At 65.3% G+C, this 54,216-nt stretch carries 61 protein-coding genes and 1 tRNA gene (1 of these 62 only partly in view); 41 read left to right on the forward strand and 21 right to left on the reverse strand.

The genetic code is table 11. The annotated features are described in order from the left end of the window. The 6 genes from MTR66_RS12845 to MTR66_RS12870 all read right to left on the reverse strand — a co-directional run. Positions 1-840, reverse strand: an 840-nt coding sequence (locus MTR66_RS12845) for a tetratricopeptide repeat protein (RefSeq protein ID WP_243921644.1), incomplete at its 3' end; no start/stop codon positions are given. 916 nt (positions 841-1,756) lie between these two features. Beyond that, complete coding sequence (locus MTR66_RS12850) at positions 1,757-2,530, reverse strand: helix-turn-helix domain-containing protein (protein WP_243921647.1); 774 nt, start codon at positions 2,528-2,530, stop codon at positions 1,757-1,759. Positions 2,531-2,555: 25 nt separating this feature from the next. After that, on the reverse strand, positions 2,556-3,824 hold the full coding sequence (locus tag MTR66_RS12855; protein ID WP_243921649.1) for a tyrosine-type recombinase/integrase: 1,269 nt from the start codon (positions 3,822-3,824) through the stop codon (positions 2,556-2,558). A 158-nt stretch (positions 3,825-3,982) separates the two neighbouring features. Beyond that, positions 3,983-4,058: transfer RNA gene (locus tag MTR66_RS12860), tRNA-Thr, on the reverse strand. Between the two features lie 148 nt (positions 4,059-4,206). Next, positions 4,207-6,036: a flavin-containing monooxygenase gene (locus MTR66_RS12865; RefSeq protein ID WP_243921651.1), complete on the reverse strand. Its 1,830-nt coding sequence runs from the start codon at positions 6,034-6,036 to the stop codon at positions 4,207-4,209. A gap of 99 nt (positions 6,037-6,135) precedes the next feature. Next, the gene (locus MTR66_RS12870) at positions 6,136-7,092 is read right to left on the reverse strand and encodes an SDR family NAD(P)-dependent oxidoreductase (protein WP_243921653.1); all 957 of its coding nucleotides are present in this window, start codon (positions 7,090-7,092) and stop codon (positions 6,136-6,138) included. A 196-nt stretch (positions 7,093-7,288) separates the two neighbouring features. Between MTR66_RS12870 and MTR66_RS12875 the strand changes: the two genes are divergently transcribed. The 5 genes from MTR66_RS12875 (at position 7,289) to MTR66_RS12895 (ending at position 12,576) form a co-directional block, all read left to right on the forward strand. Then, positions 7,289-8,920: an NHL repeat-containing protein gene (locus MTR66_RS12875; protein ID WP_243921655.1), complete on the forward strand. Its 1,632-nt coding sequence runs from the start codon at positions 7,289-7,291 to the stop codon at positions 8,918-8,920. 11 nt (positions 8,921-8,931) lie between these two features. Beyond that, positions 8,932-9,345 carry an EthD domain-containing protein gene (locus tag MTR66_RS12880; protein ID WP_243921658.1) on the forward strand — a complete coding sequence of 138 codons (414 nt, stop codon included), beginning with the start codon at positions 8,932-8,934 and terminating at the stop codon, positions 9,343-9,345. A gap of 1 nt (position 9,346) precedes the next feature. Beyond that, complete coding sequence (locus MTR66_RS12885) at positions 9,347-10,591, forward strand: MFS transporter (protein ID WP_243921660.1); 1,245 nt, start codon at positions 9,347-9,349, stop codon at positions 10,589-10,591. Positions 10,592-10,812: 221 nt separating this feature from the next. Next, positions 10,813-12,171, forward strand: a complete 1,359-nt coding sequence (locus MTR66_RS12890) for an aromatic ring-hydroxylating oxygenase subunit alpha (RefSeq protein WP_243921662.1) — start codon at positions 10,813-10,815, stop codon at positions 12,169-12,171. 99 nt (positions 12,172-12,270) lie between these two features. Beyond that, positions 12,271-12,576, forward strand: coding sequence for a hypothetical protein (locus tag MTR66_RS12895; protein WP_243921664.1), 306 nt, complete (start codon positions 12,271-12,273; stop codon positions 12,574-12,576). Positions 12,577-12,734: 158 nt separating this feature from the next. On the opposite strand, the gene MTR66_RS12900 is transcribed toward MTR66_RS12895, so the two are convergent. Together MTR66_RS12900 and MTR66_RS12905 are read right to left on the reverse strand one after the other, a co-directional pair. Then, positions 12,735-13,418, reverse strand: coding sequence for a DUF1629 domain-containing protein (locus tag MTR66_RS12900; RefSeq protein ID WP_243921667.1), 684 nt, complete (start codon positions 13,416-13,418; stop codon positions 12,735-12,737). An 801-nt stretch (positions 13,419-14,219) separates the two neighbouring features. Further along, positions 14,220-14,822, reverse strand: coding sequence for a TlpA family protein disulfide reductase (locus MTR66_RS12905; protein WP_243921669.1), 603 nt, complete (start codon positions 14,820-14,822; stop codon positions 14,220-14,222). A gap of 19 nt (positions 14,823-14,841) precedes the next feature. Between MTR66_RS12905 and argH the strand changes: the two genes are divergently transcribed. The 7 genes from argH to MTR66_RS12940 all read left to right on the forward strand — a co-directional run bounded on the left by argH (position 14,842) and on the right by MTR66_RS12940 (position 20,903). Continuing rightward, positions 14,842-16,215, forward strand: a complete 1,374-nt coding sequence (argH, locus tag MTR66_RS12910; RefSeq protein ID WP_243921883.1) for an argininosuccinate lyase — start codon at positions 14,842-14,844, stop codon at positions 16,213-16,215. 5 nt (positions 16,216-16,220) lie between these two features. Then, positions 16,221-16,493: a hypothetical protein gene (locus MTR66_RS12915; protein ID WP_243921671.1), complete on the forward strand. Its 273-nt coding sequence runs from the start codon at positions 16,221-16,223 to the stop codon at positions 16,491-16,493. A gap of 132 nt (positions 16,494-16,625) precedes the next feature. Further along, the gene (gene lysA, locus MTR66_RS12920; RefSeq protein ID WP_243921673.1) at positions 16,626-17,885 is read left to right on the forward strand and encodes a diaminopimelate decarboxylase; all 1,260 of its coding nucleotides are present in this window, start codon (positions 16,626-16,628) and stop codon (positions 17,883-17,885) included. A gap of 15 nt (positions 17,886-17,900) precedes the next feature. Next, positions 17,901-18,710: a precorrin-2 dehydrogenase/sirohydrochlorin ferrochelatase family protein gene (locus MTR66_RS12925; RefSeq protein ID WP_243921675.1), complete on the forward strand. Its 810-nt coding sequence runs from the start codon at positions 17,901-17,903 to the stop codon at positions 18,708-18,710. Positions 18,711-18,815: 105 nt separating this feature from the next. Further along, complete coding sequence (locus MTR66_RS12930; RefSeq protein ID WP_243921677.1) at positions 18,816-18,995, forward strand: hypothetical protein; 180 nt, start codon at positions 18,816-18,818, stop codon at positions 18,993-18,995. 10 nt (positions 18,996-19,005) lie between these two features. Beyond that, complete coding sequence (locus MTR66_RS12935; protein ID WP_243921679.1) at positions 19,006-19,989, forward strand: hypothetical protein; 984 nt, start codon at positions 19,006-19,008, stop codon at positions 19,987-19,989. Next, complete coding sequence (locus MTR66_RS12940; protein WP_243921681.1) at positions 19,989-20,903, forward strand: transposase; 915 nt, start codon at positions 19,989-19,991, stop codon at positions 20,901-20,903. The genes MTR66_RS12935 and MTR66_RS12940 overlap by 1 nt, the downstream gene beginning before the upstream one ends. 153 nt (positions 20,904-21,056) lie before the next feature. Here MTR66_RS12940 and ruvX read toward each other — a convergent pair whose 3' ends face one another. The 6 genes from ruvX to pyrE form a co-directional block, all read right to left on the reverse strand. After that, positions 21,057-21,533: a Holliday junction resolvase RuvX gene (gene ruvX, locus MTR66_RS12945; protein ID WP_243921683.1), complete on the reverse strand. Its 477-nt coding sequence runs from the start codon at positions 21,531-21,533 to the stop codon at positions 21,057-21,059. Further along, entirely contained in the window at positions 21,533-22,669 is a 1,137-nt protein-coding gene (locus tag MTR66_RS12950; RefSeq protein WP_243921685.1) for a DUF3089 domain-containing protein, read from the reverse strand. The genes ruvX and MTR66_RS12950 overlap by 1 nt, the downstream gene beginning before the upstream one ends. A gap of 46 nt (positions 22,670-22,715) precedes the next feature. Further along, positions 22,716-23,633 (reverse strand): signal peptidase I, encoded by a 918-nt coding sequence (lepB, locus tag MTR66_RS12955; RefSeq protein WP_243921687.1) that lies wholly within the window; start codon positions 23,631-23,633, stop codon positions 22,716-22,718. A gap of 20 nt (positions 23,634-23,653) precedes the next feature. Then, entirely contained in the window at positions 23,654-24,064 is a 411-nt protein-coding gene (gene acpS / locus MTR66_RS12960) for a holo-ACP synthase (RefSeq protein WP_243921689.1), read from the reverse strand. A gap of 154 nt (positions 24,065-24,218) precedes the next feature. Then, positions 24,219-24,962 (reverse strand): pyridoxine 5'-phosphate synthase, encoded by a 744-nt coding sequence (locus MTR66_RS12965; RefSeq protein ID WP_243921691.1) that lies wholly within the window; start codon positions 24,960-24,962, stop codon positions 24,219-24,221. Between the two features lie 38 nt (positions 24,963-25,000). Continuing rightward, positions 25,001-25,585 carry an orotate phosphoribosyltransferase gene (gene pyrE, locus MTR66_RS12970; RefSeq protein WP_243921693.1) on the reverse strand — a complete coding sequence of 195 codons (585 nt, stop codon included), beginning with the start codon at positions 25,583-25,585 and terminating at the stop codon, positions 25,001-25,003. Positions 25,586-25,796: 211 nt separating this feature from the next. On the opposite strand from pyrE, the gene coxB reads away from it, so the two are divergent. The 11 genes from coxB (at position 25,797) to MTR66_RS13025 (ending at position 35,094) form a co-directional block, all read left to right on the forward strand. After that, positions 25,797-26,819: a cytochrome c oxidase subunit II gene (gene coxB, locus MTR66_RS12975; RefSeq protein ID WP_243921695.1), complete on the forward strand. Its 1,023-nt coding sequence runs from the start codon at positions 25,797-25,799 to the stop codon at positions 26,817-26,819. Positions 26,820-26,841: 22 nt separating this feature from the next. Further along, positions 26,842-28,518, forward strand: coding sequence for a cytochrome c oxidase subunit I (ctaD, locus tag MTR66_RS12980; RefSeq protein ID WP_243921697.1), 1,677 nt, complete (start codon positions 26,842-26,844; stop codon positions 28,516-28,518). A 160-nt stretch (positions 28,519-28,678) separates the two neighbouring features. Continuing rightward, on the forward strand, positions 28,679-29,605 hold the full coding sequence (locus MTR66_RS12985; RefSeq protein WP_243921699.1) for a heme o synthase: 927 nt from the start codon (positions 28,679-28,681) through the stop codon (positions 29,603-29,605). Positions 29,606-29,614: 9 nt separating this feature from the next. Further along, positions 29,615-29,767, forward strand: a complete 153-nt coding sequence (locus MTR66_RS12990) for a hypothetical protein (protein WP_243921701.1) — start codon at positions 29,615-29,617, stop codon at positions 29,765-29,767. Between the two features lie 5 nt (positions 29,768-29,772). Continuing rightward, the gene (locus tag MTR66_RS12995; RefSeq protein ID WP_243921703.1) at positions 29,773-30,375 is read left to right on the forward strand and encodes a cytochrome c oxidase assembly protein; all 603 of its coding nucleotides are present in this window, start codon (positions 29,773-29,775) and stop codon (positions 30,373-30,375) included. A gap of 81 nt (positions 30,376-30,456) precedes the next feature. Continuing rightward, on the forward strand, positions 30,457-31,278 hold the full coding sequence (locus tag MTR66_RS13000) for a cytochrome c oxidase subunit 3 (protein WP_243921705.1): 822 nt from the start codon (positions 30,457-30,459) through the stop codon (positions 31,276-31,278). Further along, a complete protein-coding gene (locus MTR66_RS13005) occupies positions 31,278-31,784 on the forward strand; it encodes a DUF3291 domain-containing protein (RefSeq protein WP_243921707.1) in 507 nt (168 codons plus the stop codon). Before MTR66_RS13000 ends, MTR66_RS13005 begins: the two co-directional genes overlap by 1 nt. Continuing rightward, on the forward strand, positions 31,777-32,172 hold the full coding sequence (locus MTR66_RS13010; protein ID WP_243921709.1) for a DUF983 domain-containing protein: 396 nt from the start codon (positions 31,777-31,779) through the stop codon (positions 32,170-32,172). The genes MTR66_RS13005 and MTR66_RS13010 overlap by 8 nt, the downstream gene beginning before the upstream one ends. Before the next feature lie 2 nt (positions 32,173-32,174). Beyond that, positions 32,175-32,741 (forward strand): SURF1 family protein, encoded by a 567-nt coding sequence (locus MTR66_RS13015; protein ID WP_243921712.1) that lies wholly within the window; start codon positions 32,175-32,177, stop codon positions 32,739-32,741. 68 nt (positions 32,742-32,809) lie between these two features. After that, positions 32,810-34,210 (forward strand): threonine synthase, encoded by a 1,401-nt coding sequence (thrC, locus tag MTR66_RS13020; protein ID WP_243921714.1) that lies wholly within the window; start codon positions 32,810-32,812, stop codon positions 34,208-34,210. Continuing rightward, positions 34,210-35,094, forward strand: a complete 885-nt coding sequence (locus MTR66_RS13025) for a class I SAM-dependent methyltransferase (protein WP_243921716.1) — start codon at positions 34,210-34,212, stop codon at positions 35,092-35,094. The genes thrC and MTR66_RS13025 overlap by 1 nt, the downstream gene beginning before the upstream one ends. Positions 35,095-35,236: 142 nt before the next feature. On the opposite strand, the gene MTR66_RS13030 is transcribed toward MTR66_RS13025, so the two are convergent. After that, positions 35,237-35,971, reverse strand: a complete 735-nt coding sequence (locus tag MTR66_RS13030; protein ID WP_243921719.1) for a class I SAM-dependent methyltransferase — start codon at positions 35,969-35,971, stop codon at positions 35,237-35,239. A gap of 111 nt (positions 35,972-36,082) precedes the next feature. On the opposite strand from MTR66_RS13030, the gene MTR66_RS13035 reads away from it, so the two are divergent. The 6 genes from MTR66_RS13035 to MTR66_RS13060 all read left to right on the forward strand — a co-directional run bounded on the left by MTR66_RS13035 (position 36,083) and on the right by MTR66_RS13060 (position 38,885). Continuing rightward, positions 36,083-36,454, forward strand: a complete 372-nt coding sequence (locus MTR66_RS13035) for a dihydroneopterin aldolase (RefSeq protein WP_243921720.1) — start codon at positions 36,083-36,085, stop codon at positions 36,452-36,454. Continuing rightward, positions 36,454-36,798, forward strand: a complete 345-nt coding sequence (locus MTR66_RS13040) for a Rossmann fold domain-containing protein (protein ID WP_243921722.1) — start codon at positions 36,454-36,456, stop codon at positions 36,796-36,798. The genes MTR66_RS13035 and MTR66_RS13040 overlap by 1 nt, the downstream gene beginning before the upstream one ends. Beyond that, positions 36,795-37,799, forward strand: a complete 1,005-nt coding sequence (moaA, locus tag MTR66_RS13045; protein WP_243921724.1) for a GTP 3',8-cyclase MoaA — start codon at positions 36,795-36,797, stop codon at positions 37,797-37,799. Before MTR66_RS13040 ends, moaA begins: the two co-directional genes overlap by 4 nt. A gap of 6 nt (positions 37,800-37,805) precedes the next feature. Next, entirely contained in the window at positions 37,806-38,048 is a 243-nt protein-coding gene (locus MTR66_RS13050; RefSeq protein WP_243921726.1) for a MoaD/ThiS family protein, read from the forward strand. Between the two features lies 1 nt (position 38,049). After that, positions 38,050-38,493, forward strand: coding sequence for a molybdenum cofactor biosynthesis protein MoaE (locus MTR66_RS13055; protein ID WP_243921728.1), 444 nt, complete (start codon positions 38,050-38,052; stop codon positions 38,491-38,493). 77 nt (positions 38,494-38,570) lie between these two features. After that, positions 38,571-38,885 (forward strand): hypothetical protein, encoded by a 315-nt coding sequence (locus MTR66_RS13060; RefSeq protein ID WP_243921730.1) that lies wholly within the window; start codon positions 38,571-38,573, stop codon positions 38,883-38,885. Positions 38,886-39,237: 352 nt separating this feature from the next. Here MTR66_RS13060 and MTR66_RS13065 read toward each other — a convergent pair whose 3' ends face one another. Further along, the gene (locus tag MTR66_RS13065; protein WP_243921732.1) at positions 39,238-39,777 is read right to left on the reverse strand and encodes a hypothetical protein; all 540 of its coding nucleotides are present in this window, start codon (positions 39,775-39,777) and stop codon (positions 39,238-39,240) included. 258 nt (positions 39,778-40,035) lie between these two features. Between MTR66_RS13065 and rplU the strand changes: the two genes are divergently transcribed. The 4 genes from rplU to MTR66_RS13085 all read left to right on the forward strand — a co-directional run bounded on the left by rplU (position 40,036) and on the right by MTR66_RS13085 (position 42,160). After that, the gene (gene rplU, locus MTR66_RS13070; RefSeq protein WP_243921734.1) at positions 40,036-40,332 is read left to right on the forward strand and encodes a 50S ribosomal protein L21; all 297 of its coding nucleotides are present in this window, start codon (positions 40,036-40,038) and stop codon (positions 40,330-40,332) included. Between the two features lie 26 nt (positions 40,333-40,358). Beyond that, positions 40,359-40,628, forward strand: a complete 270-nt coding sequence (rpmA, locus tag MTR66_RS13075; protein WP_243921736.1) for a 50S ribosomal protein L27 — start codon at positions 40,359-40,361, stop codon at positions 40,626-40,628. A gap of 268 nt (positions 40,629-40,896) precedes the next feature. Continuing rightward, a complete protein-coding gene (locus tag MTR66_RS13080) occupies positions 40,897-41,448 on the forward strand; it encodes a GNAT family N-acetyltransferase (protein WP_243921738.1) in 552 nt (183 codons plus the stop codon). Between the two features lie 151 nt (positions 41,449-41,599). Continuing rightward, entirely contained in the window at positions 41,600-42,160 is a 561-nt protein-coding gene (locus tag MTR66_RS13085; protein ID WP_268740485.1) for a GNAT family N-acetyltransferase, read from the forward strand. 10 nt (positions 42,161-42,170) lie between these two features. On the opposite strand, the gene ygfZ is transcribed toward MTR66_RS13085, so the two are convergent. After that, positions 42,171-42,941: a CAF17-like 4Fe-4S cluster assembly/insertion protein YgfZ gene (gene ygfZ / locus MTR66_RS13090; RefSeq protein ID WP_243921743.1), complete on the reverse strand. Its 771-nt coding sequence runs from the start codon at positions 42,939-42,941 to the stop codon at positions 42,171-42,173. Between the two features lie 56 nt (positions 42,942-42,997). Beyond that, a complete protein-coding gene (locus MTR66_RS13095) occupies positions 42,998-43,903 on the reverse strand; it encodes a LysR family transcriptional regulator (protein WP_243921745.1) in 906 nt (301 codons plus the stop codon). Positions 43,904-44,028: 125 nt separating this feature from the next. Here MTR66_RS13095 and MTR66_RS13100 point away from each other — a divergent pair, with 125 nt between their 5' ends. From MTR66_RS13100 to MTR66_RS13115, 4 genes are all read left to right on the forward strand, one after another. Next, positions 44,029-44,727, forward strand: a complete 699-nt coding sequence (locus MTR66_RS13100; protein WP_243921747.1) for a pirin family protein — start codon at positions 44,029-44,031, stop codon at positions 44,725-44,727. A 33-nt stretch (positions 44,728-44,760) separates the two neighbouring features. Further along, the gene (locus tag MTR66_RS13105; RefSeq protein ID WP_243921749.1) at positions 44,761-45,342 is read left to right on the forward strand and encodes a nitroreductase family protein; all 582 of its coding nucleotides are present in this window, start codon (positions 44,761-44,763) and stop codon (positions 45,340-45,342) included. Between the two features lie 190 nt (positions 45,343-45,532). Continuing rightward, entirely contained in the window at positions 45,533-45,877 is a 345-nt protein-coding gene (locus tag MTR66_RS13110) for a hypothetical protein (RefSeq protein WP_243921751.1), read from the forward strand. 155 nt (positions 45,878-46,032) lie between these two features. Next, on the forward strand, positions 46,033-47,358 hold the full coding sequence (locus MTR66_RS13115; RefSeq protein WP_243921753.1) for a dihydroorotase: 1,326 nt from the start codon (positions 46,033-46,035) through the stop codon (positions 47,356-47,358). Positions 47,359-47,423: 65 nt separating this feature from the next. Here MTR66_RS13115 and rarD read toward each other — a convergent pair whose 3' ends face one another. After that, positions 47,424-48,323 carry an EamA family transporter RarD gene (gene rarD / locus MTR66_RS13120; RefSeq protein WP_243921755.1) on the reverse strand — a complete coding sequence of 300 codons (900 nt, stop codon included), beginning with the start codon at positions 48,321-48,323 and terminating at the stop codon, positions 47,424-47,426. A gap of 218 nt (positions 48,324-48,541) precedes the next feature. On the opposite strand from rarD, the gene MTR66_RS13125 reads away from it, so the two are divergent. Together MTR66_RS13125 and MTR66_RS13130 are read left to right on the forward strand one after the other, a co-directional pair. Next, complete coding sequence (locus tag MTR66_RS13125; RefSeq protein ID WP_243921757.1) at positions 48,542-48,970, forward strand: glycine zipper 2TM domain-containing protein; 429 nt, start codon at positions 48,542-48,544, stop codon at positions 48,968-48,970. A gap of 290 nt (positions 48,971-49,260) precedes the next feature. Next, the gene (locus MTR66_RS13130; RefSeq protein ID WP_243921759.1) at positions 49,261-49,986 is read left to right on the forward strand and encodes a hypothetical protein; all 726 of its coding nucleotides are present in this window, start codon (positions 49,261-49,263) and stop codon (positions 49,984-49,986) included. A gap of 6 nt (positions 49,987-49,992) precedes the next feature. Here MTR66_RS13130 and MTR66_RS13135 read toward each other — a convergent pair whose 3' ends face one another. Together MTR66_RS13135 and MTR66_RS13140 are read right to left on the reverse strand one after the other, a co-directional pair. Then, positions 49,993-51,414 (reverse strand): succinylglutamate-semialdehyde dehydrogenase, encoded by a 1,422-nt coding sequence (locus MTR66_RS13135; RefSeq protein WP_243921761.1) that lies wholly within the window; start codon positions 51,412-51,414, stop codon positions 49,993-49,995. 154 nt (positions 51,415-51,568) lie between these two features. Continuing rightward, complete coding sequence (locus MTR66_RS13140; RefSeq protein ID WP_243921763.1) at positions 51,569-52,969, reverse strand: protein adenylyltransferase SelO family protein; 1,401 nt, start codon at positions 52,967-52,969, stop codon at positions 51,569-51,571. 88 nt (positions 52,970-53,057) lie between these two features. Between MTR66_RS13140 and MTR66_RS13145 the strand changes: the two genes are divergently transcribed. Both MTR66_RS13145 and MTR66_RS13150 read left to right on the forward strand, forming a co-directional pair. After that, positions 53,058-53,930, forward strand: coding sequence for an alpha/beta fold hydrolase (locus MTR66_RS13145; protein ID WP_243921765.1), 873 nt, complete (start codon positions 53,058-53,060; stop codon positions 53,928-53,930). A gap of 11 nt (positions 53,931-53,941) precedes the next feature. Next, positions 53,942-54,216 carry the 5' end (the start) of a glycosyltransferase gene (locus MTR66_RS13150; RefSeq protein ID WP_268740490.1) on the forward strand. It continues 853 nt past the right edge of the window, so the window shows 275 of its 1,128 coding nt (coding positions 1-275); its start codon is at positions 53,942-53,944; its stop codon lies off the right edge, out of view.

Here is a 54,216-nt window from a genome sequence, read left to right on the forward strand (position 1 = left end):
GGCGAGCGCGGCCGCACTATCGCCCTGTGCGACCTGCACATCGCCCAATTCATTGAAGGCTACGGAACGATCACGTTCATTCGCAGCCTTTGCGAGGGATTGATCCGCGGCATGCCGGGCATCAGCCAGGCGGCCGGCATCGAAATACAGTCGCCCCAGTTCGACCCAGTCCCAGTGCCGGGAGGGGTCCCGGCGGACGATTTCTTCAAAAAGCGCAATGGCATAAATGGTAGTGGCACTGGGCGATGCTCCACGCAGACGCAGGATCGTTCGTGCTTCGGGGCGCAGGGTTTGCTCTGTAAGACGCATATCGGAAACACGCTCAGCAATGGCGCGTTGCCGGGCGAGCAACACGATCGCCCTCTCGGTATTGTCAACTCCGCCCAGAGCGATCAGTTTGAGTGCCTGCCGCCCATCCTCCGTCTGCAGAAGGCTTTCGCCATCGGTCAGCGCCGCGTGAAGCATGCGTTTGAAATCTTCGTCCTGCGCTGCGAGCCGTTGGTTGAGGTCGTCCACCGCCTCTGCAAATGCCGTCTCGCGGGCTTGGGCTTCGCGTTCGAGTTTACGCACCTGGCCTTGTGCCGTGTTACTGCTCCGCCTGGCGCTGGCCAGTTCCCTCTCCGCCTGCTGCCATCGCATATCCGCATCAAGAGCGCGCCTGTGTTCCGCCGTGGCGAGATTACTGAGGTGCTCGTTTTTATCAATCAACTGGGTGGTGACAGTTCGGTAAGTGTAGAGGCTCACTGTGCGCGAATTGTTCTTGGCGTATGCCGGTTCGTTGGCGAAGAACAGTCCGAATAACGCCAAGAGCGCCAACGTGCTCGCAAACCGCGTCACCATTCAGTCCCCCCATAGATGAGGGGGTAAGCTAACGAATTACGGTTAGCGAGAATAGCGATTCTTTGTAAACGATCGTTTGGCGGCGATTGAGTCTAAACCTAGGATTAGGTTTCGGCGGAATGTCCGATTTGACGATGCAACGGCGAAAACCGGACCGACCTCTACCGGTCCGATGGAGCCATTGTCCCCGGCCTGAATGAACGGCCGGCTTCGACCGCCGGGCGAAGCGTCGCGAGCGTCGGCTTTGTCGGTGAAGAAAGTAATACCTAATCGTATTTCCATCGAGTCGAATGACATTCGGAACCGGCGGGCCTAACGGTTGCACATGCAGGGAAGCTGCTGTTCGAATTCAAGGGCCGGCATATGGGCGCGCGAGAGGCGGCTCAACTCTACCGCGTCGAGCGGTTCAATGCCGAGGCGATAGCTCCAGGCGCTGAGGAGACCGGTTAGAGCGACGACCTGTTCATAGCGAGCTTTGCTTTCGAACTCGTCGCGTTCTCACTGCAGGGCAAGGCAATCCCAGAAGTCCCGGGCCTGCCATGGGGTGGCGATGCCCTCTTTGGCAAGCCCCGCGCGCCGCACTTGCCCCCACGCCTCGCCTGCTCGCTTTTGGTGTTGGAATTACGCGTTCGATGTTCGCTGCACATAAGCGGATCGGGCAGCTTTCCGGCACATTTTGATGTGAGAGCTGGGTTTTGTGCATTTACGCGAAATTTTGCGCGACCTGGCCGGTTACGCAGCGATCCGCGCTGGCACGGCCTTTGCTCTTGCCCCCCTGATAGCCATGGGCGGCGCATGCCGCCCCGCACGCCGGTTCGGTTGGCGCTCCGCTGAGGGCGGGCAATGGCATCTAGGCCTTGGGGGCAATGACAAATTGACGTCTGAGGGCGCGATAGCGTCCTCAGTCCACTTCCTTTTATGTCCTTGGGGAGGGGTACAATGCCAAGTTGGCACTCGCACTGGAGGCAGAAGAAAGGCGCAGCATTTCCTCGTGCTCGCGCAAACTGTCCGCGTCCCCTTGGTACATGTATGCTAGCCGCTCCTCGTGTGAGGCTGCTGCGAGAGTTCGGTGATGGCTATTACCCGGCGCCCTTAGATTCCGCGCGATGTTGGCTAGGAGCTTGGCTGCTTGCCCGGCGGCGCGTGAAGGAACAGGTCCTGAACCCGCGCGCATCTTCTTCGTTTCCTTGAGTTTGTTGCCAAGTCTCTGCCGCAATGTGCGTAGGATCTCGATGGGAAGGCTGGCAAGATCGACGAAATAGGAATTGCTGGTCTGCTGGCGTTTTGGTCCTCCGCCCGATTCGTTATCGGTTTTGACGGTACGCCGAACCCAGTCGATGATCTTCTCACGGCGAAGGACGTCGAGTTGGCGCACGACAGTACGGCGCGAGAGTTTCGAACGCTTGGCAATCGTGTCCAGCGAGGGATCGCATCGGCCGGTTTGCCCGTCCATGACGCTGAAGAGGGCTTTCAGCACTTGCATCGCGTTCATCGAGATGGGGAGGCTTTTGCCGGGCTTCCTGATGTGATCGGAATAGGAAACAACGGTATCCCGGAGCACGTCGCGGAAGCGAAACATGTTCTCGTTGCGAGCAGTTGGCTCCCAGTGGATCTGCGAGACCTGAGCGCGATCGTCGTCTACGTCGTAGCTGCGGCGCCACACGGAATTTCGGATGAAGGCGGTGCTCATGCGCAGCCTCCACCGAATTCAGTTTTCAGGTGCGGCGCCGGCAGTCCGCAAGAGTGGCTGGCGATGGCAGGCCTTCGCACAGCAGATCCGCCCATTCCTGGGCGATGATCCGTCGTTGCCGCATGTACGCGGCGCGGTTGTAATGCGCTTCGGTTCCCCTGGGCTTGTGGGCCAGCATAAGATCGATCACGGCGCGGTCGCCAGGACGGCCGAGGTCCGCTGCACGCTCGTTCATGATGGTGCTGAACGAACTGCGCCAGCCATGCGGAACATGCTCGCCCTCGTAGCCGGTCAAACGGCGATACGCGACGTTGAGCGTGTTGTCCGAGATTGGCCGGTGCGAGAAGCGGGGAGAGGGGAACAAATAGTCGCGATTCGCCGCCAGCGACATCGCGACCTTCACAGTCTCCACGGCTTGCCGGGAAAGGGGAATGGTGAAGTCGAAAGCCGTTTGCTCGCTTTCCGCGAGTTCGAGTTTCATCTTCTCGGCGGGAATTCGCCAGCGTGGGTCCGAACCGTCCAGATCGAGAAATTCCGCAGCCTGGGCGAGTCGCAGCGGCCCCGGCCGCGAGGCCGTGAGGGCAAGCAGCCGAGAGGCCAGCTTGGTGGCAGGTTGGCCGGGCAGGGCTTCGAAATCGAGCAGGAACTGGCGTGCACGCTTGATTTCCAAGATTGCCGGGCAACGGCCCAGCACTTGCGGTTGCAGGATGGCCTGTATCGATGCAGCGGGATTTATTTCCGCTTCCCCGGCTGCAATCGCCAGGTCGAACACTGACTTGATGCGCCAGAGTAAACGGTGCGCAGTATCCACCGCTCCGCGGCGCTGCACCGCGTCTATAACGGGGCGAATGTCCGCTGGGCGTATGCTGGTGAGTTGGAGCGCGCCGATCGCCGGAAAAATGTCCCTCTCCAGGCTCCGCTGCACGGCTGCGTGGTGTTTCGCTTTCCAGCCCTTTTGTTGCAGCCGAAGCCATTCCAGCGCTGCGGCACGGAAGGTCCCTGTTTCTTCCTCCTTGCCAAGGCGGCGTGCACGCGACTTCTTTAGCAGCTCGCCCGGATCGCGACCTGCGAACAACTCCGCGCGAGCTTCGTCCTTGCGCTGCCTGGCTTCCTTGAGGGAGAGCTGCGGATAGGGACCGAACGTGAGCAATTTTTCCTTGCCGCCATACCGGTATTTCAACCTCCAGCTCTTGAAGCCCGCTTTTGTGACCAGCAGGAACAGCCCTTCGCCATCGAACAGCTTGCGGTCCTTTGTCGACGGACCCGCTGTTTTGCATTCGCGATCCGTCAACATTGGATACCCCCACCTCCGAGATTCGCTGCCCCCAAAATACCCCCAAAGTGCTTGGGTATACGTGAGAACAAAAAGAAAACTTGAAGATGGCGGATGTGCCAAAAACCCCTGATTTGCAAGGGGTTTCGGAATGTTCCGGAAGTGTCTGGAATAGGAAGTGGTGCCGCTTACAGGATTCGAACCTGTGGCCCCATCATTACGAATGATGTGCTCTACCAGCTGAGCTAAAGCGGCGTGCCTGGTGCCCTGCCGGTGTGGCCGGGACCGTTAGCAGGGGGCGCCTTTACCGGGCGATCGGGTCTTGTGCAAGAGGTTTGCTGCACAAGAATGCGCTGCGGGCGCGCGGGGCCGGTCCGTCCGGCCTGCGCGCGCCCGCAGCGGGTCAGTTCTCGAAGGCGACGCCCGGCAGGTCCGGGTTCTGGCGCCAGTCGGCCAGCATATCGCGGAAAGCGTCCCAGCCCGCGACATAGCCCTTGAACAGCGCCCACTTGGGGTTCTTCTCGCCCTCGTTGTTGAAGTAGCTGGGCGTGCACTCGTTCTGGAACGCCGACATGTCCACCTCGTTCTCGCGGCAGTGCTGCACGTAGCTTTCGACGCCTTCCTTCGTGGCCGTGAAGGTGCTGGCGCCGCGCTTCAGGGTTTCGCCGATCATGAAGGCGATGTGCTCGGCCTGACGGCCGAACTGCTCGGTCGTGCTCGAATTGGTCGCGCCCTGGATATAGCCCATGTAGAACATGCCCGGGAAATTGTCGGTGGCAACGCCGTGGAACGTGCTCGGGCCGTTTTCCCAGTGATCGTAGATCGACAGCCCCTCACGCCCCTCGACGGTATCGATGCCCCAGCGGCGCTTGAGGTCCGAGGTGACTTCGAAGCCCGAGGCGAAGATCATCAGATCGACTTCGTATTCCACCCCGTCCGCCACGAAGCCCTTTTCGGTCATGCGCTCCACGCCCTGCGTCGGCGAGACGTCGATCAGCTTGACGTTGGGCTGGTTGAAGGCCGGATAGAACTCGTTGTTGGACAGCGGCCGCTTGCACATGAAGCGGAACCAGGGCTTGAGAATCTCGGCGGTTTCCTTGTCCTCCACCAGAGCGTCCACGCGGCGGCGCAGGCGTTCCATCACCTGAAAGTCGATCACTTCGCGCCGCGCCATCAGTTCCTCGATGGAAAGCTGCGGGCGGCCTTCCTCGGCCAGTTCCATTTCGAGGTTGCGGCTGATCTCGGTCCAGATGTCGCAGATCAGGTCCGGCTCGCCGGGCAGGAACATCATCTGCGCGCCGCGATGGAAGTTCGCCATACGCTCCTGCTGCCAGCCGGGCTTGAGCGAGGCGGCCCAGTCCGGATCGGTCGGCGGGTTGGGGCGCTCGTCCACGTTCGAGGGGGTGCGCTGCAGCACGTAGAGCTGCTTGGCGTACTTGGCGAGGTGCGGCACGGCCTGCACCGCGGTGGCGCCGGTGCCGACGATGGCAACGCGCTTGTCCGCCAGCTTGTCGAGCACGGGCTGCGTCCACGAACCGCCGGAATAGTCATGCTCCCAGCGGCTGGTGTGGAACATCTTGCCCTTGAAATCGTGGATGCCGGGAATGCCGGGCAGCTTGGGCATGTTCATCACGCCGCCCGCCATGACCACGAAGCGGGCGCGGATGTCGTCGCCCCGGTTGGTCTTCACATGCCAGCGCTTGATCGATTCGTCCCAGGTGATGCTTTCGACGAGGGTGTGGAACAGCGCCTTGTCCTTGAGCTCGAAGCGCTCGGCCATCATGTCGCAGTATTCCTGGATCTCCCAGCCGTCGGAGAACTTCTTGCTGGGCATCCAGCCCATTTCCTCCAGCAGCGGCAGATAGCAGTAGGCATCGTTATCGCACTGCACGCCGGGATAGCGGTTCCAGTACCACACGCCGCCAAAGCCGCCCGCATGGTCGATATTGCGCACGTTCTTGACGCCCAGCTTCCACAAGTGGTGCCCGGCGAGAATGCCGGAGAAACCGGCGCCGAGGATCGCGGCGTCGATGTCTTCCACCACCGGCGCGCGCTCGGCCACCGGGGTGAAGGGATCGTGGGCGTAATTGTCGGAGAGATCGTCGGTGGGGCGCACGTACTGTTCGCCGCCTTCCTTGCGCACGCGCTTGTCGCGCTCGGCGCGGTACTTGGCCTTGAGCGCCGGGATATCGAGTTCCTCGGGCGCAGGCATAAGGTTCTTCTGGCAGGTCATGTCCGTTCCCACTTCTCCATGCAGGCGACTCTCGTCAGGGCGGCCGCCGTTGTGCGTTCGATGTACGTTTGCGCGTTTAATTGTCAACAGTGTTGTTCATTAAGAGGCGGTCTTCGCCCCTTCGCTGGCCATCTGGAAGCTGTATCCGATGTGGCCGACATGGCCGTGCAGGCCGAAATCGAGCACTTGCGGGTTCTCCGGCCCCTTGTCGTGGAAGGCCTCGCAAGCGGCGGCCACGTCCTCGATGGTCCACGACGGGCGATAGACGCCGCGCGTTTCGGCGAGGAACACCCGCGCGATGCGCCCGGCGATCGAGGCGATCATCTCGCCGGTGACGGTGCAGGCCTCATGCGCCAGCCAGGCGACGACCGGGGCGACGAGTTCGGGGTCCATCGGCGGATACTGCGAGACGTCGATCCCTTCGGCCATGCGGGTGACGGCGCTGGGCACGATCACGTTCGATTTGACGTTGCAATCCTCGCCTTCGAGCGCGGCGACATTGCTGAGGCCGATCATACCGGACTTGGACATGCCGTAGTTCACGCAATTGTTGTTGCCGTAGATGCCGCCGATCGAGCTGGTGAGGACGATGCGGCCGAAGTTCTGATCGCACATCGGGCCGAACGCGGCCTGCACCACGTGGAACGCGCCCATCAGGTGGACATCGACCACGGACTTGAAATCGTCGTAGCTGATGTCGCGGATCGAGCCGTAGCGCACATTGCCCGCGTTATGGATCAGCGCGTCGATCCGGCCCCAGGTGTCGAGCGCGGCCTGCACGATGGCCTTGCCGCCTTCGGGCGTGGCGACCGAATCGGCATTGGCCACGGCTTCGCCGCCCGCCGCGACGATCTCGTCCACGACGCTCTGCGCGACATTCGTATCCGGCCCATCTCCGCGAATGGCACCGCCCAGATCGTTGACCACGACCTTGCACCCGCGCGCGGCGAGCAGCAGCGCATAGGCCCGGCCCAGACCGCGTCCGGCGCCGGTGACAACGGCCACGCGCCCGTCAAAGCGCATTTCGGTTTCGGGCGTAGTCTCTGAATGGGGCATGGGGCAGGGCGTCCTCTCGCGGTTGGCGTGTCCGGATGAATGGGTATCGGAACGCCGGACGACTATGCGTCCGCGCTTTCATTTGGCAACCGGGGAACGGCCTTGCACATCCGCCCCGGCGATGGCCGCGCGCGAAGCTGGTCCGAAAGCGCCAGTGCGTTGCGCCTCCCAGAGGGCGGCGATAGGCTTTCCCTCAATGAATCGGCATGTTGCCGCGGGAGAGGGATCGATCATGCTGGAACCGAGTGGCCGCAATCAGGGTGGACTGTCCGCAAGCCCGGCGGAAGGCTGGACACTGCACCGCCTGACGCCCGCCAGCCGCCTCAACGGCGCCAACGGTATCCGCACCGGCGCGGACGGGCGCATCTATGTGGCGCAAGTCGCGGGCAGCCGGGTCAGCGCCGTCGATGTGGACACCGGCGCCATCGAAACGATCTCGCCCATGGGCGGCGGCATCGTCGGGCCGGACGATCTGGCGTTTGACAGCGCGGGCAATCTCTACTGCACCGAAATCACCGAAGGGCGCGTCTCGATGATGACGCCTTCGGGGGAATACAAGGTGATTCAGGGCGATATGCCGGTCGCCAATCCGATCACAGTCTATCAGGACCGCGTGATCGCGGGCGAACTGCGCATGGGCGCGCGGATCATGGAACTGGACAAGCACGGCGGCGCACCGCGCGTGATCGTGGAGGGGCTGCCGATGGTCAACGCCTTCGAAGTCGGCCCGGACGGCAAGCTCTATTTCCCCGCGCAGGGCGCCAACGAAATCTGGCGCGTCGGCCTCGACGGCGGCGAGCCCGAAGTCGTGGCGAAAGAGCTCGGCGTGCCGGACTCGGTGAAGTTCCATCCGGACGGCTATATCGTCTCGACCCAGGTCTATTCGGGGCAGGTGCTGAAGATCGATCTGCGCACCGGTGAGAAGACCGTGCTGGCCGATGTCGGGCCGGGGCTCGACAATGTGGCTTTCGTGAACGGGCGCACGTTCGTTTCGCATATCAACGGTTCGATCACGGAGATCGTCGCGCCGGGGCAGACGAAGCCGCTGGTCGAAAAGGGGCTGCAATGGCCGATCGGCCTCGCGGTCGGGCCCAACGGCCATGTCTTCGTGGCGGACGGGGGCTTTTGCTACCTGCTCAATCCGGGCGAGCCGCTGCAACTGATCGGGATGCTGTTTTCGCCGGGCTTCCCCGGATGGGTGCGCGATGCCGCCTCCAGCGGCGCGGACGAATGGGTTGTTACGACGGCGAATGGCGATGTCGCGCGCTGGAACCCGGCGGCGGGTGAAACGCAAGTGCTGGCCAGCGGGTTCGACCGGCTGATGGGCGTGGCCGTGGCATCGAGCGGCGCGGTGGTCTTCGCCGAATTCCCGACCGGCCGCGTGCTTTCGGCGGATAACGGAAATTCCGCCGAACTCGCCATCGGGCTCGACCGTCCGGTGGGCGTCGCCATGGACAGCGGCGATACCGTCTATATCGCCGAAAGCGGTGCGGGCCGGGTGGTGAAACTGGCGGGCGGGCGCACCGAGACCGTGATAGACGGCCTTGCGCGGCCCGAAGGCATCGCCATTGCCGGGGGCGCGCTCTACGTCGCCGATCCGGGCGCGGGCGAAGTTGTCGTCTGCGATCTTTCGGGCGGCAACCGCGAAACTGCCGCCAGCGGCCTTCCCATCGGCGGTCCGGGCGGGGCCAAGCCGGTGCAGCTCGGCGGCGTGGGCGACATGTGCGGGCCGATGAGCACGTTCACTGGCATCGCCGCCGCGCCCGATGGCACGGTGTACCTCTCCGCCGATGCCGAAGGCAGCGTGCTCGCGCTGCGCCGGGCCTGAGGAGGACTGTCATGCTCAAGCAGATCTGCTTTTTCCGCAAGCGCCCCGATATGACCATGGACGAATTCATGGACTACTACGAGAACCAGCACTCGCAGTTATCGAAGAAGATGGGCGCGCAGCCCGCGATCCCGGGCGCGGTGCGCTATGTCCGCCGCTATCTGGTGCCCGAGAAGAACCCGGTCACCGGCGAAGTGCATGATCCCGGCTATGACTGTATCATGGAAATCTGGTGGAACAGCCGCGAGGATTTCGAGCGTTCGCAGGCGATCATTGCCTCGCCCGAGCGCAAGGCGATGACCAGCGCCGACGAGGAAAAGCTCTTCGCCAGCCACGCCAATCCGGTCTGCACCTGCATCGAATACGATTCGCCGATGGGGCCGAACGGCGAGGCCACCCACGTCGATCTGCGCTATGGCAACTGACATGACGGTCCTGACAGCACGGCAGGAATGGCGCGCCCATGCCATGGTGCCGGTGGCCGCCGGGCTGGGCTATGCCACCAGCGTCATCCATATCTACGGCATCGGGCCCTATTTCGGCCCGGTGGCCGGCCAGTTCGGCTGGAGCCGGACCGAGGTGACCTTCGGCCTGACCATCGCCACGCTGGTGCAGGCGGTGGGCGGGGTGTTCATAGGGCTGGCGGTCGATCGCTTCGGTCCGCGCCGCTTCGGCGTGGCCGGACTGCTGCTGCTGGGCGCGGCTTTCGCCTTGCTCGGCACCGCCAATGGATCGCTCTTGCAGTGGTATCTGCTCTGGGCGCTGATCGCGCTCGCCGCCCTGCCGGTGCAGGCCTCGGTCTGGACGAGCGCGGTGGCATCGCTGTTCCATGTTTCGCGCGGGATGGCCTTCGCGGTGACTTTATGCGGGGCGTCAATCGCGGCGGGCGTGTTTCCGTTGATGGGCACTTATGCCATTGCCCAGTTCGGCTGGCGCATGGCCTTTTCCGCGCATGCCGGGGCATGGCTGCTGCTGGCGTTCCCGCTGATCTTCCTGTTCTTCCGGGGCCGGTACGACCGGAGCGGCAAGGGCGTGGAGACGGACGTGAAAGCGAAGACCGCCGACCTTCCGGGCGCGACGCTGCGCGAAGGGCTGCGATCGACCGTCTATCACCGCCTGTTTCTGGCGAGCCTGCTGTTCACGTTCACCATCATAGCCATCGTCGTGCACTTTACCGCGATCCTGGGGGACCGGGGTGCCGACCCGCTGACGGCGGCGGCGATTGCCTCTTTCGTCGGCTGGTTCTCGCTCGCGGGCCGTCTCGGCACGGGGATGCTGCTCGACCGGCTGCCCGCTTCGCTGGTGGGCGCGGCCGTCTTCATGCTGCCGGTCGCGGGCTGTCTGCTGCTCCTGCTCGGCGGCTCCTCGTTCACGGCGATGGTTTGCGCATCGGCGCTGATCGGGTTGACGCTGGGGGCGGAGATCGATGTGGTCGTCTATCTGCTCACGCGCCATTTCGGCCTGAAGAACTTCGGCGGCCTTTACGGCGGGGTGCTGGCGGCCCTGTCGATCGGCACCGCGATCGGCCCGTTGGCCGCCGCGCAGATCGTTGACCGTACCGGCAGCTACGAAGGGTTTCTGTGGCTGGCGCTGGCGTTCATGACCGGATCGAGCATCGCTATCGGAACCCTGCCCAGACGGCACGAGGCGTTCGCCGCGCATCAGGAATGAACGGCGGTACGTACCTCTTATTCGTCATTGCGAGAAGGCGCAGCCGGCGAAGCAATCCAGAGCGGCGCAAACTGCCCCCGGATTGCCGCACCGCCTTTGGCGGCTCGCAATGACGAAGAAGAGCGGGCGGCCCCCTTCACCGCTCAGGCGATTTGCGAGTCCGTCTCGATAATGGGATACAACGCGTAAATCCGAACACTTTCGCAGATAACGAGGATACCATGGGTGAGATAGGCAAGATCGTGCAGGCGCCGGAAGAGCTGGCGGCCCCCGTCAACGTACCCGCCGAGGCCTACATTTCGCCCGAATATGCCAAGGCTGAGCGGGACAAGCTGTGGCGCAAGGTCTGGCTGCAGGCCGGGCGCATGGAGGACATCCCCGAGCCCGGCAATTACATCACCTATGAGATCATGGACGATTCGGTGATTATCGTGCGCTCCTCGCCCACCGAAATCCGCGCTTTCCACAATGTCTGCCCGCACCGGGGCCGCAAGCTGATCGACACCCCCGCCGGGCAGCGCAACGCGCGCGGCAGCCGCATGAGCTTCATCTGCGGCTACCACGGCTGGACCTTCGATCTGGAAGGCACCAATACCTATATCGAGCATCAGGACGACTGGCAGGGCCACTTGTGCGGCGGGCTTGCCGATCTCGGCAAAGTGAACGTCGATACCTGGGGCGGCTGGCTCTGGATCAATCTCGATCCCGATTGCGGCCCGCTGGCGGAATACCTCGATCCCGCCGCGAAGATGCTCGATCCCTACGGCTTGCAGAACATGCGCGCACGCTGGCGCAAGTGGATCGTGTTCGAATGCAACTGGAAAGTCGCGATGGAGGCGTTCTGCGAGACCTACCATGTCTCCACCACCCACCCCGAATTCATGGAATTCGGCCAGTTCCGCGGCTGGGCGCGCAATCAGGGGCTCCATTCCAACATCGGCTACGAAGCGCCCAAGGGCCAGGAAGAGGATTCGGGCAAGCTGCGCCTCGGCGCCGGTGAAGACCCGCGCCTGACCACGGCGGACATGCAGAACTTCACCTGGGAAAACGCCAATACCAACACCACCCGCACGCTGGTGGACGTGGCCAACCGGCTGAAGGATGAACTGCCCGAAGGCACGCCGCCCGCCGAAGTCTCGGCCTACTGGATCACCACCGCGAAGAAGGAAGATGCCGAGCGCGGCGTCGTGTGGGCGCAAGTCGATCCGCAGCACACCGCGCAGGCGGGCACGGCCTGGCAGATCTTCCCCAACTTCCAGATCGGCCACGCGGTCAACAACATGCTGTGCTATCAGGCCCGGCCCTACGGCACCGATCCCGACAAGTGCATTTTCGAAGCGGCGGTCTACGAACTCTGGCCCGAAGGCGAGGCGCCGCAGACCGAGTGGGAATATACCCAGCCGCACGAATGGCCGCCGGTGCTGCAGCAGGATTTCAACAACATGGCCGCCGTGCAGCAGGGCATGAAGAACGCCGGCTACCGCGGCGCGCAGCCCAACCCCTACATGGAACGCTCGGTGGCTTCGCTGCACATGAACCTTGCGAAGTTCATGGGGACGGGTGCGCCGAAGACGTATTGAGGCCTCCAGCCAGGCCCTGCCGGATTACAGGCTCTTAATTTTGCCGGGCCCGGCAGGGCGGGCTACGCTGCCTCCTGAGCAGATCAGGAGGAGCCCCCGATGTCCGCCATTTCCAGCCTCGCCCTCACCGCAGCCGCCGTGTTGTCCGCCGCCGCGCCTCAGGCCGTGAAAGACACGCCCAAACAGGCTATCCCCAGCTGCCAGACCGCGTTTCAGTCAACGGGCGGGTTTCAGCGCGGCTCCGCAAACCTGCACCCCACGCGCAAGGGAGAAGACCGGATGATGATCAAGAGCGTGGACCTTCGCGTCGGGGGCTGCCGGGTCATCGTGCTGGCGGACAAGTTGATCCCCGAACCGCCCCGGGTGAAAAAGGACGCTGGATTTACGCTCCTTCCCGCGCGGTGAAACTCGGTGCCAGCAGAGGCGCGTGCGAGTAACGAAAAGCGTCCACACAGCTTAGGTCTTCGGCTGGAAATTTGGTGCCCTGCATGGCAGCTTTTTTAGCCCTCGGGCGGCACGGGCTGGTTTGGGGGTAGTGCCGATGTAGCTGCCGATGCCCCAATTCAGACTTCAATGATGGTTGCGCGGCGACTTCCAAAGAAACCGTCCGATTCCCAGCCCATAATGCCTTTTGCGTCCAACCATGCCGCGAATTCATCTGAAAAGAAGATTTTGCCCAGTTTGTATTCCGACCATTTCACCTTTCCTGCAATCAACGCCTTATTCAAAGCAAGCACTGGTGGGCCATTGGCGGTTTCACCATAGCGGTAATATTCTGGAAACTGATCTCTATTTGGCCAGACTTGTTGTAGATTTTCAGATCTATCCAGAATGATGCTATCAAGAACATTCATATTGCACCAAATGCAGTACTTTTCTTTAAGTGTTGATCCGTCGGGCATTTCTACTTCCAGTGGCAGAAATTGATGTACCCCCGGTTCCATTTCCTCCACCTTGCTTCTGACCCGATCACTTACGTAAAGAGGTCCAAGAAAATCAGGGAGGATATCGCCAGGCAGCTTTGTAATTCTTATCCTGGGCGTCATCTCTGGAACTGGAAACGGAATACCCGCCCCAAAACCCCACGCTTTCCCTATTTCGCGTGGAAAGAGTGGATCGGCCCGGTCGCGCTTGCGATTTTCCGTCCATCGTTCACGTGCAGTTGTCTCGTACCAATTGCGAAATTCCTCTGACATTTCCGTCTCGGGCCGCTCTTCGGCAAAGTCACCGCCAACAAACCGCGCCATTATGTTGCTCCTTGCGCTTAATGAAATCGCTGGTGCGACCCGCTGCTACGGCATGATAATCTGGAAACGCTGGAGCGGCCACTTGTCATGTCGGCGTTCAGATGGTCTCGGGCGGCACGGGAGTGACTGGAAAGACATGCAAAGTTACCGCTGCCGCATTGTGCCCCATCGGCGCACTATCTTGACAAAATAAACCATATAGGTTATATGCTCCTCCGCCGGGCTGACAATCCGGCACAGCAGCGACGGGGACGGAGGTGCGGAGCTGGCACCTTGGTGCTTCCGTCGGGCGGCCGGTGCCCGGACGCGAATTTGCCGGTCACCTTTCGCAAGTCTGGATGCGCGGATGAACACGGGGGTATGCCCCCGGGACAGGCGGCCATGGGAGCGAGCCCGGCCCGTCATCCCCGCGCACCACAGGGCCGCGCCGGTGCGTTTTCGTGATCCGCCCCTCGCCGGCCGTTCGCACTCTTCAGGCAGATCCAGGCAGCGCCGCCCGATGCTGGCGGCATCCGCACCGGCCGCACCCGTCGTTCGCGTGCATCGGCTTTCCCCGGCGTAAGCCCGCATTCGCCAGCGGGGGTTTTCGCGTGTCCGCGCCGGGTGGGGCTTCGCAACGACGAAGTGAAGTGTCATGCCAAAGCCTGGCTAGGATGACTCCGGTCTGCTTTCTCCCCTTAAGGGGAGAGATACGCAGGCTTGGGCCCGCAAGGGCGCTAGCCGGAGTTGAGAGGGGCGCGCAAACCCCTCTCCCAACCCTCTCCCCTGAAGGGGAGAGGGCTTTGCCGGGAAGCGTTGCCGCTACTTCGCCTCGGCAATCAGTTTCAGGGCTTCCGGGGAGGTCCAGTCGTTGCCGCCGGTGTAGCGCCACACTTCCTTGCCCTGGCTGTCGAACAGCACCGTTACCGGCAGGTTGCCGCCGTACTGGAAGCCGAGATCGCCTTTTTCGTCGATCCACGGTTCGATCTGGTCGAGCTTGCGGCGGCGCAGGATTTCCACCACCTTGTCGTCCTGATCCATGTCCTGCGAGACCGGCAGGACGCGCACGCCGAGTTCGTCCTCGCGGGCGATCAGCGCGTTGAGCGTGGGCATTTCCGCGATGCACGGCGCGCACCATGTCGCCCACAGGTTGATCAGCAGCGGCTTGCCCTTGAGCGAGGTGAGATCGAGGCTCTCGCCGGTGGGATCGACGAGCGTGAGGTCCGGCAGGGGCATGCCCTTGTGCGAACGGTCGAGCTTTTGGGCCTTGGCTTCGGGCGCGGCCGGGCTGCTCTGCGGCGCGGCTTGCGAAGCCTGCGGTTGCGTGTCTCCCCCGCTTTGCTTATCGCAGCCGCCGGTCAGCAGGGGCACGGCCCCGGCGATGGAACACAGGACAAGCGACTTGAGCGATACGGTAGAAGGCAAGGGGGCGGGCTCCAACCAGATGTGGGGCGGACGGTTCGCGGAAGGACCGTCGGCGATCATGCGCGAGATAAACGCCTCGATTCCCTTCGACAAGGCACTGTGGCGTCAGGACATCGCCGCCAGCAAGGCGCACGTCGCGATGCTGGGCGCGCAAGGCATCGTTTCCGGGGCCGACGCGGAGACGATTCGCGAGGGGTTGGACCAGGTCGCCGCCGAGTACGAGGCGAACGGGGTGCCCGAGAACTGGGACCTCGAAGACATCCACATGACCACCGAATCGCGCCTTGCCGAACTGATCGGCCAGGCTGCCGGGCGCCTCCACACTGCGCGCTCGCGCAACGATCAGGTGGCGACCGATTTCCGCCTCTGGGTGCGCGATGCGATGGATCAGGCCGATGCCGGGCTGCTCGCGCTGCAAGTGGCGCTGGTCACGCGCGCGGGCGAGCACGCGGACAGCATCATGCCCGGCTTCACCCATTTGCAGACGGCGCAGCCGGTAACACTGGGCCATCACCTGATGGCCTATTACGAGATGATCGCGCGCGACCGGTCTCGCTTTGCCGATGCGAGGAAGCGCATGAACCGCAGCCCGCTGGGCTCGGCGGCGCTGGCGGGCACCGGCTTTCCGATCGACCGCGCGATGACCGCGCAGGCGCTGGGCTTCGACGGGCCGACCGCCAACAGCCTCGATGCCGTGTCGGACCGCGATTTCGCGCTCGATTACCTGATGGCGGCGAGCCAGTGCGCCTTGCACCTCTCGCGCCTCGCCGAGGAGTTCATCATCTGGGCAAGCCAGCCGTTCGGCTTCGTGGCGCTGCCCGATGCGCTGTCCACCGGCAGCTCGATCATGCCGCAGAAGAAGAACCCGGACGCCGCCGAGCTGGTGCGCGGCCATGCCGGGCGCATCACCGGCTGCCTCACCGCGCTGATGATGACGATGAAGGGCCTGCCGCTCGCCTATTCGAAGGACATGCAGGACGACAAGCCGCCGGTCTTCGAAGCCGCCGGGCTGCTGGCGCTCTCGATCGCGGCGATGACGGGCATGGTGGCGGACACGAAGTTCCGCACCGAGCGGATGCGCGGCGCCGCCGAACTGGGCTTTGCCACTGCCACGGACCTTGCCGACTGGCTGGTGCGCGAAGGCGACATTCCCTTCCGCGAGGCGCACCACATCACCGGCGCGGCAGTGAAGCTGGCCGAGACGCGCGGTGTCGCGCTCGATCAGTTGCCGCTCGATGATCTCAAGGCCATCGACAGCCGTATCGATGCGCGCGTATTCCAGGCGCTCTCGGTCGAGGCATCGGTCGCCGCCCGCAAGAGCCACGGCGGCACCGCGCCCGATCAGGTGCGCCTGCGCGTGGCCGAAGCGCGCACCGTTCTCGGATTGGAGTAAGCGTGATGCGCAAGGTTTCCGCTCTGGCGCTGATCGCCCTGCTGGCTGCCTGCGGCCAGCGTTCGGGGCTGGGGCTGAAACCGGGGCAGCAATTGCCGCCCGCGCCTTATGGCCGCGCGCAGAAACCGGATGCAGCCGAACTGCTCGAACCGCCAACGATCGCCATTCCCGAACGCAGCGTGGAACTGCGCACGCGCTCAGAAGAGCGCGACGACGATCCCTTCGACCTGCCGCCGCCCGAAGCCCCGCAGCCCGACGAGACGGGCGAGCCGGATTGAGTTCAGTTTGGCTTTCACGGCCGTTCGTGTTGAGGGGCTCGACACGATAGCGCCGGTTAAGCGTGTCTCGACTTCGCTCGACGCGAACGGAGCGTGGTTGAGGCATGGCCAGATACGTTTATCAGGACACCCATGGACCATTTCGAACTCAAGAACGGCGAACTGCACGCCGAGGATGTGCCGCTGGCTGTGATTGCCGGTGAAGTCGGCACGCCCGTCTATGTCTATTCGCGCGCCACGCTGACGCGCCACGCTCGCGTGTTCCGCGAGGCGCTTTCGGCGCTGCCTAAAGTGCACATCGCCTTTGCCGTGAAGTCCAACCCGAACCTGGCGGTGCTGCGCCTGCTGGCGAAGGAAGGCTACGGCGCCGATGTCGTCTCCGAAGGCGAGATGAACCGCGCGCTGGCCGCCGGGATCAAGGCGGAGGACGTGGTGTTCTCGGGCGTGGGCAAGACCCGCGCGGAACTGACGGCGGCGGTGAAGGCGGGGATCGGCCAGTTCAACCTCGAAAGCGAGGAAGAGGGCATCGAGCTGGCGGAGATCGCAGCCAGCCTCGGCCAGACGGCGACATGCGCGCTGCGCGTCAATCCCAATGTCGATGCCAAGACGCACGCCAAGATCTCGACCGGCAAGGCCGAGAACAAGTTCGGCGTGCCGTATGATCTGGCCGCCGGAATCTATGCGCGGCTCTCCGCGCTGCCCGGCCTCGCCATGCGCGGGCTGGCGGTGCACATCGGCAGCCAGATCGGCGATCTGGAGCCTTCGCGGCAGGCCTTCGTGAAAATGGGCGAGCTGATGCAGGCGCTGCGCGGGCAGGGTCTTGCCGTCACCCACATGGACCTCGGCGGCGGGTTGGGCGTGCCTTACAAGGCCGGCGAGCAGCTTCCCGCGCCCGCCGAATACGGCGCGATGGTGGCCGAAGTGGCGGGCGGCTGGGATGCGACGCTGATGTTCGAGCCGGGGCGCGTGATCACCGGCAATGCGGGCGTGCTCGTCACTGAAGTCGTGCGGGTGAAGCAGGGCGTGGGCAATCCCTGGGTCGTGGTCGATGCGGCGATGAACGATCTGGCGCGTCCGGCGATGTACGATGCCTGGCACGATTTCGTGGCGGTAAAGCCGAGCGGTGAGACCATGGTGGCCAATGTGGTCGGCCCGATCTGCGAAAGCTCGGACACCTTCGCCATGGCGCGCGAGATCGACGCGGTGAAGGCAGGCGATCTGGGCGCGTTCCGCACGGCCGGAGCCTATGGCGCGACGATGGCCAACACCTACAATTCGCGCGCGCTGGTGCCCGAAGTCATGGTCGATGGCGGTAAGTGGGCGCTGGTGGCCAATCGCATCGATCCGGCGACGATCCTGGCCGCCGAGCAAGTGCCCGAGTGGCTCGATTGAATCCGGCCTGACGCCATGATCGAGAGCTTGCCCCTGTTCCACCGCATCGCCGGGAAGCCGGTGGTGGTGCTGGGCACGGGCGAGGCGGCCGAGGCCAAACGGCGGCTGGTCGAGCGCGCGGGCGGGCTCGTCATCGCCGATCTGCAGGACGGCATAGCACGGGGCGCCCGGCTGGCGTTCATTGCCCATGACGACGATGCTGCCGCCGAAGCCGATACCCTCCGCGCGCGCGAGGCCGGGCTGCTGGTCAATGCTACAGACCGGCCTGCGCTGTGCGATTTTACCGTGCCGTCGATTCTCGACCGTTCGCCGGTGCTGGTGGCGATCGGCACGGGCGGCGCATCGGCGGGGCTGGCCAAGCAGGTGCGGCTACGGCTGGAGCAGATCCTGCCGCAATCGCTGGGCGCGCTGGCTGCGGCGCTGGGGCAAGCCCGCGCCGCCTTGCGGGCGCGGTTCCCCGATGCGGGCGAGCGGCGCCGGGCATTGGACGCGGCTCTGGGGCCGGGCGGCGCGCTGGACGTCACGCTGGAGGCCGCTGGAGAAGCCAGCGCCGGGCGCGTGGAGGCATGGCTTTCGGCGGCACGCGTCGAATCGGGCGGCACTGTGGAGATCGCCTTGCGCAGCGATGATCCGGAGGATCTGACGCTCAGGGAGGCGCGCCTGCTCGGCTCGGCCGGTGTCATCGGTTTCGAGGACGGGGTTGCGCCGCAGATCCTCGACCGCGCCCGGGCCGATGCGCGGCGTCTATGCCTGGCGCGGGATGAAGAGCTGCCGCGCGGGGAAGGGCTGGCCATTATCCTGCGCGCACCGCCCGCAATGGGCTGAACGGCCTGCTGTTAACCATGATTTCAAGATTTTAACTAAGTTCCGGGCGCCAGATGGGGCACATCCGCTACTGCGGAAAGTTCACTTCTGGTCTTGGGTACGAAAATGAGCATGGCTGAATCCGGACAGGCGAAGCGATGCTGGATCGATCCGGACGCCTTGCCTGATCTTGACGTTCTGACCGGCGCCTTTGGCAGCCGGGCGGATGCGCCGCGTCTTGACGCGGAGGATGACAACTACGCCGTATTGATGCCGTGCCTGTACCCGTTTGCCTTGTTCGATTGATGCCGTTCTGATGCCCATGCAAAATATGCTGGCGGAGTTTCGCCGGGATGCGTTGGAGTGGGAGAAGGGGCAGGCGGATCTGGCACAGCGGCTTGCCGAATGGCGCGCTGGTCCTGCCGTGGCCCCGGTCCTTTCCGCCATGGAGCATTTCGGACGCGGCGATCCGCTTGAAAAATGTGCGCCGCTGGCCCGGCTCTTCGCGGATGAGCAGGCCGCGGCAATGGACTTCGTGCAAAGCTTCGCCGAGGCCGGGCTTGGCGGGCTCGGCCGCTATCCGCTTGGGCAATTGCCGCTGCTGCACGGCACGCGCCAGGCGGCGCCCGCGCTGGTGCTGGCCAGTTCGGGCCGTGCCAGCCTTGCGCTTGCGGCTTATGATGGAAGCGTGCTCGCTTCGATGCCTGCGCCCAAAACGGCCAAGTTCGTGCCGCGGGAAACGTGGATTCACGTCCTCGAAGGATCGGGCGAGGCCGAACTGGTGCTGCTTCGCGGCGAGGGAGGCGGGGAAGAGCGCGGCGTTCTGCAATCCGGCTCGCTTGCGTTGCGGCCCGGCACGGTCGCCTACCGCTATGGGCGGCGTCAGGCCCTGCAAGTGCGCTCTGCCGATGGCAGTCTGGTCCTGTTGCGCCTGCAGCGCCGTTTCCCCTGCCGCGAACCGGCGCGCGAATACAGCCTGCCCGATGGCGCTCTGGTTCATCAGGCGGCAGCGCGGGCCGAAGATACCTTGCTTGAACTGGCCGTAACGCTTCTGGGCAGGATGAACCGTCAGGACGCGGTCGCGCCGATGGTCCGGATCGCGTCCGGGGCGCTAGATATTGAAGCGGGAGAGAGCTTGCGCTGGCAGGCGATGCGCGAGGCGATCGCGCTCGACGCTGCCGCTGGCCTTGACCTGCTTTCCGTTCTGGCCACCAGTCCCGGCGATCCGCTGGCACAGCCTGCCGCCGCGCTTCGCGCCTCGCTGCTGGAAGTCTGCCCCAGGCTGGAAAGGAACAGCTAGTGGCAAGGACGATCGAGGTTCGCGATCCGACACCGGCCTCTCTTGATGAATGTATCGACGAACTTACCGCTTGGGGCTTCGATCCGGCGGAGGAGAGCAGTCTTTCGCATGCGGCGAACTGGCTGAAGCGGCTGGGGAACAATCCGGACTTTCTGGGCGATGCGCTGATCGCGATGCTGTCCGGGCAGGGCAGCGTGGCGGCGGGAACGCCGTTGCCGCAGGGTGCCGGGACGAACCGCGTGGTGCTGGCCCGGCCGCAGCGGGGCAATTTCATCCTTACCGCCGATATCTGGCCTTCGGCCACGGATCAGGTGTTGCGGGCAGGCTCGCCGCAGGCGCTGGGTTACGGCTTCGTCCATAATCACAACGCCGATTTCCTGACGCTGGGCTATTTCGGCCCCGGCTGTGAGGTGGATGACTACACGTGCGATCTGCAGGCATTGTCGGGATGGCGCGGCGAACCGGTCTTGCTGCGTCCGCTTGGCCGTTACCGGATGCGGGCTGGGCGTATGGTTCACTACCGGCCCGGGGCCGATGTCCATTGCCTGCACCCGCCCGCAACCCTGTCGGCCACGCTGACGCTGACGCACCTGCACGGCGCGGGGAGCTGGGACAGTCATTACGTTTTCGAACCGGAACCCGGCAGCGCGGGCAGCTTCCGGGTGGCCAGAGTGCTCGGTCAGGGCCCCAGCGAGACGTTCCTGCGGCTGGCCGTCGCGCTCGGCGGGGACGAGGCGCGCGATCTTGCCTTCCGTTTCGGCCTGCAACATCCCAGCGACCGCATGCGCCTCACTGCCTGGCATGCACTGGCTGGCGCTGCTCCGGGCGAGGCAGCGCGCGATGCGATCTGGCAGGAGGCGGAAGGATCGGGCAGTCGCCTGGTGGCGGAAGTGGCCAAACGGCAAAGAAGCTAAGGTGCCGCGTATGAAACTTGCACCGCCTCCGCTCGTCCTGAGCTTGTCGAAGGACGCAGGCGCAGCGCCGGGGCCATATCCCTGTGCGTGTCAGGACACCCTTCGACAAGCTCAGGGTGAGCGGGGTTTGGTGCAGCCTTCCTGCATCCGGCCCTAGAACATTCCCCCCGCCAGAGCATCGATCGCGCCTTGCAGGATCACGGCGGCGGCGGCCGAATCGATGCGGGTGGCGCGTTTGGCGCGGCTCATGTCCTGTTCGATCAGTCCGCGCTCGGCGCCGGTGGTGGACCAGCGCTCATCCCACAGCAGGATCGGCAGTCCCAGCACGGCGAGGTTGCGGGCATAGGCGCGGCTCGATTGCGAGCGGGGGCCTTCCGATCCGTCCATGTTGAGCGGCAGGCCGATCACCACGCCTTTCACCGCGCGTTCGTGGATCAGGGCTTCGAGCAGCGCCTTGTCCGCGCCGAACTTGCCGCGCTTCAGCGTCTTGCCGGGCGAGGCGAAGCGCCAGCCCGCGTCGCAGAAGGCGGTGCCGATGGTCTGGGTGCCAAGGTCCAGCCCGAGCAGCGCGCCGGCCTGGGGCAGGGCATCGCGGAATGCGAGCGCGCCGGTGGTGATCAGGGGTTCCATCAGCCTTGTGCTTTCTGCTTCGCGGCCCAGGCGGCGCTGCGCCGGGCGAAGTCCGACCGCAGGTTGGACCAGAACAGCGTCATGTCGAATACGTGGTAGTTGTTGCCCGGCAGCACGAACGCGCTCAGCGGCAGTTTGGGCGGAGGGCCGATGTGCAGGAAGTGGTCCGGCCCGCAGGCGGCGGGCACCGTCTGCGCCACCAGTTCCCCGCTGGCTGTCTTGAAATCGGGCACGAGCGTGCCGGTGTTGCGCGCGGCACCGGCGGAGCCGCCGCGCGTGCCGGTGAGCGGGTTGGTGCACAGGAAGGGGCTTTGCCCCACGGGCTGCCCGTCCAGCCCCTTGCGGCGGGCATAGGCGGCCATCATCATCGATGTGTCGGCGGGATCGGCCACGGTCAGCCAGCTCAGCACGCAGCCTGAATCGCTGGCTGTCTCGCAGGCGGGAAGGCCCATCTTCGGCAGGTCGTGATCGATCGAGACCGGCCAGCCGATCGCGTAAGCCGCGATTACCCGGCCTGCGAGCGGGGTTCCGGCAATGCGGTCGCGCAGCAGGCGGCGCAGCAGGAAGGCGCCCTGGCTGTGCCCGGCGAGCACGATCGGCCGGTCCGCGGGCACTTGCGTGATGAAAGCATCGAACGCGGCGAGGATATCGCGGTAGGCCAGATCGAGCGCGGCGCTGCCTTCGGGCTTGTCCGTCAGAAACGCGCCGACGGCGGCCTGGCGGTAGCGCGGGGCGAAAACGGCCTGCGCGCCATTGAAGGGGCTGGCCATGGTCTGGACGAAGAGCCGGGCATATTTGCGCGCGGTTGCGTCTTTCAGGTCCGCGTTCCAGTCGCCCTTTTCGATGTAGCTGGTGGGGTGGATGAAGAAGACCCATGGCCGTGCCGGGTCTTCGGCGCGCTGCGCGCCTGCCGGCAGCCATCGGGCGGGATCGGCGTCCTGCTTCATTCCCGGCCGCGCGATCCACATGTCCGGCTTGCGGTAGGCATTGTCCGCCAGCGCCGGGCGTTCGTGAAACGGGCCGTCCGGCACGAAGGCCATCTCGGAAAGGTCTTCTGCGTAGAAGGTCAGGGCCAGCCTGGCGAGGATATAGAGCACCACGCACACGGCGATGACGTAAAGGAACTTGCGGGCCATGGCCGCTGCGTCTTGCCCGCCCCGGCGCCCGGGTCAAGCGCTTCGCTTATTGCGCGGCGGGGGCGTACGCCGGATCGATCTGCGGCCGCAGGCTCTTGAACGCGCGGCCGTCGCGCAGCGCGCCCCACCAGGTCAGCGGGTTCCAGGTCTGGGTGCCGTCGAGCGAGAACGTGACGAATTCGGCGCGCCCGCCGATGTTGGAGAGCGGCACCGGCCCGCCCAGGCCGCCGCCGGGATGGCCCATGAAGTCCGTCTCGAACGGGGCACGGCTGTCGGCGGAACGGTCGCGGTCGTCGCCCATCAGGAACACATGGCCTTCGGGCACCGTGATTTCCGGATAATTGTCGAGCTGCTGGTTCATGTAGTCGATCACGTCATAAGTCGCGCCGTTGGGCAGGGTTTCGCGGTACGTCGGCAGTTCGTAGACATCATGCCCGTTGGGCAGGCGCGTGCGGTATTGCTCGAAGCCGTCGTAGCAATGGCCCGGCGTCTGCCCGTCGCACTGGAGCGAATCGTCGGCCGCGATCTGCGTCGCCGGTTCGACGACGCGCTTGATGAACTTGCCGTCGAGCCGGATCCGGCCGTTGATCACGGCGATGCGGTCCCCCGGCAGGGCGACGACGCGCTTGATCAGGTCTTCCTTGCGGTTGCCGGGCACGACGATGACGATGTCGCCATATTGCGGCGTGCGGCCCAGGATGCGCCAGGTGCCGCGCGGCAGCAGGTGAAAGCTCAGCGAGGACCAGTTCCAGCCGTAGGGATACTTGGAAACGATAAGCCGGTCCCCCACCAGCAGGTTCGGCATCATCGAGATCGAGGGGATGTAGAACGGCTTGGCGACGAACGAATGGAACGCCAGCACCCCCAGCAGCATCAGCGTGAGGCCGCGCAATTCGTGCCACCAGTTGATCTTTTCGGCCTTTTTCGCGGCTTGGGAGACGGGCTGGGCGGCGCTATCGGTCATGACGGGGGGCAACTTGGTTCCTATCCGGCGGGGAGCGGGCGGGCTTCGATGACGACGAAGGCCTGGGCCCATGGATGATCGTCGGTTAGCGTAAGGTGAACCACCGCTTCATGACCGGCAGGTGTCAGAAAATCCAGCCGTTCGCGTGCGCCGCCGGCCAGCGCCAGCGTGGGCGCGCCCGAGGGGGCGTTCACCACGCCGATATCTTTCATGAACACACCTGCCTTGAAGCCGGTGCCCACGGCCTTGGAAAAAGCCTCCTTGGCGGCGAAGCGCTTGGCCAGCGTGCCCGCCTTGGTGAACGGGCGGCGGTTGCCTTTGGCCTGTTCGATCTCGGTGAAGACACGGGCCTCGAAGCGCGCGCCGAAGCGGTCGAGCGAATTCTGGATGCGCTCGATATTGCACAGGTCGGAGCCCATTCCGATGATCATGAAACCTGTCCTCCCCGGCACGGGGAGGGGGACCGCCGCAGGCGGTGGAGGGGATTCGCCGCCCGGCACCGCGTCTCGTCGAGAGTCCCCTCCACCACGCCGCTACGTGTCGCGGTCCCCCTCCCCGTGCCGGGGAGGACAGGCATCCCGCCTATCACCGCACTTCGTCCATCAGCGCGCGCATCTTCCGCACGCTGGCTTCGAGCCCGCAGAAAATGGCCTCGCCGATCAGGTAGTGCCCGATGTTCAGCTCGGCGAGCTGGGGAATGGCGGCGATCGGCTGCACGTTCTCATACGTAAGCCCATGGCCGGCATGCGGTTCGATACCGTTCTTGGCGGCCAGCGCGGCCATGTCGGCGATTCGCTTGAGTTCCACTGCCACCTGCTCGCCGGTGGCATGGGCATATTCGCCGGTGTGCAGTTCCACGACCGGCGCGCCCAGCTTCATCGCCGCTTCGATCTGGCGCGCTTCGGGGGCGATGAACAGGCTCACCCGGATGCCCGCGTCGCACAGGCGGCCGACGATGGGGGCGAGCTGGTTGTGCAGTCCGGCCGCGTCCAGCCCGCCTTCGGTCGTGCGTTCCTCGCGCTTTTCCGGGACGATGCAGGCCGCGTGCGGTTTGTGGCGCAGTGCGATTTCCAGCATCTCGCCGGTTGCGGCCATTTCCAGGTTGATCGGCAGCCCGGTGGCACCGGCGACGCGCTCCAGATCGGCATCGACGATATGGCGCCGGTCCTCGCGCAAGTGCACCGTGATCCCGTCGCCGCCCGCCTGCGCGACGATCTCCGCCGCGCGCGCCGGGTCCGGGTGTTCGCCGCCGCGCGCGTTGCGGATGGTGGCGACGTGATCGATGTTGACGCCAAGGCGGAGGCGGGCGGGATTGAGCACGTTGGTCACGATGGTCCTGTCAGTTTGGCATCCGGACGGGTCCGGGATCAGGGCTGGGCGCGGCTGCCGGGCTTGATGGCAGGGGTTCCCGCCAGTTCGGGCGGCAGTTTGTCAGGGTCATAAGTGGGGAAGTTGATCGCCACCAGCGGGAAGAACGGCACGCCCAGATCGACGGCCCCGGCGGAACGGTCCACCAGCGAGGCGGCGGCCACGACTTTGCCGCCCGCAGCTTCGATCGCCTTGATCGCTTCGCGCGAGGATTTGCCGGTCGTTACCACGTCCTCGACCATCAGCACCTTGTCGCCCGGTTCGAGCGCAAAGCCGCGGCGCAGTTCGAACGTGCCCTCGGGGCGTTCCACGAACATCGCGTCGACTTGCAGCGCGCGGCCCATCTCCTGGCCGATGATCACGCCGCCCATGGCGGGCGAGACGACCTTCTGGATCTGCTTGCGAATGTCGTGCGGCAGAGTCGCGGCGAGCGCGACGGCCAGCCGGGCGGCGCGGTCCGGGTTCATCAGCACGCGCGCGCACTGCAGATAGTGCGCGCTGTGCCTGCCGGAGGAGAGCAGGAAGTGCCCCTCAAGCAAAGCCTTGCTGGCCCGGAACTCGGCGAGGACCTCTTGTTCGGTCATGACGGACATTTACCCCTGGTGCGATTTGCATGGATCGAGCGCACGTTTGTGCGCCCCTTGGTCAAAAATTCCCCTAGAGGCGCTTGAGACACGCGGCAAGCGCGCGTATAGCCGCTCGCGGAAGGGGGGCACTCGCCTCCGCATAAGGGGTGCGCGTAACGGGGGGCAAACTCGCTTGCGCGTCGATAAAGAGAACGGAAGCGTGACAACGATGACATCCGGCAAAAACGCCAGTGCCTTTGGCAAATCCGTGAAGGCTCTCGGTCTTTCTCTCGCAAGTTTCCTCGCCATTGCGGCCGTTCCGGCCATTGCGCAGGACGCCGCCGCTGGCAGCTACACACCGATGAAACCGGTCGAGGGTGTGGGCATGCCCGTTCCCGAAGGCATTGGCCTGCAGGACCAGTATTCGCCCACCGGCGTGTACGGCGCATGGATCCACAACGATGTGCTGCTGCCGATCATTACCGTGATCACGCTGCTGGTTCTGGCGCTGCTGATCATCGTTGCGGTGCGCTACAACCGCCGCGCCAACCCGGTTGCTTCCAAGACCAGCCACAACACCCTGATCGAAGTGATCTGGACGCTGCTTCCCGTGCTGATCCTGATCGGCATCGCGGTGCCCTCGATCGATCTCATCGCCAAGCAGTACAAGCCCGCGCCCAAGGGCTCGTTGACGATCAAGGTCACGGGCAACCAGTGGTTCTGGACTTACGGCTATCCCGACAATGGCGATTTCGAAGTCGTCTCGAACATGCTGAACGTTCCCGGCCAGCCCGTCATCAACAATGGCGTGCGCGAAGTCGGTTCCGAGCCGTGGGACGGCCCGTCGCACCTCGAAGTGGACAACCGCATGGTCGTTCCCGCCGGTGAGCCGATTCGGCTGCAGGTCACTGCGTCGGACGTGATCCACTCGTTCGCGGTGCCGTCGCTGTGGTTCAAGCTCGACGCCGTTCCGGGCCGCATCAACGAAAAGGTGCTGATGATCGACAAGCCGGGCGTGTACTACGGCCAGTGCTCCGAACTGTGCGGCGCCAAGCACGGCTATATGCCGATCGCTGTCGAGGCCCTGCCGCGCGACAAGTATGACGCCTGGGTCCTGACGCATCCCGGCGGTGTGATCGACGGCCAGAAGGCCGCCGCCACCGAAACCGATTATCTGCCGGGCGAAGAGCCCGCCGGCGCGGCTCCTGCCGCTGACGCATCCGCGTCGCCTGCGGCTGTCGAAGCCGAATAAGCGCGAAACAGGGGTCCCGAACATGGCAACGACTGCTGAACACTTCCAGGCTCACGCGGAAGACCACCATCACGAACACAAGCCGGGCTTCTTCGCCCGCTGGTTCATGTCCACCAACCACAAGGACATCGGCACGATGTACCTGATCTTCGCGATCTGCGCGGGGATCATCGGCGGTGCCGTCTCCGGCATCATGCGCGCCGAGCTGATGGAGCCGGGCATCCAGTACCTCGGCTTCTTCTCGAAGCTGGTGGGTGACGATCCGTCGAACTTCAACGCCACGCTGCACATGTGGAACGTGCTGATCACCGCCCACGGCCTGATCATGGTGTTCTTCATGGTCATGCCCGCGATCATCGGCGGTTTCGGCAACTGGTTCGTGCCGATCATGATCGGCGCGCCGGACATGGCCTTTCCGCGCATGAACAACATCTCGTTCTGGCTGACCGTCGCCGGTTTCTGCTCGCTGATGTTCTCGGCTTTCGTGCCGGGCGGCACGGGCATGGGCGCGGGCACCGGCTGGACGGTCTATGCCCCGCTTTCGACCACCGGCTCGCCCGGTCCCGCGGTCGACTTCGGCATCTTCGCGCTGCACCTTTCGGGTGCGGGCTCGATCATGGGCGCGATCAACTTCATCACCACCATCTTCAACATGCGTGCCCCGGGCATGACCATGCACAAGATGCCGCTGTTCGTGTGGTCGGTGCTGGTTACCGCGTTCCTGCTGCTGCTCTCGCTGCCGGTTCTCGCCGCGGCGATCACCATGCTGCTGACCGACCGTAACTTCGGCACCACCTTCTTCGATCCCGCGGGCGGCGGCGATCCGATCCTGTACCAGCACCTGTTCTGGTTCTTCGGCCACCCCGAAGTCTACATCATGATCCTGCCGGGCTTCGGCATCATCTCGCAGATCATCTCGACCTTCTCGAAGAAGCCGGTGTTCGGCTACCTCGGCATGGCTTACGCGATGGTCGCGATCGGTGTGGTCGGCTTCATCGTGTGGGCGCACCACATGTATTCGACCGGCCTTTCGGTGAACACCAAGATGTACTTCACCGCCGCAACCATGGTCATCGCGGTGCCGACCGGCATCAAGATCTTCTCGTGGATCGCGACGATGTGGGGCGGCAGCATGGAGTTCAAGAGCCCGATGGTCTGGGCGATCGGCTTCATCTTCCTGTTCACCGTGGGCGGCGTGACCGGCGTCGTGCTGGCGAACGGCGGCGTCGACGATGTGCTGCACGACACGTACTACGTGGTGGCGCACTTCCACTACGTGCTGTCGCTGGGGGCTGTGACGGCGCTCTTCGCGGGCTTCTATTACTGGTTCCCGAAGATGAGCGGCAAGATGCACTCCGAGTTCCTGGCGCACGTGCACTTCTGGATCTTCTTCGTCGGCGTGAACATGATCTTCTTCCCGATGCACTTCCTCGGGCTGCAGGGCATGCCGCGCCGCTATCCGGACTATGCCGAGGCCTATGCTCACTGGAACCATGTCGCGACCATCGGCTACATGATCATGGCCGCCAGCCTCGTCGTCTGGTTCGTCAACATCATCTATGCCTTCACCGCGGGCAAGAAGGCGGAGGACAACTACTGGGGCGAAGGCGCCACCACGCTGGAATGGACTCTGTCGAGCCCGCCGCCGTTCCACCAGTTCGAGACGCTGCCCGTGATCGAGGAAGCGGCTCACCACTGATGGACAAAGGTCTGCACGCCGGCTCGCCGGTCGTGTTCGGCCGTTTCCCCTCCCGCTTGCGGGAGGGGCTAGGGGAGGGCATGCCGCCCTCCCTTCGACGCGATGTGATAGATCTATGAAACAGGCCCTCCCCCGGCCCCTCCCGCAAGCGGGAGGGGAGATGACAGACGCCCCGCTCACGCGGACGGCACCTGCGCTTCCGGCCGACTGGCGCGACCTGTTCGCGCTGACCAAGCCGCGCGTGATGAGTCTGGTGATTTTCACCGGCCTGTGCGGCCTGATCGCCGCGCCGGAACGCATCCATCCCGTGCTCGCTTTCACCGCGATCCTGTGCATTGCCATGGGCGCGGGCGGTGCCGCCGCGCTCAACCAGTGGTGGGAAGCCGATCTCGATGCGGGCATGAAGCGCACGGCCAAGCGCCCGCTGCCGCAGGGGCGGCTGGACCGCACCACCGCGCGTGACTTCGCAGGCGTGCTCTGCGGGGCTTCGGTGTTCCTGATGGGGTTCGCCGTGGGCTGGCTCGCGGCCGCGATTCTGGCGGTTTCGATCGTCTATTACGCCGTCATCTACACGATCTGGCTCAAGCCGCGCACGCCGCAGAACATCGTCATCGGCGGCGGCGCGGGCGCGTTCCCGCCGCTGATCGGCTGGGTCGCCGCGACCGGGCATGTCTCGGCGATGCCCATCGTGCTGTTCGCCATCATCTTCTTCTGGACGCCGCCGCACTTCTGGGCGCTCGCGCTTTTCGTGAAGAGCGATTACGCCAAAGTCGGCATTCCGATGATGCCGGTTGTCGCGGGCGAGAAATCCACCCGCCGCCAGATCCTGATCTACGCGGTGCTGCTGCTGCCGCTCAGCGCGCTGCCCTGGTGGCTGCCGGGCAAGGAGCATTCGGGCGCGATCTACGGCATTTGCGCGCTGGTGCTGTCCAGCCTGTTCCTCGCCCTGTCGGCCCGTGTGGCCTTCCGGGAACGCCAGGGGCCGGACGATGCGATGAAGCCGGAAAAGCAGCTCTTCGCCTATTCGGTGATCTACCTCTTCGCGCTGTTCGCGGCGCTGGTGGTGGACCGGTTCATCGTGATCTGAGGGGCAGATATGAATAATCGCAATCAACGGCGCAGTCCCGGGCACGGGCAGGACCAGCAGACGATCGAGCAGATTCGCAAGAGCCGCAACCGCGTGCTGGCGCTTGGCCTTGCCGCTTTCGTCATCCTCGTGTTCTTCATTTCGATCGCCAAGATGAGCTGAGCGGCATGAGCGGGGCGATCAGCGCGGCCGAAAGGGCCCGGCAGAGCAACCGCAAGGTCGCGGTTGTCGCGCTGTCGATGGCGCTGGGCATGCTGGGGCTCGGCTATGCCTCGGTGCCGCTCTACCGCATCTTCTGCCAGGTCACCGGTTATGGCGGCACCACCCGCCGGGTCGATGTGGCGCAGGCGGCCACGGTCAAGGACAGCGGGCGGGAAATGCGCGTGCGCTTCGATGCCAATGTCGCGCGTGATATGCCCTGGGAATTCAAGCCATTGCAGCGCACCGACACGGTATCGGTCGGCGCGCGCGACATGGCGCTGTTCTGGGCGAGGAACGATTCGGACCAGACCGTTACCGGCACCGCCAGCTTCAATGTCGAGCCGGAGCAGGCGGCCAAGTACTTCAACAAGATCCAGTGCTTCTGCTTTACCGAGCAGACGCTCAAGCCGGGTGAGGCCGTGCGCATGCCGGTGCTCTACTACATCGATCCGGCGATTCTTGACGATCCGGACAACAAGGACGTGGAAGAGATTACGCTCAGCTATACGTTCCACGTAACGTCCACCGGCGATGCAAAGACACTGGACCAGAACAATGCGGGCGGTTAAGGCCTCCCGGAAATCTGTGCGCGGCGCCTATGGGGGGAGCCGCGGGAAAATAGACAGTTGGAAAACGGGGAAGTAGGCACCATGGCCGGTACGAAGAACCACGATTACCACATCCTTCCGCCGGATATCGCGCCGCTTGCCACGACTATCGGCGCTCTCACGTTCACGTCCGGCATGGTGCTGTTCATGCACGATCTGCCCGGCGGCCACTTCGTGCCGTGGCTGGGGCTGGCGGTGCTGCTGGCATCCATGTTCATGTGGTTCTCGAAGATCGTCAACGAGGCGCACGCGGGCGATCACACGCCGGTGGTGCAGCTTCACCAGCGCTACGGCATGATCCTGTTCATCGCTTCGGAAGTGATGTTCTTCGTCGGCTGGTTCTGGGCGTTCTTCGATTTCTCGCTGTTTCCCTCGACGCTCACCGAAGTGGTCGATGGCCAGTGGCCGCCCAAGGCGATCGAAGCGGTCATGGATCCCTTCGCGCTGCCGCTGCTCAACACGCTGATCCTGCTGTGCTCGGGCACCACCGTGACCTGGGCGCACCACTCGCTGATCCACGGCGACCGCGACGGGCTGAAGAAGGGCCTGTGGGCGACCGTGCTGCTGGGCCTGCTGTTCACCTCGATCCAGGCTTACGAATATCTCCACGCGCCGTTCCCCTTCGGTCAGAACACTTATGGGTCGGCCTTCTACATGGCGACCGGGTTCCACGGTTTCCACGTGATCGTCGGCACCATCATGCTGATCGTGTGCCTCGTGCGCTCCTACAAGGGCGATTTCACGCCGCGCCAGCACTTCGGTTTCGAAGCCTCGGCGTGGTACTGGCACTTCGTTGACGTGGTGTGGCTGTTCCTCTTCGTGTGCATCTACATCTGGGGCAACGCGGGCGCCGTCATAGAATAATGGCGCAAGGCTGGCATCTCGCGCAGATCAATATCGGGCGTCTGGTGGCGCCCCGGGGCGATCCGCGCGTGCAGCCGTTCTTTGACGCGCTCGATCGCGTCAATGCGCTGGCCGATCAATCGCCCGGGTTCATCTGGCGCCTGCAGGATGAGAGCGGCAATGCCATGGGGATCAGCTATTCGCCCGATCCCCTGCTGGCCGTGAACATGTCGGTCTGGGAAGATGCGGATTCGCTGTTCGAATTCGTCTATCGCAGCGCCCACACCCCGGTCATGGCCAAGCGCCGCGAATATTTCGAACGGTTCGAGGGCGCCTATCAGGCGCTCTGGTGGATTCCCGCCGGGACCGTCCCCACTGTGAGCGATGGCCTTTCGCGCCTCTGGCTGCTCGACCGTTTCGGGCCCTGCCCGCAGGCGTTCAGCTTCAAGGCGCGCTTCCCCGCGCCGGGGGAGGCTGGCGTGCCGGTCGATCACCAGCCCGATCCCTGGTGCATGGGAAATGCCTGAGAGCGAAACCGGGGCCGATCCGAAGACCGGAACCGCTCCCGCGACGGGGGAGGCCGTGGTTCTGGGGCTCTGCCCGAAATGCGGCGGCAAGACCCTGTTCGACGGCCTGCTCAAGTTCGCCCCGCGCTGCCGCGCCTGCGGGCTCGACTATACGCAGTTCAATGTCGGTGACGGGCCGGCGGCATTCCTCACGCTGATCGTCGGTGCCATTATCGCCGTGCTGGCGATCTGGCTGCAGCTCTCGTTCGAGCCGCCGTTCTGGGTCCATGTGATCCTGTGGGTGCCGCTGACGACCGCGCTGGTGATTGGGGGCCTGCGCATGGCCAAGGCCTGGCTGCTGGGCGCCGAGTACCGCCGCCGCGCGGGCGAGGGCCGCCTCAGGGACTGACCGTGCGGCGCATTCCCGTCCTTTCCACGCTTGTCGTTCTGGCGGCGGTTGCCCTGATGGTTTCGCTGGGCGTGTGGCAGTTGCACCGGCTGGCCTGGAAGGAAGCGCTGCTGGCGGACTATGCCGCCGCGCAGCGCACGGGCAGGGAGATCGCCTGGCCATCGAAGGGTGTGGACGAGACGCTGTTCTATCACCGCGCTTACCTGACTTGCACCAGTGTTGCCAGTCACAGCAGCATGGCCGGGCGCAACACCGCAGGCGAATCGGGTATTGCGCAGACGGCCGAGTGCGTGCTGCCCGGTGGCGGCACGGCGCTGGTGGTGCTGGGCTGGGCGCAGCAGCCCAAGGCCGCGCTGGCCTGGGAGGGCGGAAAGGTCCACGGAACCATCGCTCCGGGCCCGCGCCTGATTGCCGACCCGCCGCTCGCCGGGCTTCAGGCCAACGCCCGGCCCGATCCGTCCGAAATTCCGAACAACCACTTCTCCTATGCGATGCAGTGGTTCTTCTTCGCGGCAACGGCACTGGCGATCTATGCCATCGCCTTGTGGAAGCGGCTGCGGCAGGGCTGAGCGGCAAGCCAAGGCTTTCCTTTCGGGCCTCACCGGGCTAACCGCGCCCGCAAACAACAGGATTGGCCATGGAATACATCAGCACTCGCGGTGGCGCTCCGGCGCTCGATTTCGAAGGCGCCACGCTGGCGGGGCTCGCGTCGGACGGCGGCCTCTATGTGCCGCGCGAATGGCCGCGCTTCTCGCCGGACGAGATCGCCGCACTGGCGGGCCTGCCCTATGCCGAACTGGCGGCCAGGATCATGGCGCCTTTCGTCGGCGACAGCCTGACGTATGACCGCCTGCTGGAGCTGACCACGCAGGCCTATGGCCGCTTCGCGCACAAGGCGGTGACGCCGCTCAAGCAGTTCGACGAGCAGCAGTGGGTGCTGGAACTGTTCCACGGCCCCACGCTCGCGTTCAAGGACGTGGCGCTGCAACTGCTTGGCCTGTTCTTCGAGGAATTCCTCAGCCGTTCCGACCGTAACCTGACGATCGTCGGCGCGACTTCGGGCGATACCGGATCGGCGGCGATCGATGCGGTGGCGGGGCGCGAGAAAGTGGACATCTTCATGCTCCACCCGCAGGGCCGCGTCTCGGACGTGCAGCGCCGCCAGATGACCACGGTGCTGGCCCCCAACGTCTACAACATCGCTATCGAAGGCTCGTTCGACGATGCCCAGGCGATGGTGAAGCGCATGTTCAACGATACGGACATGACCGGCCGGTTCGCCATCGGCGCGGTGAATTCGATCAACTGGGCGCGGCTGATGGCGCAAGTGGTCTATTACTTCGCCGCCGCCCTGCAGCTCGGCGCGCCGCACCGCCCGGTTGCCTTCTCGGTGCCGACGGGCAATTTCGGCGACGTTTTCGCGGGCTATGTCGCGGCGAAGATGGGGCTGCCGGTCGCCAGGCTGATCGTGGCCACGAACGTCAACGACATCCTCCACCGCGCGCTGTCCACCGGCGACTATTCGCAAGGCACGGTCACGCCCACCGCCGCGCCGTCGATGGATATCCAGGTCTCCTCCAACTTCGAACGGCTGCTGTTCGACCTTGGCGGTCGCGACGGCAAGGCCATGGCGGAGCAGATGGCGGGCTTCGAGGCGACGAAGGCGATGCAGCTCACCAATGCGCAGCGCGAAGGCGCCGCCGCGCTGTTCCAGTCGGCCCGCGCCGATGCCGACGATATGACCTCGACCATTCGCTGGGCCTGGGAAAACTGCGGCGAACTGATCGATCCGCACACTGCCTGCGGCCTGTTTGCCGCGCGTGCGGCGGGGATCGATGCGGCCACGCCGGTGATCACGCTGGCGACCGCGCACCCGGCCAAGTTCCCCGAAGCGGTCGAGCGCTCGACCGGCCACCGCCCCAGCCTGCCCGCACGCGTGGGCGACCTGTTCGACCGCGAGGAAAAGTGCGTTGCACTGCCGGGCACTTATGAAGCGGTGGCGGAGTTCGTGGCTGGCCACGCCACGCCCAAGGCCTGATGGCGGACCTCGTACCCCAGCCCGTTATCCTCACCGGCGAGGGGTGGGGGGACTATGGCCTTGTCGATTCGGGCCATGGCCGCAAGCTGGAGCGCTACGGCGCTTATCGCTTCGTGCGCCCCGAACCGCAAGCGATGTGGACCCCGCGCTTGCCGGACTGGGATGCCCACGGCGAATTCGTGCCCGGCTCGGACGAGGACGGCGGCGGGCGCTGGCACTATGAAAAGCCGGTCCCGCGCGAAGGCTGGCCGCTGGCATGGAACGAGGTCTCCTTCACCGCGCAGTGCACGCCGTTTCGCCATCTGGGCTTCTTCCCGGACATGGCGCCGGTGTGGGACTGGATGCGCGCGCAGCTCAGCGGGCGGGACGATGCCTCGACGCTGAACCTGTTCGGCTATACCGGCGTGGGCACGCTGGCGCTTTCCGCGCACGGGCCGGTGACGCATGTCGATGCCTCGAAGAAGTCGGTGGCGCAGGCGCGCGAGAATGCCGCGCTGGCGGGTCTGGAAGACCGCCCGGTGCGCTGGCTGATCGACGATGCCGCCAAGTTCGCCGCGCGCGAAGTGCGCCGGGGCAAGCGCTACGACGGGATCATTCTCGATCCCCCCAAGTTCGGGCGCGGCCCCAATGGCGAGACCTGGCGTCTGGAGGAAAACCTGCCCGCTTTGCTGGGCGATTGCCGCCAGCTGCTCGATGAGAACAGCCGGTTCCTGTTCCTCACGGTCTATGCCGTGCGCATGTCCTCGCTGGCGCTGGCCGGGCTGATGGACGAGCTGTTCGCGGGGCTTCCCGGCCAGATCGAACATGGCGATCTGGCGGTGCGCGAGGATGGGCAGGGCCGCCTGCTGCCCACCGCGATCTTCGCCCGCTGGCGGCGGGATTAGCGGCTCAAATCCTCCCTGTCGCGAAGCGATGGGGAGGTGGCAGCCCGCAGGGCTGACGGAGGGGTTTCTCCCCCTCCACCACCCGCTGCGCGGGCGGTCCCCCTCCCCATCGCTTCGCGACAGGGAGGACTTTCCTGCTGTTTCAGGGCTTCACGAATTTCAGCACGAACTGATCGGTCTTGCCCCGGATCGCTGGATCGAAGACTTTCAGCGTGTGATCGTCCTGCGGGTTGGCGAGCGCGGTGCTCTTGCCTGCATAAGTGAACCCTGCGGCTTCGACTTCCTTGATCACGGTGGCTTCCTTGATCCGGTGCAGCGTCGAGGTGACATCGGCCGGGGCATCCGCCGCGGCGGCGTGATCATTGATGAGATAGACCCCGCCCGGCTTGAGCGCCCGGAACGCGGCCTTGTTGTAAAGGGCGGCGCCGTCGGTATCGCCGATCTTCGCATTCTTGAAGTCGTGATAGTTCTGGGTGGTCCAGACGATGTCGACCGGCTCGGGCGCGAGATCGTCGCCCGCCTTGATGATCGATACGGTTACTTGCGGATGATCGGCGGCCCAGGCCTCCACGGCAGGCACCGGGCGCCCCGAATCGGCAAAGACATGGCCTTCGGGGCCTGCGGCAAGGCTCAGCAAGCGGGTGTAGTAGCCGCCGCCGGGAGCCAGCTCGGCGATGCTGGCGCCTTCGCGCACACCGGCAAGGGCCATCAGTGCGGCGGGCTTGCGCTCCGCATCGCGCGCCACGTCCCCGGCCGGGCGGGCGCTGCTGGTCAGGGCATCGGTGATGGCGGGGTTAACGGCATCCCCGGCATTCGCGGCGCCGGAGCAGGCGAGCAGGAGGGCGGCGGCTGTCAGGGAAGGCATGGTCTTGCGCATGGGGGCATCTCCACCGTTGGTGTGCGGGCATTCGTCTACCACTCGATGACCGCACGCTCCACCGTGCTGTGCGCAATGGACTTTTGCCCGTGGCGATGGCATCGGCGCGGAATGGCAGACAGCCTCATCCTAGAAGTTGCCGATTTCGAGCAGGATGTCCTCACCGGCATCTATTCGGAAGAGACGGGCAAACCGCAGCCGCTGCGCTTCACGATCTCCGTGCGCCTGAAGCCGATCGCTCATTACGCGCCGGATACGCCGCTGGGCGCCAGCAAGAACTACATGGACCTGAAGTTCGCGGCGTCCGAGGCGCTGCCGCCGGGCGTCCATTTCAAGCTGATCGAGGCGGTCGCCGATCACATCTGCGAAACCCTGTTCCTGCAGGACGAGCGGGTCGAGGCGGTGACGGTCAAGATCGTCAAGCTGGCGATCGCCGAGAATGGCGAGAAGATCGGGATGACGCTTACGCGGGACCGGCGTTGATGGAATTGCTCTACGCCGGGCCATTGGCGGACGATCCGCTCGATGCCGCGACGGATTTCCATGCGCGGGTTCTGCCGGGCGTGGAAGCCACGCTGAACGCGGGCGCCGATCCGCTGACGCTGGTATTCCTGCCCGCTTCGCACGAGCACCGGGGCTGGCGGCTCGCGGTGGTGCAGGGGCTGGCCCGCCGCTTCGCCCCGTCGCGGATCAATGCGATCGAATGCGCCAGCCAGGCAGAAGCGGACGCGGCCGTGCGATGGCTGGACGGCGCGGCGGGGGTGACCGGGCAGTTTCTTCCGCTCGATGGAAATGGGGCCGGGCCAGTGCTATATCCCGCCGGATGACCTCTTCCCAGCCACTTGTGGACCAGTTCCAGCGCCGCATCACCTACTTGCGGCTTTCGGTCACGGACCGGTGCGATCTGCGCTGCGCCTATTGCATGCCCGAGCGCATGACCTTCCTGCCGCGCAAGGACGTGCTGAGCCTGGAAGAGCTGCACGACATGGCGCTGGGCTTCATCGCGCGCGGGATCACCAAGATCCGCCTGACCGGCGGCGAGCCGCTGGTGCGGCGCGACATGATCGATCTGGTGCGCGCGCTGGGCCGCAAGCTGGGCGATGGGCTGGAAGAGCTGATGCTCACCACCAATGCCACGCGCCTTGCCGAATTCGCGGACGATCTGGCCGCGGCCGGGATACGCCGGGTGAACGTCTCGCTCGATACGCTGGACCGGGCGGTGTTCCAGCGCCTTTCCCGCCGCGATTCGCTGCCGCAGGTGCTCGAAGGGCTGGCGGCGGCCAAGGCGGCCGGATTGAAGGTGAAGCTCAATACCGTGGCGCTCAAGGGCATCAACGAGGAGGAGATTCCCGATCTGGTCGCCTGGGCGCATGGGCAGGGTTTCGATGCCACGCTGATCGAGGTGATGCCGCTCGGCGATGTCGAGGAGGACCGCTTCGATCATTACCTGCCGCTCGCTGCTGTGCAGGACCGGCTTGCCCGGCAATGGACTCTGACGCCGAGCAGCCACCGCAGCGGCGGCCCGGCGCGGTACTGGGACGTGGCCGAAACCGGGGGGCGGCTGGGCCTGATCACGCCGCTGACCAACAATTTCTGCGACGGTTGCAACCGCATCCGGGTGACGGCGACCGGCCAGCTCTATGCCTGCCTTGGCGGGAACGAGCAGGTGGACTTGCGCGCCGCGCTGCGCAGCGGCGATCCCGAAGCGGAACTGTCGCGCGCGCTCGATACGGCGATGCGGATCAAGCCGGAACGCCATCATTTCGCGATCGAGGAACCCGGCGCCGCCCCGGCACTTACCCGTCATATGTCCATGACGGGAGGCTGAGAGGCGATGGCAATCAATCTGGTGTTTCTGGGGCGGCTTGAGGATGCGGCGGGCGGCGGCAGCCGTACTATTCCCCTCGTCCCGTCCATCGATGCGGTGCTCGATGGGCTGGAGCCCGGTCTGGCCAGTGCGCTGCGCGGGCCGCGTGTGAAGCTGGCGGTCAATGGCATCCTGCTGCAGGACAAGGACGCGCCGGTGCTCAAGGACGGGGACGAGATCGCTTTTCTGCCGCCGGTTTCGGGCGGCTGAGATGAGTGACGTGCGCCTGCTGGCCGATCCGTTCGATCCGGCCCGCGAACTGGCGGCTTTCACCGCCGCGCGCCCCGAGGCGGGCGGCGTGGTCAGTTTCCTGGGGCAAGTGCGCGCGGGCGGCGGCGTGGAGGCGCTGGAACTGCAGCACTATGGACCGCTCACGCTTCCCGCGATGCAGGATCTGGCCGGGCGCGTGCGCGGGCGCTGGGATCTGGACGGGCTGCTGGTGATCCACCGCAGCGGGGTGATGATGCCGGGCGACCCGATCGTGCTGGTCGCCGCCGCCGCGCGTCACCGGCGCGATGCCTTTGCCGCCGCCGATTTCGCCATGGACCACCTCAAGAGCGAATCGTGGTTCTGGAAGCGCGAAAAGGCGGACGGCGAATGGCGCTGGATCGAGCCGCGCGATCAGGATTTCGAAGATATCGCCCGCTGGGGCTGACGGGCAAAGTTGACGGCGGTCAATTTGTGAATCGCCAAACTGCGACATGGTGACACGACTGTAAGGAGGTCATCACGATGTCGAAGCGCTTCAGCCAGGAACAGCTCCAGAGCTTTGCCTGTACCGGCGATTCTCCTTTAAGTTTGGGCGCGGGGCGCAAACCGGGGCTGCCGCGCGGGTTTTTCGGCGTGATGGCCGGGCTCTATCTGGCCGTAATCGGGGGGACGGCGGCGCTGTTCCTCGATGCGGCGCTTGCGGCCGCGATCATGACGCTCGCAGGATTTGTCGTCTTTGTCTTTGCCCTTGCGGGGCGCTGGGCCAAGGCAAGGCCTGACTATGATACCGCTGCTGTGACTGGGGGCAGTCCACGGCATGCGGTATCGCTACTCTGAACGGACGGCGGCTGACCGGCCAAGCCGCCACTCAGGTCTCCTTCCGCCCGTGCTGATCCTGGGCAGGGGGCCGGCGGGGAAGCTACAGCTGCTATAACTGGCCGTTCTGTCCGGCCGGGGGGCTCTAGGACAGAAGGGCGGTCGTTCGGAGGGCCCCTTCCCCTTTCGGGGGGAAGGGGCTTCTTTTTGGCCGTTTCCGGAAAGGGGATTAGGCCGGATCGACATTCAGCCCTGAGGGCCTGCAAATGGCGTTTTCGCGCGCTTCCGGTGCTCACGTACAGAAAGTACGCTGCGCTCCGGATCACGCAAAATCACCATTTTCGGCTCGCCATCATCTGAATGTCGATCCGGCCTAGCCCGGCAGGCGGGCGGAGAGGTGCGCGATGACATCGTCCTGCGCGGCAACCCAGCCATTCACCTGATCGCGGGCCGCGGCGATGGCCTTGGCGCTGGGCGTTTCTTCCAGTGCGCCTGCCGTGCGGGCATCGACATAGAGCGTGTCGAGATCGCCGAGCGCGGCCATCGCGTTCGACCGGCTCGATTCCAGGCTGGCGAGCGCGACGCTGGCCGTGCTCCACGAATCGCTGCCCACATCACCGGCGGCGCCTACCGCGCGCTCGGCAGCGGGGCGCTGGGCCTGGAACTGGCGGTCCGCGTCGCGCGCGATGGCGACAAGCCCGTCAAGCCGGGTGACGAGACTGGCCGAGGCGGGCGGCAGCGGCCTGACAGGCGGCGCGGGATCTCCCGCAACGGGCTTGGCCCGCTCCACATCGCGCAAAGCCAGCGAGGGATAGCGGCCCGCAGTGGAGCAGGCCGAGGCCAGCAATGCCAGCGGAAGGGCCAGAAGAATGGCCGGGGGGACGAGCGGCAAACGGGCTTTCGCGCGGATCATGGGGCTGCCATAGCATGGTGCGGGAGCGAGGGGAGAGGATTTCGTCCGTGAATTCTTGGCCTGGCGGCCTGCAAAGCCCAGTCCCCGGTTGACACGAATCGGGCGTTGCCCTAACGGCACCCACTCTTTCCGGCCCTCCGCATGACGCGGGGTGTCCGGCGCGTCGCCCGCATGGCTTGCCGTTTCACGGTTGGTACAGCGGCCGGGGCAAGGTTGTTTCGGCTCGTTTCGGGCACATTGAAATTAGGTAAGGGCACCATGTTCGCAGTTGTGCGCACGGGCGGCAAGCAGTACCGGGTTGCCGCCGGAGACAAGATCGCGGTCGAAAAGCTGGCTGGTGAAGCCGGTGAGACCATCACTCTGGACGACGTCCTGCTGGCTGGCAACGACGGCGAAATCGCCGACGCGTCCGCCGTCAAGGTCTCGGCCGAGATCATCGCGCAGGCCAAGAGCGAGAAGGTCGTGGTGTTCAAGAAGCGCCGCCGCCACAACTATCGCCGCAAGAACGGCCACCGCCAGCAGATGACCCTGCTGCGCATCACCTCGGTCGGCTAAGCCGCGCGCATTCGGAGTAACGGGAAATGGCACATAAGAAAGCAGGCGGTTCGTCGCGCAATGGCCGCGACTCAGCAGGCCGCCGCCTCGGTGTGAAGAAGTTCGGCGGTCAGGAAGTGATCGGCGGCAACATCATCATTCGTCAGCGCGGCACCAAGGTGTACCCGGGCGTGAACGTTGGCATGGGCAAGGATCACACCCTGTTCGCGCTGGCCGAAGGCCGCGTGCGCTTCCACGATGGCAAACTCGGCCGCAAGTACGTGTCGGTCGATGCCATGGCAGAAGCCGCCGAATAACCGGATGGCCGGAATAAAGGGCCATCCTGACGGGATGGCCCCGCCGGTCTCTTCGGAAGACCGGCTGAACGAGGGAGAGGGCCAAGGCCTGTCTCCCTCTTTGCTTTTCTCCCTCATATCGCCGCATGCAACGCCGCTGCGGTCAGCCGTTGTCGCATTTGACCAATGCAGGCGTGGCTGGCTGCGCTTTTCAGGTGTGCATGCGTAATCGCAATGTCACGCGCCCCGGATAGAAAGGGCGCGCGGGACGGATGAGTGGAGACTCAAGATGTTCATTCGCAGCGAACGGCTGTTCCTGCGGCCCGGCTGGCCCGAGGACTGGGAAGAGATACTGCGCCTGATCGGTGACGAGAGAGTCGTGCGCAATCTCGCCAATGTGCCTTGGCCCTATACCGGCGAAGATGCCCGTTCCTTTCTCGGCCTGCCCCACGAGCGCGGCCTGCCCCGTTTCCTCATCACGGTTCCGGGGGCAGATGGCGCGCGCATGGTGGGTTGTGTCGGCCTTCACCAGGCGGCGGGATGTGCCGAACTGGGGTACTGGATTGCGCGTTCCCATTGGGGGAAGGGCTATGCCAGCGAGGCTGCACAGGCTGTGCTGGGGCTGGCTGAAACGCTGGGGCACGAACGCATCACCGCGCACCATTTCGTGGACAATCCCGCATCCGGGCGCGTGCTGGAAAAGGCAGGCTTCCGGCGGACCGGGCGTGTGTCCGAGCGGTACAGCAAGGGCCGGGGCAAGGCCTGCCCCTCGCGCGAGTACGAACTGATCTTCGCAGAGGCTGACGAGGGCAGCGAGATGGGCTGCAAACGCGCCGCCTGATCTTCCGCGCAAGGCGGCTGAAAGCTTTTGTTAACCGGACGGTGACAGGGTCTCATCGCGCCTTGTGCCCATTGCATGGAAAGCTGCGTGCAATTTTCCTTGTTTTGGCGCATCATGCGCATGCGGAGTCGGGACAACGGAGAACCGTGGCATGTTTATCCGCACGGAGAGGTTATTTCTAAGGCCCGGGTGGCCGGAGGACGTGGACGATCTCGTCGAGGCGCTCGGCGATGATCTGATTCAGCGCACGATCGCAGTGTCGGCCATGCCGAGCACGCGTGAGGCCGCGCGCAAGTATCTTGATCGCCCTCGCGATCCGCGTCTGCCGCATTTCTTCATGTACCTGCGTGGTGCCCGGGGTGCAAAGCTCGTTGGCGGTATCGGCCTGGGCAAGTTCCAGGACGATGTGGAAGTCGGTTACTGGATTGCGGCGGACTACCGGGGCCAAGGGTATGCGATTGAGGCGCTGCGCGCCGTGGTGGACCAGGCCCGCGCGCTGGGTCATCACCGGCTGATTGCCAGGCATTTCGTGGACAGCAATGCCTCGGTGCGCGTGCTCGAAGCGGCCGGGTTCCGCGATACCGGCAAGGAACAGCTGCGCTACAGCGCAGGCCGGGGGGAAGAGGCCCTGGCCGGTCTGTACGTCGTCGATCTTGACCGGCGGAGCTGGAACAGCAGCAGCGAACAGTCCGGAGAAGCGCTCAGCGCTTGAAGTCCTGCGTTCAGGACGGTTCCTGCGCGGCGGCTGGGGTCAGGTCCAGCCAGGCGGGCACTAGATCGGGCGCGATGTCGCTGACGCGCAGGTGATCGACGGCCAGCCCCAGATCGGGGTAGGCCGCGCGGCGGCGTTTCTCGTCCGAACGGTCCAGCGGAACGACGATCAGGCGGCGGTTCACTTTCTGCCGCCAGTTCATCCGCGCGGTGTTTTCCTGCCCGACGAAGCAGCCCTTGGTGAAGCAGGCGCCGCCCAGTTCGGCGGCGTTGCATTCCAGCCACAGCGTCTCGCCATCGCCCAGTTCGGCCTGTCCTTCGGTCACGCCGAGGGCGAGGCGGTGGGCGCGCCAGGCGGCGTCGGCGCCGGTTTCGGCCTCTTCGGGATCGCTGGCATCGACGGCGGCAATCCAGCGTTCGCCCAGCGCGGGCAGGCGCGGATCGGCGGCCGCCGCGTCTCCGGTGTGGGGGCGCCAGTGCACCGCGAGGCTGTCATCACGGGCAATGTCGATCGCCTTGCGCAGGCGGTACAGGGTCAGCCGCTTGATCAGCGCTTCGCTGGCGGCGGCTTCGCAATCGAGCAGAATATCCTCGCCCGCGGGCCAGACCACGAAATCGAACAGGACCTTGCCCTGCGCCGTCAGCAGCCCGGCCCAGACCGGGAGCGCCTTCTTCACGTCGGACGTGACGAGGCCCTGGAGGAAATCGGTGACACTTTCGCCGGACCCCTCGCGCGGGGACAGGCGGATCACGGCGCGGTCGAACAGGCGGGTTGCAGTCATGCAAGGAAAGGTGGGAATTGTGCAGTGCGGTACAAGACCCCGTCGCGCACTTTACCTCATGAACACTTTGCAAGCCGTTCGCGCATTTCATCGAGCACCCAGACGGCGGCAGGGCCCGGCGGGCTGTCCTTGCGCCACAGAGCAACCAGCGCATAGTCGATGGAGGGCCGCTCCGGCAGGTGCAGTTCGACGAGCGCGCCGCTGTCGAGGTCTTCCTGCACGCGGTGGCGCGGCATCGATCCCCAGCCGATCCCTTCCTTGAGCAGGTCGTGCTTGGAGCCAAGATCGGCCAGCCGCCACGAACGCGGGCTGAACACCGAATAGTCGCGCCCCTCGGTCAGCGGCGAACGGTCGGTGAGGACAAGCTGTATGTGCTTGCGCACATCGCCGGGCGCGATTCGTTTTGCCTTTGCAAGCGGATGGCCAGGCGCGGCGACAATGACGAATTCGACGCTGCCGATCGTTTCGCGTTCGATTTCAGGCAGGTCGAGCAGGTCGGGTCCGGCAATCGCCAGCGTCGCGCGCCCGTCCAGCACCAGCCCTGCCACAGCGCCCAGTGCTTCCACGTGCAGGCGCAGCGGCACGGTGGGAAACCGTTCCTGAAAGTCGCGCAGGAGCGGGGCCAGCACATTTCCGGGCACCATGACGTCCACGGCGAAGGACAATTCCGCTTCCAGCCCCTGCCGCAGGCTGCGCACTTTGGCGAGCAGGGCATCGACATCATCGGCGATCGCATGCGCTTCGGTCACGAGCGCGCGGCCCGCTTCGGTCAGGCGCGGCTTGCGCGATCCCTCACGGTCGAACAGGCGCACGTCGAGCTGGGTTTCGAGCTGGGCAATGGCGTAGCTGACGACCGAGATGGCCCGGCCCAGCTTGCGCGCGGCGGCATTGAAGCTGCCTTCTTCGACGACGGCGAGAAACGTGCGCAGGTGATCAAGACTGGGCGGGGCGATTTCAGGCATTCAACTTATCCGAACGTTTGAGTCGAATTTATCCCAATTTCCCGATCGAATGCCAAGGCCTATCTGGAGCGCATCGGGCCGCACCGGCCCCCTCTGTTCAACCCGTTCAAGCAAGGAGTGCTCCCATGATCGAACTCCGCCCTTTCAAGAGCCTCGGCGGCGCCAACCACGGCTGGCTTGACGCGCACCATCACTTTTCCTTCTCCGACTATCACGATCCGGCGCGCACCAACTGGGGCCGCCTGCGCGTGTGGAACGACGATACCATCGCGCCGAAGACGGGCTTTCCCACCCATCCGCACCGCGACATGGAAATCGTCACTTATGTCCGCACCGGCGCCATCACGCACCAGGACAGCCTGGGCAACACCGGCCGCACCGAAGCGGGCGACGTGCAGGTGATGAGCGCGGGAACCGGCATCCGCCATTCCGAGCACAATCTGGAGGATGTGCCCACCACCGTGTTCCAGATCTGGATCATGCCGGACCGGCGCGGCGAGGAGCCGGGCTGGGGTGCCCGCCCGTTTCCCAAGGATGACCGGGCCGGGCGTTTCGTCACGCTGGCCAGCGGCCGCGCGGGCGACGATGACGCGCTTCCGATCAATGCCGATGCCCGCGTGCTGGGCGCCACCGTCAAGGCAGGCGATACGCTGACCTATGCCACTGAGCCCGGCCGCCACGCCTATATGGTTCCCGCCACCGGGCGGGTGCAGATCGGCGATGTCGAGGCGCAGGCGCGTGACGGTATTGCCATTACCGGCCTCGACACCATTACTGTAACCGCGATCGAGGATACCGAACTGGTCCTCGTCGACGCGGCCTGATTTCCTCTCTTTCCAACCAAAAGGACTATTTCCATGACCGGACGTACCGCTCATCCCAGGATTGAAAAGCTGATCGTCGACCGCTGGAGCCCGCGCGCTTTTGAAGCGGCCGAGATTCCGCAGGAAGACCTGGACGTGATCTTCGAAGCGGCGGGCTGGGCGCCTTCGGCCTACAACGTGCAGCCCTGGACGTTCCTCTATGCCCGGAAGGGCGATGCCAACTGGGATCTGCTGCTTTCGCAGCTCATTGAGTTCAATCAGGGCTGGGCGCAGCATGCCTCGGCGCTGGTCTTTGTCGTCTCGGCCAACAATTCGACCGGGCCGGACGGCACGGTGGGCCCGAACCACAGCCACAGCTTCGATGCCGGTGCGGCATGGGCGCTGGCGGCGATCCAGGCGCAGGCGATGGGCTATCACACCCACGGCATGACCGGCATCAAGTTCGGCGAGGCCGAAAAGGCGCTCGGCATTCCTGACGATCACCGCCTTGAAGCCGCGTTCGTGATCGGCAAGCTCGGCCCCAAGGAGTCGCTGCCGGAGTTCCTGCAGGAACGCGAAATGGCCGTGGGCCGCAAGCCGGTGTCCGAAATCGCCAAGGCCGGCAAGTTCGCCTGACACGAAACGACCCCCCAGGCGCCCGCCACATTCCCCCCGCCCTCCCCGGTGCGGGCGCCCTTTTGGCCCGGCCTGCTCTCTCCCGAGCAGGCCGGGCTTTCGTTTATGCGGAGCTGCGAAAGCGGGACGTGCCGCGAAATCGCCATGTTCGCATGGCCTTGTGCGTGCGACATCACCCCGCGAGGTCCGCATGCCCGTCGATCTGCCCCCCGATCCGCCCGCTGCATCCGCACCGCAAGAGGCCGAAACGTTCGATCTGGCCACGATCCGGCACAAGGACAGCAGTCTCGATCTGCATATCCGCAAGCGCCGCTGCCCCGTTGCGACCGGCGGGGAAATCGTTGTGTGCGCTCCCGATCCAGAGGAAAACCGCGTGCGGCCCTTGCCTGATACCTACAAGGTGGAGGAAGGCCTGCCTCCTGCCCGGATCAGCCTTGGGGATGGGGCTTCCCTCGATGTCCATGTGGAATCGGCGGTCATGCCCGGTGGCACCGTGAGCAATCGGGTCATGGTGGGGCTGAAGCTCGGGTTCTGAATCCGGCGGGACGGCAACGATGCCGTCCGTGGGGACACGTCCTTGCATGATCTTCGCGGCGGGCCTAGTCCGCTGTGGACACGGCAAGGCGGTGCGTTTCGCGCCGGTGCCGTGTTACCCTGCCGTATAACCTCTGGACTGCGGAGAGCTTCCCGATGACCACCAACGCCCCCGAACTCGTCCTTGCCGGAGGCATGGTCCATACGCCCAATGGCGCGGATATCGCCGATGTGGCCGTGCGCGATGGCAAGATCGTGGGCGTGGGCAGCTATCCCGATGCGGCGCGCCGGATCGACTGCACCGGGCTCGACGTGCTGCCGGGCGTGATCGACAGCCAGGTCCACTTCCGCGAGCCGGGGCTGGAGCACAAGGAAGATCTCGAAACCGGCAGCCGCGCCGCGGTGATGGGCGGGGTGACGGCGGTGTTCGAAATGCCCAACACCAGCCCCAATACCGACACTGTGATGCGTGTGCATGACAAGCTCGAACGCGCACATCACCGCATGTACTGCGATCATGCCTTCTATGTCGGCGCCACGGCGGAAAATGCCGAAGAGCTGGGCGAGCTGGAGCGCGTGCCGGGCACGGCGGGCGTGAAGATCTTCATGGGCGCCTCCACCGGCAACCTGCTGGTGGCCGAGGACGCGCAGCTCGCCCGCGTGCTGGCGCATGGCCGCCGCCGCGTTGCCATCCATGCCGAGGACGAGGCGCGGATGAACGCGCGCAAGGACGAGCGGATCGAGGGCGATCCTTCCAGTCACCCGGTCTGGCGCGACGATGAAAGCGCGATGCTGGCGACTCGCCGCATCCTCAAGCTCGCGCGCGAGGCCCGGCGGCCGGTGCATATCCTCCACGTCACCACGCCCGCCGAACTCGAACTGATCGCGCAGCACCGCGACGTGGCGACGTGCGAAGTGACGCCGCAGCACCTCACGCTGGAGGCGGAGGATGCCTATCCGCGCCTCGGCTCCTATGCGCAGATGAACCCGCCGATCCGCTCGGCCGCGCATGTCGCCGGGCTGTGGCACTGGCTGCGGCAGGGCGTGCCCGACGTGCTGGGATCGGACCATGCGCCGCACACCAAGGAAGAGAAGGCCAAGCCCTATCCCGCCAGCCCCTCGGGCATGCCCGGGGTGCAGACGCTGCTGCCGCTGATGCTGGACCATGTCGCCAAGGGGAACATGACGCTGGAGCGGCTGATCGATATGACCTCCGCCGGGGTGCAGCGCGTCTTCGGCCTTGTCGGCAAGGGACGGATCGCCACTGGCTATGACGCGGACTTCACCGTGGTGGACCGCAAGGGCCGCTTCACCATCACCGAGGACTGGGTGGAAAGCCGCTGCGGCTGGTCTCCCTTTACCGGTATGGAGCTGCAGGGGCGCGTCGTCGGCACGATTGTGCGCGGCCATTCCGCTATGTGGGAAGGCCAGCTCGCCAATCAGGCGCAGGGCGAACCGCTGCGCTTCGCCGGGGCGCTCTGAGAGTTCGTTTGGGAATTCGCTGGAAGCGGGCTGGTGCCGCACTGAAAATGCACGGACGGGCGTTTTCAAACAGCCTCTGAGCGGTTGCGGCGGGACAGCAGATCCCAGCAGAACACCGCAATGGCCGTCCAGATGAACAGGAAGCAGACGAGCTGAACCGGCCGGAACGGCTCGTCGAACACGAAGACGCTCTGCAGGAACAGGCCGGTCGGCGTCACGAACTGGATGAAGCCCAGCACCGAGAAGTCGATGCGCCGGGCCGCGCTCGCGAACAGCAGTAACGGAATGCCGGTAAGCACGCCGGCACAGCACAGCAGCGCGCTGATCGAGGGAGACGTGCCCATCATCAGGCCCTGCGGGCTTGCCGCCTGCCAGCCCAGAAGGCCGAACGCGGGGATCAGCAGCACGAGCGTTTCAACCGTGAGGCCCGGCAGCGCCGTGACCGGGGCGAGCTTGCGGGTGAGACCGTATCCGGCGAAGGACAGCGCCAGCGTCAGACTGATCCACAGCGTCGGCAAGGCGTCACGCGCCAGAATGGTCACGCCGATGGCGGCAAGCGCCACCGCGAACCATTGCAGGCGCGAGAGCTTTTCGCGCAGGATCAGTGCGCCGGTAAAGACGTTGACCAGCGGGTTGATATAGTACCCCAGGCTGGCCGCCAGCACATGCCCGTGCATCACCGCGATGACATAGACCAGCCAGTTGGTCCCGATCAGCAGCCCGCTCAGCGCGAGCGCGCCCAGAATGCGCGGATTGGTGAGGGCCTGGCGCAGCTCGCCGCCCTGCCGCAGCAGCGCGATCATCACCAGGCAGAAGGGCAGCGTCCACAGCATGCGCCATGCCACCACTTCGAACGGTGAGACCGTGTGCAACAGCGCGAAATAGAACGGGAACAGGGTCCAGATCAGATAGGCGCTGAAGGCCGAAGCCAGACCGCGCAGGCGGGTGGAACTGGGGGACGTCATGGCAATACTCTGGGGAAGGGGGCCCGGAGCGGCACGCTTACGAGCCCTCGCCCGGTCCCGCAAGACTCCCGCTTTGCCGCAGGTGCGCGATAGTTTCGGGCAAAGACGCGAATTCTGACAGGCTTGTTGCATGCCGTTCAGATAACTGCGCGTAAACATGAATGTGTGTTCCGGGCACCCCGCCCGGCAGTTCACTCCGGCAACACAGGAGAGATGAGATGAACGCATTCTTCAAGGCATCGGCTCTTGCCGCAGCAGCCGCCAGTCTGGCCACTGCCGTTCCCGCTTCGGCCATGCCGGCATTCGATGGCGCGGCCTTCCAGGCGCCGGGCGAGCAGAGCTACGGACACAGCCGGAGGCACTATTCCCGCGACGACTGGCGCCGGGACTATCGCCGCCACAGCTCGTACCGGTCCTATGACGAACCGGTCTACCGCGAAACCCGGACGTGGCGCGGGCGGGACGGGCGGTATTACTGCCGCAAGCGGAACGGCACGACCGGCCTGATCGTCGGCGGCGCGGCAGGCGCCTTGCTGGGCCGTGAGATCGACGGCGGCCGGGACCGCACGGTCGGCACCGTGCTCGGCGCGCTGGGCGGTGCGCTGCTGGGCCGGGAGGTCGACCGCGGCGGATCGCGCTGCCGCTAAGCCTCTTACGAATTTCCTTCCCATCTTTTTCTCCGTGCGGACGGCGACGCGCGGAGGGACCGCCCGGGCGAGCCTTGCACGTCCGGGCGGGAGGGCGCCTGCGTTCGACGCAGGCGCCCTTGCTTTTGCCATCTCAACCTTTGGCACCGGGACATCCCGAAATGGGACGGCGGGCGGTTATGGCTGGCACTTGCCGGAAATTTCGCGTTTTATCCGATGGCGTTGATGCCCCTTACCGTTTCCGGGGCAGGGCCGCGCGCAGGCTGCGCGGTGAACAAAGGAATGCGACGATGAAGACCTCTGCCCCTTTCATGGCACGCCTGACGATTGCGGCGCTGGCCGGAACCTTGATGCTGGCCGGTTGCGGCTCGGACGAAAAGGCACCGTCGGGGGCCGAGACCGACCCGGCGATGAGCGGGGCTCTGGGGGATCAGATCATGGTCGATCCGGACATGGCCGGGCAGGATGGGGCAGCCGTGGCTGCGAACAGCGGGCAGATCACGCTGCCGCCCGAAGACCGCTCTCCCGAAGCGATTGCCGATGCGAAGAAAAAGGCCGTGGCCATGGCAGGCGGCAAGCTGCAGCCTGCTCCGCAACCCGCGCAGGGCGGAGCCGCTGCGCTGGCGGAAAGCGCCGCCACGGCCGCGCAAGTGGCCAAGGCATCGAAGGTGGCGCACACCGATTGCGCCGCCAAGGCCCAGTATTCGAACACTTGGGCGGCCAAGCTGCCCGCCGATATCCCGGTCTATCCGCGCGGCGCGGTGCAGGAAGCGGCGGGCGTGGACAGCACTGCCTGCGCGCTGCGTGTCGTCAACTTCGCCACGCCGGTTTCGCCGGATGACGTCATCAGCTTCTACTACACCAAGGCGGGCAAGGCGGGCTACGGCGCCGAATACAAGATGGACGGCACGGATCACGTGCTGGGCGGTCGCAAGGGCGGAAAGGCCTATGTCGTCTATGCCCGGAAGCTGAAGAACGGCCTTACCGAAGTCGATCTGGTGACGAGCGGCAAGTAACGCTTTTTACGGCATGGCCTGTTTCAGGCCCACGCCGATCATCGCACGCGGCTGTTCCATCTCGCCCGAGGCGACCGGATAGGCGCAGTAATCGGCGGCGTAATAGCCGGTGGGGCGGTGGTTGCCGGACAGGCCGATGCCGCCCACGGGGGCCGCATGGCTGGGGTTCACCGTCGCGCGGTTCCAGTTGACGATCCCGGCGCGCGCATTGGCCCAGAACTTGTTGTATTCCTGCGGCGTGCCGCCCACCAGCGAGGCGGCGAGGCCGAAGCGGGTATTGTTGGTTTCGGCAATCGCCTCGTCGAAATCCTCGACGCGGATCACTTGCAGGATCGGGCCGAACAGTTCCACGTCGGGGCGGTCTTTCATCGCGGTGGTATCGATGATCGCCGGGCTCAGGAACGGCAGCGATTCGTCCGGGCGCACCAGATGCTTGATCGCCTTGCCGCCGTGGCTGAGCAGGTAGAGGAAGCTTTCGGTCAGCCCGTCCGCGGCCATGTTGTCGATCACCGGGCCCATGAACGGGGCGGGATCGTCGAACGGGGCGCCGAATATCAGGCGGTCCGAGAGCGCTTTCACTTCGCTGACAAGGGCATCGTACATCGAGGATTTGACGATCAGCCGCCGGGTCGCGGTACAGCGCTGGCCAGTGGTGGCAAAGGCGGACTGCACGGCCAGCGTCGCCGCGTCGGTCAGCTTGGGCGTGTCCCACACCACCATGGCGTTGTTGCCGCCCATTTCCAGCGCCACCATCTTGTCGGGCCGGGTGGCGAGGCGGCGGTTGATGGCAATGCCGGTATTGGCCGAGCCGGTGAACAGCACGCCGTCCACGCCTTCGTGCGCGACGAGGGCCTGCCCTTCGGCAGGGCCGCCCACCGCGAACTGCATGATCGCGGCGGAAATACCGGCGCGGTTGAAGCAGCGCGCCAGAATCTCGCCCGATGCCGGCGCTTTTTCGCTGGGCTTGAAGATCACCACGTTGCCCGCGATCAGCGCGGGCACGATATGGGCGTTGGGCAGATGCGCCGGGTAATTGTACGGCCCGAGCACTGCGAGCACGCCGTGCGGCTTGTGGCGCACGGCCATGGTGCCCTGCAGGGCCGAGTCGAGCTTGCGCTGGCTGGTGCGCTCGGCATAGCCGCGGATCGAGATCTCGACTTTGTTGATGACGAGTTCGACCTCGGCGTGGGCTTCCCACAAGGGCTTGCCGGTTTCGCGCGCGATCGTGGTCGCCAGCTTTTCCGCTTCCTTGCGCACTTCGTTGGCGAAGCGGCGGACCAGCTCCATGCGGGTGGAGAGCGGCTGCGCGGCCCAGGCGGGCCAGGCGCGGCGCGCGCGCGAGACGGCATCGTCCACGTCGCAGGGCTTGCCGCGCCAGATTTCGGCACCCGTCGCGGGTTCGCAGGAAACGATCTCTGCCTTGCTCACGTTACTGACAGGCCCCCGGTCACTGGCTACCGTTGCTGTGGTTGTGGCTGCACCGTCCATTACGGCTAAGAATCCGTTACCCAGAAGTGTTCTCGAATTCGCACCCTATGGCACAGGTATTCCTACCGGGTTGCTAACGCGCAGAGAAAATTCGTTATTCGCCGCGCGGGCTGGGCGCTTCGCCGAGATTTCGGCCAAGTTCCCGAATTTCGGAGACTTTCGTTTCCAGTGCGGACCAGTCGTCATGCTCATCAATGGCGGACCAGATGCGTTCGACTTCATCGATCAGAATGCCGGGCGGGGCGTCTTCCTGCCAGAAAGCGCCGTCGCAACCGGCGGTGGGCGTATAGGCGCGCAGAAGTTCGCCAAAGGCATCGTCCCCCGCCGCGCGGCCCCCGCGGCGGGTGAAAAAGAACTGATCGGGCGCTTCGCCGCTTTCGGTCATCGCGTGCTCGGCGGCCTGGATCAGTGCGGTGTCGGCTTCCGGCCCGCGCGGCTCGACGCCCAGGCGCCAGGTGAAGTGGCGCGCCATGGCTTGCTGATAGAGCCCGCCGAACCGGTCGAGCGCGGCGACCAGCGGCTCGGTTTCCGCGAGGAGCCGCAGCGCCACGGCCAGTTGGCCGCAGTTCCACAGCAGGGCTTCGGGCTGGCGGCCGAAGGCGTAGAGGCCGCCGTAGTCGAAATAGGCGGCGGTGAAGCGCGGGTCCCACTTGGGCAGCCAGCGCCAGGGGCCATAGTCGAAGCTCTCGCCCGAAATGTTCATGTTGTCGGTGTTGAGCACGCCGTGAACGAAGCCCGCCACCATCCAGCTCGCGGCCAGGGCGGCCAGCCGTTCGACCACCTGGTGCATCAGGATCACCGCAGGCTCATCGCGGCCGGGGGCATCGGCGGGCGGTGTGCTGCCGGGGTAGGTTTCGAGGCAATAGGCCACGAGCGCTTCCATCTGCGCCTTCTCGTCAAGCGCGAGCAGGCGCTGGAAACTGCCGATGCGGATATGCCCGTGGCTCAGGCGCACCAGCACAGCGGAGCGGGTGGGAGAGGGTTCGTCACCGCGCCACAGCGATTCGCCGGTTTCGATCACCGAGAACGTCTTGCTGGTGTTTACGCCCAGCGCTTCGAGCATTTCGGTGGCAAGGATTTCGCGCACCGCGCCTTTCAGGGTGAGCCGCCCGTCGCCATCGCGGCTGTAGGGGGTGCGGCCCGATCCCTTTGTGCCCAGATCGAGCAGGCGCCCGTCCGCATCGCGCATCTGCGCGAACAGGAACCCGCGCCCGTCGCCGATATCCGGGTTGTATGCGCGGAACTGATGGCCGTGATAGCGCAGCGCCAGCGGGCCGGGCAGATTGTCCGGCAGCGGCTCGAACCGGCCGAAGTGCGAAATCCAGCTCTCGCCGGACAGATCGCCAAGGCCCACGGCATGTGCCCACCGGTCATTGCGGAAGCGCAGTTCGTGTTTGGGGAAGGCGGCGGCGGGAACCGGATCGCCGATCCATCCGGCGATGGATTCGATGTGCACATCGGGGCGATAGGCGCTTGCTTGCGGTTCGCTTCGCATCAGGCGATAGTGGGGAGTGCGCATCCGCCGATCAAGGCATGCGCTGTTACTTTGATTGAGTCTTTCACCGGGAGGCCGCCGTTTCGGCATGACGGATTACGAGGATCGGTTCTGGTCGAGCCGCGATGGACTCAAGCTGCACTTTCGCGATTATCCGGGCCCGCAAACGGGTGGAGGGGATGCGTCCGTGCCGGTGCTGTGCCTGCACGGGCTGACGCGCAACGCGCGCGATTTCGACGTGCTGGCCCCGTATCTCGCGCGAACGCGGCGGGTGCTCTGCCCTGACATGCGCGGGCGCGGGGACAGCGAATATGCCAAGGATGCGGCCAGCTATATCCCGCCGCAGTATTGCGAGGATGTTCTCGAACTGCTGGATCAGGAAGGGATCGGCCGTTTCGCCGTGATCGGCACCTCGCTGGGCGGGCTTATGGCGATGGGGCTGGCCACTCTGATCCCGGAGCGGATCGCCGGTGTGATCATCAACGACGTCGGGCCCTGCCTCGAACCGGCGGGGCTGGCGCGTATTCTGGACTATGTCGGGCAGGGGCGCAGCTATCCCACATGGGTTCACGCCGCACGCGGGATCGAGGCGGCGCAAGGCGCCGCGCATCCCGGGCAGCCGCTCGATTTCTGGATCGGTATGGCCAAGCGGGTGATGACGCTGACCAGCAACGGGCGCATCGTGTTCGACTACGATATGAAGATCGCCGAGCCTTTCATGGACTTCGATGCCGGTAACCAGCCGGATCTCTGGCCCGCATGGGAGGCGCTGGCGGGCAGGCCGGTGCTGATCCTGCGCGGGGCGCTGTCCGATCTGCTTTCCGAAGCCACACTGGCGGAAATGGCCCGCCGGGTGCCGGGCGCGGAAATGATCACGCTGCCCGCCTGCGGCCATGCCCCCACACTCGACGAGCCCGAATCGGTGGCCGCGATCGAGCGTCTGCTGGCCCGCGTGGCGTGAACGGCACGCGCTTGCGCATCCTCCATCTCCATTCGAGCTTTGCCCCGGGCGGCAAGGAATTGCGCGCCGCGCGGCTGATGAACGCGTTCGGCAGCGAAGTGGACCATGCCGTCGTGTCGGCCCAGCCTGGCGCTTATGGGGCCTTGGCCGCGCTCGATCCCGGGCTGGCCGTGACCTGTCCGCAGGACTTTCCCAGCCTGCAGGGCCGTCCCGGCCCCTTGCGTCTGCTGCGCCTCGCAAAGGCCATGCGCGGTTTCGATCTGGTGCTGACATATAACTGGGGCGC

Origin of the sequence: Novosphingobium beihaiense (assembly GCF_022832375.1) — a bacterium.
Classification (GTDB): Bacteria; Pseudomonadota; Alphaproteobacteria; order Sphingomonadales; family Sphingomonadaceae; genus Novosphingobium; species Novosphingobium beihaiensis.

What these genes read in the sequence shown, in the direction of transcription:
- rarD (WP_243921755.1), bottom strand. Translation starts at nt 48,323, where the DNA reads ATGACGTCCCCCAGTTCCACCCGCCTGCGCGGTCTGGCTTCGGCCTTC.
- MTR66_RS13000 (WP_243921705.1), top strand. Translation starts at nt 30,457, where the DNA reads ATGGCCGGTACGAAGAACCACGATTACCACATCCTTCCGCCGGATATC.
- MTR66_RS12885 (WP_243921660.1), top strand. Translation starts at nt 9,347, where the DNA reads ATGACGGTCCTGACAGCACGGCAGGAATGGCGCGCCCATGCCATGGTG.
- MTR66_RS13060 (WP_243921730.1), top strand. Translation starts at nt 38,571, where the DNA reads ATGTCGAAGCGCTTCAGCCAGGAACAGCTCCAGAGCTTTGCCTGTACC.
- MTR66_RS13115 (WP_243921753.1), top strand. Translation starts at nt 46,033, where the DNA reads ATGACCACCAACGCCCCCGAACTCGTCCTTGCCGGAGGCATGGTCCAT.
- MTR66_RS13100 (WP_243921747.1), top strand. Translation starts at nt 44,029, where the DNA reads ATGATCGAACTCCGCCCTTTCAAGAGCCTCGGCGGCGCCAACCACGGC.
- MTR66_RS13125 (WP_243921757.1), top strand. Translation starts at nt 48,542, where the DNA reads ATGAACGCATTCTTCAAGGCATCGGCTCTTGCCGCAGCAGCCGCCAGT.
- MTR66_RS13105 (WP_243921749.1), top strand. Translation starts at nt 44,761, where the DNA reads ATGACCGGACGTACCGCTCATCCCAGGATTGAAAAGCTGATCGTCGAC.
- MTR66_RS12915 (WP_243921671.1), top strand. Translation starts at nt 16,221, where the DNA reads ATGCGCAAGGTTTCCGCTCTGGCGCTGATCGCCCTGCTGGCTGCCTGC.
- MTR66_RS13010 (WP_243921709.1), top strand. Translation starts at nt 31,777, where the DNA reads ATGCCTGAGAGCGAAACCGGGGCCGATCCGAAGACCGGAACCGCTCCC.
- MTR66_RS13080 (WP_243921738.1), top strand. Translation starts at nt 40,897, where the DNA reads ATGTTCATTCGCAGCGAACGGCTGTTCCTGCGGCCCGGCTGGCCCGAG.
- MTR66_RS13025 (WP_243921716.1), top strand. Translation starts at nt 34,210, where the DNA reads ATGGCGGACCTCGTACCCCAGCCCGTTATCCTCACCGGCGAGGGGTGG.
- MTR66_RS12925 (WP_243921675.1), top strand. Translation starts at nt 17,901, where the DNA reads ATGATCGAGAGCTTGCCCCTGTTCCACCGCATCGCCGGGAAGCCGGTG.
- MTR66_RS13050 (WP_243921726.1), top strand. Translation starts at nt 37,806, where the DNA reads ATGGCAATCAATCTGGTGTTTCTGGGGCGGCTTGAGGATGCGGCGGGC.
- ctaD (WP_243921697.1), top strand. Translation starts at nt 26,842, where the DNA reads ATGGCAACGACTGCTGAACACTTCCAGGCTCACGCGGAAGACCACCAT.
- MTR66_RS13130 (WP_243921759.1), top strand. Translation starts at nt 49,261, where the DNA reads ATGAAGACCTCTGCCCCTTTCATGGCACGCCTGACGATTGCGGCGCTG.
- coxB (WP_243921695.1), top strand. Translation starts at nt 25,797, where the DNA reads ATGACATCCGGCAAAAACGCCAGTGCCTTTGGCAAATCCGTGAAGGCT.
- MTR66_RS13055 (WP_243921728.1), top strand. Translation starts at nt 38,050, where the DNA reads ATGAGTGACGTGCGCCTGCTGGCCGATCCGTTCGATCCGGCCCGCGAA.
- MTR66_RS12870 (WP_243921653.1), bottom strand. Translation starts at nt 7,092, where the DNA reads ATGCCCCATTCAGAGACTACGCCCGAAACCGAAATGCGCTTTGACGGG.
- MTR66_RS12930 (WP_243921677.1), top strand. Translation starts at nt 18,816, where the DNA reads ATGAGCATGGCTGAATCCGGACAGGCGAAGCGATGCTGGATCGATCCG.
- MTR66_RS12995 (WP_243921703.1), top strand. Translation starts at nt 29,773, where the DNA reads ATGAGCGGGGCGATCAGCGCGGCCGAAAGGGCCCGGCAGAGCAACCGC.
- MTR66_RS12875 (WP_243921655.1), top strand. Translation starts at nt 7,289, where the DNA reads ATGAATCGGCATGTTGCCGCGGGAGAGGGATCGATCATGCTGGAACCG.
- MTR66_RS13110 (WP_243921751.1), top strand. Translation starts at nt 45,533, where the DNA reads ATGCCCGTCGATCTGCCCCCCGATCCGCCCGCTGCATCCGCACCGCAA.
- rpmA (WP_243921736.1), top strand. Translation starts at nt 40,359, where the DNA reads ATGGCACATAAGAAAGCAGGCGGTTCGTCGCGCAATGGCCGCGACTCA.
- acpS (WP_243921689.1), bottom strand. Translation starts at nt 24,064, where the DNA reads ATGATCATCGGAATGGGCTCCGACCTGTGCAATATCGAGCGCATCCAG.
- MTR66_RS13035 (WP_243921720.1), top strand. Translation starts at nt 36,083, where the DNA reads ATGGCAGACAGCCTCATCCTAGAAGTTGCCGATTTCGAGCAGGATGTC.
- MTR66_RS12985 (WP_243921699.1), top strand. Translation starts at nt 28,679, where the DNA reads ATGACAGACGCCCCGCTCACGCGGACGGCACCTGCGCTTCCGGCCGAC.
- MTR66_RS12880 (WP_243921658.1), top strand. Translation starts at nt 8,932, where the DNA reads ATGCTCAAGCAGATCTGCTTTTTCCGCAAGCGCCCCGATATGACCATG.
- MTR66_RS12950 (WP_243921685.1), bottom strand. Translation starts at nt 22,669, where the DNA reads ATGGCCCGCAAGTTCCTTTACGTCATCGCCGTGTGCGTGGTGCTCTAT.
- MTR66_RS13065 (WP_243921732.1), bottom strand. Translation starts at nt 39,777, where the DNA reads ATGATCCGCGCGAAAGCCCGTTTGCCGCTCGTCCCCCCGGCCATTCTT.
- moaA (WP_243921724.1), top strand. Translation starts at nt 36,795, where the DNA reads ATGACCTCTTCCCAGCCACTTGTGGACCAGTTCCAGCGCCGCATCACC.
- MTR66_RS13095 (WP_243921745.1), bottom strand. Translation starts at nt 43,903, where the DNA reads ATGCCTGAAATCGCCCCGCCCAGTCTTGATCACCTGCGCACGTTTCTC.
- rplU (WP_243921734.1), top strand. Translation starts at nt 40,036, where the DNA reads ATGTTCGCAGTTGTGCGCACGGGCGGCAAGCAGTACCGGGTTGCCGCC.
- MTR66_RS12935 (WP_243921679.1), top strand. Translation starts at nt 19,006, where the DNA reads ATGCCCATGCAAAATATGCTGGCGGAGTTTCGCCGGGATGCGTTGGAG.
- thrC (WP_243921714.1), top strand. Translation starts at nt 32,810, where the DNA reads ATGGAATACATCAGCACTCGCGGTGGCGCTCCGGCGCTCGATTTCGAA.
- MTR66_RS13040 (WP_243921722.1), top strand. Translation starts at nt 36,454, where the DNA reads ATGGAATTGCTCTACGCCGGGCCATTGGCGGACGATCCGCTCGATGCC.
- lysA (WP_243921673.1), top strand. Translation starts at nt 16,626, where the DNA reads ATGGACCATTTCGAACTCAAGAACGGCGAACTGCACGCCGAGGATGTG.
- MTR66_RS13030 (WP_243921719.1), bottom strand. Translation starts at nt 35,971, where the DNA reads ATGCGCAAGACCATGCCTTCCCTGACAGCCGCCGCCCTCCTGCTCGCC.
- MTR66_RS12890 (WP_243921662.1), top strand. Translation starts at nt 10,813, where the DNA reads ATGGGTGAGATAGGCAAGATCGTGCAGGCGCCGGAAGAGCTGGCGGCC.
- MTR66_RS13085 (WP_268740485.1), top strand. Translation starts at nt 41,600, where the DNA reads ATGTTTATCCGCACGGAGAGGTTATTTCTAAGGCCCGGGTGGCCGGAG.
- argH (WP_243921883.1), top strand. Translation starts at nt 14,842, where the DNA reads ATGTGGGGCGGACGGTTCGCGGAAGGACCGTCGGCGATCATGCGCGAG.
- ruvX (WP_243921683.1), bottom strand. Translation starts at nt 21,533, where the DNA reads ATGGAACCCCTGATCACCACCGGCGCGCTCGCATTCCGCGATGCCCTG.
- MTR66_RS12900 (WP_243921667.1), bottom strand. Translation starts at nt 13,418, where the DNA reads ATGGCGCGGTTTGTTGGCGGTGACTTTGCCGAAGAGCGGCCCGAGACG.
- MTR66_RS13005 (WP_243921707.1), top strand. Translation starts at nt 31,278, where the DNA reads ATGGCGCAAGGCTGGCATCTCGCGCAGATCAATATCGGGCGTCTGGTG.
- pyrE (WP_243921693.1), bottom strand. Translation starts at nt 25,585, where the DNA reads ATGACCGAACAAGAGGTCCTCGCCGAGTTCCGGGCCAGCAAGGCTTTG.
- ygfZ (WP_243921743.1), bottom strand. Translation starts at nt 42,941, where the DNA reads ATGACTGCAACCCGCCTGTTCGACCGCGCCGTGATCCGCCTGTCCCCG.
- MTR66_RS12850 (WP_243921647.1), bottom strand. Translation starts at nt 2,530, where the DNA reads ATGAGCACCGCCTTCATCCGAAATTCCGTGTGGCGCCGCAGCTACGAC.
- MTR66_RS12895 (WP_243921664.1), top strand. Translation starts at nt 12,271, where the DNA reads ATGTCCGCCATTTCCAGCCTCGCCCTCACCGCAGCCGCCGTGTTGTCC.
- MTR66_RS12855 (WP_243921649.1), bottom strand. Translation starts at nt 3,824, where the DNA reads ATGTTGACGGATCGCGAATGCAAAACAGCGGGTCCGTCGACAAAGGAC.
- MTR66_RS12990 (WP_243921701.1), top strand. Translation starts at nt 29,615, where the DNA reads ATGAATAATCGCAATCAACGGCGCAGTCCCGGGCACGGGCAGGACCAG.
- MTR66_RS13145 (WP_243921765.1), top strand. Translation starts at nt 53,058, where the DNA reads ATGACGGATTACGAGGATCGGTTCTGGTCGAGCCGCGATGGACTCAAG.
- MTR66_RS13140 (WP_243921763.1), bottom strand. Translation starts at nt 52,969, where the DNA reads ATGCGAAGCGAACCGCAAGCAAGCGCCTATCGCCCCGATGTGCACATC.
- lepB (WP_243921687.1), bottom strand. Translation starts at nt 23,633, where the DNA reads ATGACCGATAGCGCCGCCCAGCCCGTCTCCCAAGCCGCGAAAAAGGCC.
- MTR66_RS12865 (WP_243921651.1), bottom strand. Translation starts at nt 6,036, where the DNA reads ATGACCTGCCAGAAGAACCTTATGCCTGCGCCCGAGGAACTCGATATC.